Origin of the sequence: Prosthecobacter sp. (assembly GCF_044226605.1) — a bacterium.
Lineage (GTDB): Bacteria > Verrucomicrobiota > Verrucomicrobiia > Verrucomicrobiales > Verrucomicrobiaceae > Prosthecobacter.
Genome location: NZ_JBGAGS010000006.1, coordinates 1 through 57218 on the forward strand (window position 1 = coordinate 1; position 57218 = coordinate 57218).

At 60.2% G+C, this 57218-nt stretch carries 47 protein-coding genes and 1 pseudogene; 26 read left to right on the plus strand and 22 right to left on the minus strand.

The genetic code is table 11. The features are described 5' to 3' along the window. Positions 1 to 446, plus strand: a 446-nt coding sequence (locus tag ACILSO_RS09060) for a 4Fe-4S dicluster domain-containing protein (protein ID WP_395737067.1), incomplete at its 5' end; no start/stop codon positions are given. Positions 447 to 1417: 971 nt separating this feature from the next. Here ACILSO_RS09060 and ACILSO_RS09065 read toward each other — a convergent pair. The 5 genes and pseudogenes from ACILSO_RS09065 to ACILSO_RS09085 all read right to left on the minus strand — a co-directional run. Continuing rightward, positions 1418 to 1886: pseudogene (locus ACILSO_RS09065) on the minus strand (N-6 DNA methylase); the annotation flags it as partial. Positions 1887 to 1907: 21 nt separating this feature from the next. Further along, positions 1908 to 2396 carry a hypothetical protein gene (locus ACILSO_RS09070; protein ID WP_395737068.1) on the minus strand — a complete coding sequence of 163 codons (489 nt, stop codon included), beginning with the start codon at positions 2394 to 2396 and terminating at the stop codon, positions 1908 to 1910. Positions 2397 to 2400: 4 nt separating this feature from the next. Continuing rightward, positions 2401 to 4995, minus strand: coding sequence for an N-6 DNA methylase (locus tag ACILSO_RS09075; protein WP_395737069.1), 2595 nt, complete (start codon positions 4993 to 4995; stop codon positions 2401 to 2403). Positions 4996 to 6106: 1111 nt separating this feature from the next. Further along, entirely contained in the window at positions 6107 to 6817 is a 711-nt protein-coding gene (locus ACILSO_RS09080) for a hypothetical protein (RefSeq protein ID WP_395737070.1), read from the minus strand. Positions 6818 to 6983: 166 nt separating this feature from the next. Then, complete coding sequence (locus ACILSO_RS09085) at positions 6984 to 7997, minus strand: hypothetical protein (RefSeq protein ID WP_395737071.1); 1014 nt, start codon at positions 7995 to 7997, stop codon at positions 6984 to 6986. Positions 7998 to 8087: 90 nt separating this feature from the next. On the opposite strand from ACILSO_RS09085, the gene ACILSO_RS09090 reads away from it, so the two are divergent. Beyond that, entirely contained in the window at positions 8088 to 8780 is a 693-nt protein-coding gene (locus ACILSO_RS09090; RefSeq protein WP_395737072.1) for a zinc metallopeptidase, read from the plus strand. Here ACILSO_RS09090 and ACILSO_RS09095 read toward each other — a convergent pair. Both ACILSO_RS09095 and ACILSO_RS09100 read right to left on the minus strand, forming a co-directional pair. Beyond that, positions 8740 to 9261 carry an RNA polymerase sigma factor gene (locus ACILSO_RS09095; protein WP_395737073.1) on the minus strand — a complete coding sequence of 174 codons (522 nt, stop codon included), beginning with the start codon at positions 9259 to 9261 and terminating at the stop codon, positions 8740 to 8742. The two genes, ACILSO_RS09090 and ACILSO_RS09095, sit on opposite strands and share 41 nt — an antisense overlap. 3 nt (positions 9262 to 9264) lie before the next feature. After that, on the minus strand, positions 9265 to 11658 hold the full coding sequence (locus ACILSO_RS09100; RefSeq protein WP_395737074.1) for a YHYH protein: 2394 nt from the start codon (positions 11656 to 11658) through the stop codon (positions 9265 to 9267). A gap of 120 nt (positions 11659 to 11778) precedes the next feature. Here ACILSO_RS09100 and ACILSO_RS09105 point away from each other — a divergent pair, with 120 nt between their 5' ends. The 6 genes from ACILSO_RS09105 to ACILSO_RS09130 all read left to right on the plus strand — a co-directional run bounded on the left by ACILSO_RS09105 (position 11779) and on the right by ACILSO_RS09130 (position 21661). Continuing rightward, positions 11779 to 12432: a response regulator transcription factor gene (locus ACILSO_RS09105; protein ID WP_395737075.1), complete on the plus strand. Its 654-nt coding sequence runs from the start codon at positions 11779 to 11781 to the stop codon at positions 12430 to 12432. Continuing rightward, positions 12429 to 13874 carry a sensor histidine kinase gene (locus tag ACILSO_RS09110; protein WP_395737076.1) on the plus strand — a complete coding sequence of 482 codons (1446 nt, stop codon included), beginning with the start codon at positions 12429 to 12431 and terminating at the stop codon, positions 13872 to 13874. Before ACILSO_RS09105 ends, ACILSO_RS09110 begins: the two co-directional genes overlap by 4 nt. A gap of 40 nt (positions 13875 to 13914) precedes the next feature. After that, the gene (locus ACILSO_RS09115; protein WP_395737077.1) at positions 13915 to 14622 is read left to right on the plus strand and encodes a prolyl oligopeptidase family serine peptidase; all 708 of its coding nucleotides are present in this window, start codon (positions 13915 to 13917) and stop codon (positions 14620 to 14622) included. Positions 14623 to 14664: 42 nt separating this feature from the next. Further along, complete coding sequence (locus ACILSO_RS09120) at positions 14665 to 17049, plus strand: DUF4062 domain-containing protein (protein ID WP_395737078.1); 2385 nt, start codon at positions 14665 to 14667, stop codon at positions 17047 to 17049. 44 nt (positions 17050 to 17093) lie between these two features. Next, positions 17094 to 19283, plus strand: a complete 2190-nt coding sequence (locus tag ACILSO_RS09125) for an alpha/beta hydrolase family protein (RefSeq protein WP_395737079.1) — start codon at positions 17094 to 17096, stop codon at positions 19281 to 19283. A 104-nt stretch (positions 19284 to 19387) separates the two neighbouring features. Further along, positions 19388 to 21661, plus strand: a complete 2274-nt coding sequence (locus tag ACILSO_RS09130) for an ATP-binding protein (protein WP_395737080.1) — start codon at positions 19388 to 19390, stop codon at positions 21659 to 21661. Positions 21662 to 21715: 54 nt separating this feature from the next. Here the strand turns inward: ACILSO_RS09130 and ACILSO_RS09135 are convergent, their stop codons facing one another. Then, complete coding sequence (locus ACILSO_RS09135; protein ID WP_395737081.1) at positions 21716 to 22561, minus strand: SPFH domain-containing protein; 846 nt, start codon at positions 22559 to 22561, stop codon at positions 21716 to 21718. A gap of 135 nt (positions 22562 to 22696) precedes the next feature. On the opposite strand from ACILSO_RS09135, the gene ACILSO_RS09140 reads away from it, so the two are divergent. After that, on the plus strand, positions 22697 to 23053 hold the full coding sequence (locus ACILSO_RS09140) for a glutaredoxin family protein (protein WP_395737082.1): 357 nt from the start codon (positions 22697 to 22699) through the stop codon (positions 23051 to 23053). A 16-nt stretch (positions 23054 to 23069) separates the two neighbouring features. Continuing rightward, the gene (locus tag ACILSO_RS09145) at positions 23070 to 23702 is read left to right on the plus strand and encodes a DUF2959 domain-containing protein (RefSeq protein ID WP_395737083.1); all 633 of its coding nucleotides are present in this window, start codon (positions 23070 to 23072) and stop codon (positions 23700 to 23702) included. A 7-nt stretch (positions 23703 to 23709) separates the two neighbouring features. Here ACILSO_RS09145 and ACILSO_RS09150 read toward each other — a convergent pair whose 3' ends face one another. The 4 genes from ACILSO_RS09150 to fdhA all read right to left on the minus strand — a co-directional run bounded on the left by ACILSO_RS09150 (position 23710) and on the right by fdhA (position 29198). After that, positions 23710 to 24153: an ABA4-like family protein gene (locus tag ACILSO_RS09150; RefSeq protein WP_395737084.1), complete on the minus strand. Its 444-nt coding sequence runs from the start codon at positions 24151 to 24153 to the stop codon at positions 23710 to 23712. A 185-nt stretch (positions 24154 to 24338) separates the two neighbouring features. Next, positions 24339 to 25745, minus strand: coding sequence for a cytochrome P450 (locus ACILSO_RS09155; RefSeq protein ID WP_395737085.1), 1407 nt, complete (start codon positions 25743 to 25745; stop codon positions 24339 to 24341). A gap of 77 nt (positions 25746 to 25822) precedes the next feature. Further along, positions 25823 to 27655 carry a di-heme-cytochrome C peroxidase gene (locus ACILSO_RS09160; protein WP_395737086.1) on the minus strand — a complete coding sequence of 611 codons (1833 nt, stop codon included), beginning with the start codon at positions 27653 to 27655 and terminating at the stop codon, positions 25823 to 25825. A gap of 346 nt (positions 27656 to 28001) precedes the next feature. Further along, positions 28002 to 29198: a formaldehyde dehydrogenase, glutathione-independent gene (fdhA, locus tag ACILSO_RS09165; RefSeq protein WP_395737087.1), complete on the minus strand. Its 1197-nt coding sequence runs from the start codon at positions 29196 to 29198 to the stop codon at positions 28002 to 28004. A gap of 220 nt (positions 29199 to 29418) precedes the next feature. Here fdhA and ACILSO_RS09170 point away from each other — a divergent pair, with 220 nt between their 5' ends. From ACILSO_RS09170 to ACILSO_RS09195, 6 genes are all read left to right on the plus strand, one after another. Continuing rightward, positions 29419 to 30264 (plus strand): platelet-activating factor acetylhydrolase IB subunit, encoded by an 846-nt coding sequence (locus tag ACILSO_RS09170; protein WP_395737088.1) that lies wholly within the window; start codon positions 29419 to 29421, stop codon positions 30262 to 30264. Between the two features lie 36 nt (positions 30265 to 30300). Beyond that, the gene (locus tag ACILSO_RS09175; protein ID WP_395737089.1) at positions 30301 to 30915 is read left to right on the plus strand and encodes an HAD family hydrolase; all 615 of its coding nucleotides are present in this window, start codon (positions 30301 to 30303) and stop codon (positions 30913 to 30915) included. An 82-nt stretch (positions 30916 to 30997) separates the two neighbouring features. After that, positions 30998 to 31573, plus strand: a complete 576-nt coding sequence (locus tag ACILSO_RS09180) for a UvrB/UvrC motif-containing protein (protein WP_395737090.1) — start codon at positions 30998 to 31000, stop codon at positions 31571 to 31573. A gap of 76 nt (positions 31574 to 31649) precedes the next feature. Continuing rightward, positions 31650 to 32774 (plus strand): protein arginine kinase, encoded by a 1125-nt coding sequence (locus ACILSO_RS09185; RefSeq protein ID WP_395737091.1) that lies wholly within the window; start codon positions 31650 to 31652, stop codon positions 32772 to 32774. Beyond that, the gene (locus ACILSO_RS09190; RefSeq protein WP_395737370.1) at positions 32767 to 35292 is read left to right on the plus strand and encodes an ATP-dependent Clp protease ATP-binding subunit; all 2526 of its coding nucleotides are present in this window, start codon (positions 32767 to 32769) and stop codon (positions 35290 to 35292) included. The genes ACILSO_RS09185 and ACILSO_RS09190 overlap by 8 nt, the downstream gene beginning before the upstream one ends. A gap of 30 nt (positions 35293 to 35322) precedes the next feature. Continuing rightward, positions 35323 to 36585 (plus strand): CHASE2 domain-containing protein, encoded by a 1263-nt coding sequence (locus tag ACILSO_RS09195; RefSeq protein WP_395737092.1) that lies wholly within the window; start codon positions 35323 to 35325, stop codon positions 36583 to 36585. Here the strand turns inward: ACILSO_RS09195 and ACILSO_RS09200 are convergent. Beyond that, positions 36534 to 37445, minus strand: coding sequence for an SHD1 domain-containing protein (locus ACILSO_RS09200; RefSeq protein ID WP_395737093.1), 912 nt, complete (start codon positions 37443 to 37445; stop codon positions 36534 to 36536). The genes ACILSO_RS09195 and ACILSO_RS09200 overlap by 52 nt on opposite strands. A gap of 138 nt (positions 37446 to 37583) precedes the next feature. Here ACILSO_RS09200 and ACILSO_RS09205 point away from each other — a divergent pair, with 138 nt between their 5' ends. Together ACILSO_RS09205 and ACILSO_RS09210 are read left to right on the plus strand one after the other, a co-directional pair. Continuing rightward, entirely contained in the window at positions 37584 to 38942 is a 1359-nt protein-coding gene (locus ACILSO_RS09205; protein WP_395737094.1) for an MBL fold metallo-hydrolase, read from the plus strand. 9 nt (positions 38943 to 38951) lie between these two features. After that, positions 38952 to 39425, plus strand: coding sequence for a dihydrofolate reductase (locus ACILSO_RS09210; protein ID WP_395737095.1), 474 nt, complete (start codon positions 38952 to 38954; stop codon positions 39423 to 39425). Between the two features lie 98 nt (positions 39426 to 39523). Here ACILSO_RS09210 and ACILSO_RS09215 read toward each other — a convergent pair whose 3' ends face one another. Then, positions 39524 to 39739, minus strand: a complete 216-nt coding sequence (locus tag ACILSO_RS09215) for a hypothetical protein (protein WP_395737096.1) — start codon at positions 39737 to 39739, stop codon at positions 39524 to 39526. Positions 39740 to 39892: 153 nt separating this feature from the next. On the opposite strand from ACILSO_RS09215, the gene ACILSO_RS09220 reads away from it, so the two are divergent. After that, positions 39893 to 40615 carry a metallophosphoesterase family protein gene (locus ACILSO_RS09220; protein ID WP_395737097.1) on the plus strand — a complete coding sequence of 241 codons (723 nt, stop codon included), beginning with the start codon at positions 39893 to 39895 and terminating at the stop codon, positions 40613 to 40615. Then, the gene (locus tag ACILSO_RS09225; RefSeq protein WP_395737098.1) at positions 40612 to 41634 is read left to right on the plus strand and encodes a glycosyltransferase family 9 protein; all 1023 of its coding nucleotides are present in this window, start codon (positions 40612 to 40614) and stop codon (positions 41632 to 41634) included. Before ACILSO_RS09220 ends, ACILSO_RS09225 begins: the two co-directional genes overlap by 4 nt. On the opposite strand, the gene ACILSO_RS09230 is transcribed toward ACILSO_RS09225, so the two are convergent. Beyond that, positions 41624 to 41890, minus strand: a complete 267-nt coding sequence (locus ACILSO_RS09230; protein ID WP_395737099.1) for a hypothetical protein — start codon at positions 41888 to 41890, stop codon at positions 41624 to 41626. The genes ACILSO_RS09225 and ACILSO_RS09230 overlap by 11 nt on opposite strands. Before the next feature lie 273 nt (positions 41891 to 42163). Here ACILSO_RS09230 and ACILSO_RS09235 point away from each other — a divergent pair, with 273 nt between their 5' ends. The 4 genes from ACILSO_RS09235 (at position 42164) to ACILSO_RS09250 (ending at position 43982) form a co-directional block, all read left to right on the plus strand. Continuing rightward, positions 42164 to 42487 carry a hypothetical protein gene (locus ACILSO_RS09235; RefSeq protein WP_395737100.1) on the plus strand — a complete coding sequence of 108 codons (324 nt, stop codon included), beginning with the start codon at positions 42164 to 42166 and terminating at the stop codon, positions 42485 to 42487. Further along, complete coding sequence (locus tag ACILSO_RS09240) at positions 42484 to 42957, plus strand: hypothetical protein (protein ID WP_395737101.1); 474 nt, start codon at positions 42484 to 42486, stop codon at positions 42955 to 42957. Before ACILSO_RS09235 ends, ACILSO_RS09240 begins: the two co-directional genes overlap by 4 nt. A 9-nt stretch (positions 42958 to 42966) precedes the next feature. Then, on the plus strand, positions 42967 to 43539 hold the full coding sequence (locus ACILSO_RS09245) for an RNA polymerase sigma factor (protein ID WP_395737102.1): 573 nt from the start codon (positions 42967 to 42969) through the stop codon (positions 43537 to 43539). A gap of 113 nt (positions 43540 to 43652) precedes the next feature. Further along, positions 43653 to 43982 (plus strand): hypothetical protein, encoded by a 330-nt coding sequence (locus tag ACILSO_RS09250; RefSeq protein WP_395737103.1) that lies wholly within the window; start codon positions 43653 to 43655, stop codon positions 43980 to 43982. Between the two features lie 37 nt (positions 43983 to 44019). On the opposite strand, the gene ACILSO_RS09255 is transcribed toward ACILSO_RS09250, so the two are convergent. The 6 genes from ACILSO_RS09255 to ACILSO_RS09280 form a co-directional block, all read right to left on the minus strand. After that, the gene (locus tag ACILSO_RS09255) at positions 44020 to 45216 is read right to left on the minus strand and encodes an MFS transporter (protein ID WP_395737104.1); all 1197 of its coding nucleotides are present in this window, start codon (positions 45214 to 45216) and stop codon (positions 44020 to 44022) included. Further along, complete coding sequence (locus ACILSO_RS09260) at positions 45213 to 48299, minus strand: efflux RND transporter permease subunit (RefSeq protein ID WP_395737105.1); 3087 nt, start codon at positions 48297 to 48299, stop codon at positions 45213 to 45215. Before ACILSO_RS09260 ends, ACILSO_RS09255 begins: the two co-directional genes overlap by 4 nt. A gap of 5 nt (positions 48300 to 48304) precedes the next feature. Continuing rightward, complete coding sequence (locus tag ACILSO_RS09265; RefSeq protein WP_395737106.1) at positions 48305 to 49285, minus strand: hypothetical protein; 981 nt, start codon at positions 49283 to 49285, stop codon at positions 48305 to 48307. A gap of 18 nt (positions 49286 to 49303) precedes the next feature. Further along, positions 49304 to 50629, minus strand: a complete 1326-nt coding sequence (locus ACILSO_RS09270) for a TolC family protein (RefSeq protein ID WP_395737107.1) — start codon at positions 50627 to 50629, stop codon at positions 49304 to 49306. A 66-nt stretch (positions 50630 to 50695) separates the two neighbouring features. Then, entirely contained in the window at positions 50696 to 51766 is a 1071-nt protein-coding gene (locus tag ACILSO_RS09275; RefSeq protein WP_395737108.1) for a sensor histidine kinase, read from the minus strand. Then, positions 51763 to 52437 carry a response regulator transcription factor gene (locus ACILSO_RS09280; RefSeq protein WP_395737109.1) on the minus strand — a complete coding sequence of 225 codons (675 nt, stop codon included), beginning with the start codon at positions 52435 to 52437 and terminating at the stop codon, positions 51763 to 51765. The genes ACILSO_RS09275 and ACILSO_RS09280 overlap by 4 nt, the downstream gene beginning before the upstream one ends. 158 nt (positions 52438 to 52595) lie before the next feature. On the opposite strand from ACILSO_RS09280, the gene ACILSO_RS09285 reads away from it, so the two are divergent. Further along, a complete protein-coding gene (locus tag ACILSO_RS09285) occupies positions 52596 to 54575 on the plus strand; it encodes an LTA synthase family protein (protein WP_395737110.1) in 1980 nt (659 codons plus the stop codon). A gap of 53 nt (positions 54576 to 54628) precedes the next feature. On the opposite strand, the gene ACILSO_RS09290 is transcribed toward ACILSO_RS09285, so the two are convergent. After that, complete coding sequence (locus ACILSO_RS09290; protein WP_395737111.1) at positions 54629 to 56188, minus strand: amidohydrolase family protein; 1560 nt, start codon at positions 56186 to 56188, stop codon at positions 54629 to 54631. 86 nt (positions 56189 to 56274) lie between these two features. Here ACILSO_RS09290 and ACILSO_RS09295 point away from each other — a divergent pair, with 86 nt between their 5' ends. After that, positions 56275 to 57198 (plus strand): D-alanine--D-alanine ligase, encoded by a 924-nt coding sequence (locus tag ACILSO_RS09295; RefSeq protein ID WP_395737112.1) that lies wholly within the window; start codon positions 56275 to 56277, stop codon positions 57196 to 57198. Positions 57199 to 57218 lie beyond the last annotated feature (20 nt).

The following is a 57218-nucleotide window of genomic DNA, read 5'->3' on the forward strand; positions in this document are numbered from 1 at the left end:
TCATGGTGGACCGCAGCGCCTTCGATCGCATCCAGCAGGCCGGCGGCTTCGTCACCGTCCGCACCGGCGCCCCCCAGGACGCCAATGCCATCCCCATCGGCAAAGAAGTCGCCGATGCCGCCATGGACGCCGCCGAATGCATCGGCTGCGGCGCCTGCGTCGCCGCCTGTAAGAACGCCAGCGCCATGCTCTTCGTCTCCGCCAAAGCCGGCCAGCTCAACTCCCTCCCCCAGGGCCAGCCCGAAAAAGACCGCCGCACCCTCGGCATGGTCCGCCAGATGGACAAAGAAGGCTTCGGCAACTGCACCAACCAGTACGAATGCGAAGCCGCCTGCCCCAAAGGCATCAGCGTCCGCTGGATCACCAAGCTCAACCGCGACTACGCCATCGCCTCCGTCAAAGAAGCCTTCGGCAACACCCCTAAAGTCGCCGGCGGCGGCGACTGATGCGTAGTGCAAGCGTCCCGCTTGCAGACACCTCCGCCCCATACCGCAAGCCTCCCGCTCGCCACAGCACTGGTAGGGCCCCGCTGCGTCGGGGCCGAAGTTCCGGGTCTGCCACATTGCAGGCATTCAAAAAGGTTCGCCGTCCTTCCAATGTGGAAAAGCAGGCGCGCAGAAGCCTCCACAGCACCCCAAATATGACCCGCCGCGACGACTGATCGCCCGTAGTGCAAGCGTCCCGCTTGCAGCTACATCCACCCCATACCGCAAGCGTCCCGCTCGCCACAGCGCTGGTACGGCCCCGCTGCGTCGGGGCCGAAGTTCCGGGTCTGTCCCATCGCAGGCATTCAAAAAGGCCCGCCGTCCTTGCCATGTGAAAAAGCAGGCGCGCAGAAGCCTTCACCCAAACCCACAAGAAAGCCGCCAGCGGCCACTGATTCGCCTGCCCGAGAATGGCGTCACTGAATGGCTTCTCTCGTGAAGGCCAAAGGCCTTCCGCATCATAGCGAAGGGATGCCGAGCCTTGGCGAGGCTTCCCTGGTACCCGAGGATGCATTCCGGGAAAGCAAACCCATCGCCTTCTTAGCACACCGCTTTAACCAGCAGCGCCTTCCCGACTCTCCTCATCGGCCTCCGCGCCCCGCCCCGCTGCCCCACTTCCTCCCCCCACGGCCCGTCGCTCCAGCGCCAGCATAGTAGTCCGCTCAGTCCCCTGAGCGGCGCTCCGCAATCACCTCCCCCTCCGCTTTTTCCCTCTGCTGATCCCGGAGAGCCGTAGCGAAGCGAAGACAGCCGAAGGCAAATCACAGAAGGTAGCCAGGGGCGAAGCTCGCGCAGCGAGCGCCACCCCTGGACAGAAGCGCACCCTCCGGAAAGCAAACCCAGAGCTTCCTCCACCACACCGCGCCCTCCAGCAGCGTCTCTCCGCCATTCCGCAGCAGGTGGCCTGTTTTTCCCTCACTCCTCCTTCGCCCCGGCAGCAACGGCCGCCCCAGCTCCTTCAAAAACCCATTGTGCTCCATCGTCGCCTCGCGGATCTCCGCCTCGATCGCCTCCAGTTTCTTGAAATTCGCTGCCAGATCGATCTCCTCTTCCCCCACCGCCGTGCTGATGTAGCGGCAGATGTTCAGGTTAAAGTCGTTCTTCTCGATCTCCGCCATTTCCACGCGCCGCGAATAGCGGGGTGCTTCCGCGCCGTTCTGATAGGTGCCGATGATCTGGCGCTTGTTCTCCTCGCTCAGCGTGTTCTGCCGCTTGCCCTTCACATAGTCCTCCGCCGCATTGATGAAGAGCACGTCATCGGGCTTCTTGCACTTCTTCAGCACCAGGATGCTCACCGAAATACCCGTGGAATAAAAACTGATTCGCCGGCTGGCCGATCACCGTGTCGATGTGCCTGTCCTTCAGCAGCATCATGCGGATGAGCTCTTCCGCACCGCCACGGCCTTACACCAAAAATGCGGCTTACCCAGCTAAAACAGCCCAGTTGTCTTTATATTCTGCGAAGGCCGCATTGGAATCCTCAGGACAAAGGGTAACGCTCGATCTACCCCTAAGTCCCCTTTCTGGAATGAGATACCATTCGTTTGTCCCAGCTAACAGAATGGCAAACATATCTACCGCTCCTTCGTATTTGTGCAGTCGTTTCTGTCCCTTTTTACTTCCAGAAGTCCCCCCTATTCCTTGAGCAGTTCGCAGTTCAACAGTAAATGCAGGTCCATTCTTTTTTCTCATTCGCGCTTGCTTGGACTGCTTGACTTCGACTCTTACTAGCTTGGCATGGTCGTCTTGCTTGATGAGAATATGGTCAATTGAGATATTCCATTCTGGAGTCGAAGGAATGTAGCCTCTTGCGGCTGCCTCGGCTCGAAACAATAAGCCGGCTGCATGCCCGCGAATATGACGTTCATCAAGCTGCTCTATAGCCTTGTATATACCGACAGATTTACTCATACGTTTACACTTCAGGCGTTGCCGACTCCGAGATCAGCGTCGTTAAAAGACTTTGTGTTTCTTTCATCAGCGTAAGAAACGATGCTTCGAATTTTTCCCTCGCCGTGACTGCGGCTCTAGTTGCATTAACTATATCACTCACATCTTGCCATTTTGGCGGCACAGGAACTATGATACTTGCTATATGTTTAGCTTCTAGGTGCTGCTGAACCGATCCGTATTCATTCTTTAGCATCTGGTTATATCCAGCAGTGGATTGCAAATATGCATAAACGTAGAACCGCATCCCCTCATCCTTGATTCTCACTCTAATCATGTCATCTGAGACGACGGCTCCCACAAGACGATTGGTAACGTATGCAACACGCCCTATCGTCCCGGAGCGCGTGATGAGCAAATCTCCATACTGCGCCCGCAACACCTTAATGGTGTGCAGTTGGTTCTTCGATGCACGGTTAGTGTCTATTAATTTTGCGCTCTCGGACTTCTCCTGTAGCACAGCCATTGGCGGATAGTATTTCTCAATTCCCTCGCCAGGGGCTTCAACGATGATATTTTCCGTCTTAATTCGCGGCCCTTTGAAAATCACAATGTCCTGCGCAAGCTGCCCCAAAGTCGTGACTGTCCACCCATTTTTCCCGTCAATGCTCTCAATTTCCCTGATTGTGCGATTTAAGTTTGGAAGATAGAATTGAGGGTTAATACACAACGTTGCGCTAAGTTCGCTGCGTTTTACAAGAAAGCGTAATTCGGAGGGTTTTAATGTGCCCTTGGCAGCAGCTCTGTAATCTTCAAGAATTTCTCCAAGATCATGATCAACAACCTCAGTGGGCTGGTTGTTTTCGTCACGTTTGAAAATGGGAATGCCTTCGCTGTCTTGCCCCACTTTGCGTGAAACAGCCATAAAAATATTGTAGTCCTTGGGAAAGCCCTCTCCTTTTTGTGGCCGATACACGAACACTAAACATGTTCTCACGCCCGTATGAGGCTGGAAAGTGTTTTTGTGGCAGTTAATTACTGCGAGCAAGCGGCATTCCGTGAATAGTTTGATCCGCGCTGGAAGATAGGTCTGCGTATCCAAAAAACTCTTTGGCATCACGATCCCGATCTTCCCACCAGGCGCCACCCAGTCTAGGCAGCGCTCAAAGAAGAGCATTTCCGGGGGGACACCTTCTTCAAGCGTAATCTTCGTCGCTTCAAATTTTCCCTCCCTCTCCGTCCACTTCATACCACAAGAATAATTGTCGAGTATCCGCTTGTCGGTAATCTTTCCTTCTCCAACACCACCAAAAGGAGGATTCGTCAGGATAACTGTAGGTTTCTCCCTCCCAGCTCTGGCTTTGACGTGGTCGTCAAAGTAAGTGTAAGGCCCCAGACTGTCGCCCTGCGTCATCCCAGCGTGGCCATCGCCGTTCAGAATCATTGCAGTTTTCGCGATTTTTACCAACCGCTTACTCTGTTCAACCATGAAAAGATTAGTGCGGTGTTTATCCAGTTGGCGTTCTTTTGAAATTGCAGTGCCTGAACCAGTGAGGATTTTTTGACGCACATAACGCATCGCGCCAGTCAAAAAGCCACCAGATCCACCCGCCGGGTCAAGAATCACGTCGTCATAAGCGGGGTCCAGCACTTCGACCATCAGATTGACCACGAGGCGATTCGTGAAGAATTGGCCCTGCTGTCGCTTGAGATACGTTGCAGTGTATTGTTCGTAAGCATGACCCATGATGTCCCAATCGGTTGACTCATGGAGGTTGCTGAGCATCCGGAATCCCTGCAGCTCGTTCACGACATCACATATTGCTCTGGTGCCAACGGTGATCCTTTCGTCAGCTGAGAAAACCGTGGGGTTAGACGTGGCGACCTCACGAAAAAGGGATTGGATCCTCAATCCAACGGTGGCTCTCCCTTCGTCAGTTCGATATTCCTCCGGAGTGCAGTAAAACTCAGGAAGCTCCGCCGATTTCTCCTCATCAATGGCTTTCGCGAGAATCAAACGGACCATATCCATGGTCAGGTCCTCTTCATCTCCGTCAATTCCTCGCGCATGTAGTTTGTTATGGCACCGGCGAAGGAGACCCTTGATGTCTTTCGGCCTTAGTAAATCCGCTTTTTTCCGCCGTCCGAGAGCATCCCACGCCTCATTCTTTCTTGGGACACCGGTCCAGTCAATCAACTCGTTTGTCGGGACGCTGAGACGCCGATAGTATTTAATGCTACCGTTAAACCAAACGGCGCCATTTGCACTTGTGTTGAATACGTATGACACAAGCTGGTTGTGGCCGTCAGTTTCCGTCGGAGACTTGCACTCGACGATAATTTCCACTTTTCCTTGATCCCGTTCTGAGCAGGCCTTCGGGCTCGAATAGACAACGATGTCAGCTCTCACTGGATTGCCATCTTTCCCAACCAACTCTTTTCTTCCGTAATAAATTGGAACCTCCCGCGCCATGACATTCTTGGGATACTGGTACTCATAGTGGAGGGTGCGAATATACCTCTGCCGGACGAATTCTTCCGGGGTTGGCTCAAGAGGCTTGTCAGATAGAAAATCAATGATTTTTCCATCTTCGTTCAGTGCGGTTTCAAATGAGTCCATATCGTAAAGTCGTTTCCGTTATGTGTTGGCTGTGAGTTACAAAGCAAGAGCAAGACTTGAGCTTTCGTGCCCCATGAACTAAGTATCCTTGAGGGTTGTGCCTAGTTCGCGTTCCCCGGCGAAGGCGCATTTGTGGATGTGGTCGTTTTCTTGAGCGAGCTGCAGGCTTTGAAGGAGATGAACGCCTTGCCGCATCCAGAAGCGTGCCAGATAAAGCCGTCGCCGTTATCGTCACCAATGCACTTGGCCGGGGGTGGGGAGCTACCCGGGTAAACGACGTTAGAGAGCATGAATAGGGCAGAAGGTCAGATTTCAAGAACACACCGCCAGCCATGGGGCAACGATTTCTCATCCAAGCCGGGAAGCCCTCCCATGGCAAGGTCCGAAGACTCTTTCAACCAAACTTTACCCCGCCACCGCACCACCACCACGCCCAGAGAACCATCCCTCCTCACCCAGGCCCCATCTCTGCGTTCTCCAAATCTCCGCGTTGCCTCTCTGGATCATCTGCCAGCCCCCAGCCTGATCCTCTTCTTTTTCCCTCTCTTTCCCATTCTCCGTCCTTCGCAGCCCAAAGCGCGAAGCACGGATTTCGCCCATCCCTCCGGAACTCCGGAAAAACAACCGTCAACCACTGTCAACGACCGTCAACAACAGTAAACTTCCCCTCTCCCCATCGGATCGTCTCAGCGTCTTCCCTCTCCCGCTTCCCCAACTGCGCCAAGCGCACCCTCCGTCACGTCCTCCCGAATAACTAAACCGCAGATCGGCTCAGAACCCCCTCTGGAAAATCTCTGCGGCGTTCCTCTCTCTGCGGTGCAAATTTCCGGCCATTTCCCCGCCAAAAAACCGATTCAATCTCTGCCATCTCTGCCTCATTGCCCCTCTGCGGCAAACCGAACTTCCCCATGCCTCCCCTCCGGCCTTCCGTGTATTCCGCGTGTTCCGTAGGCCATCTCTGAGGTGCCCCTCTCCGGCTTCCCCAACCACCACCTCCATCTCCCCCTCTGCGGTCTTCTAATCTCCGCGTTGTAACCTCCGGAACTCCGGAAAAACCATTGCCAACAATCGCAAACCACCGCCAACAACCGCAAACTTCCCCTCCGCTCCCTCACTTCTTCGGCTCCCCAGGCGGCGGACCAGGAGGAGGCCCCGGCGGCGGACCAGGCTTGTTGTCCTGATCCGATGGCGGGCGACGAAACCCACCCTCCTTCGGATCTCCCCCACGCGGCTCACCGCCACGCTCGCGGAACTTCATGAACTCCTGCCCTGCCGCCTCGCGATAGATCTCACGGAACTTCTTGAACGCCTCAAGCCGCTCCGAAGGCGGCAGCGCATCCAGCCTCGCCAGCGCCTCTTTCACCCGCGGCAGCTGCATCAGCCGCTCATGAAAGCCCCGCGTCTCATCCCGCCTCTCAGGCCTTGAAATAGCCTGCAGCTCAGCCCCAAGCCTGATCGCCGCCATGTGCGCAAACTGCGGCGAATCCGGCTTCGGCATTTCCGGCAGCCCTCGCTGATCCATCGGGAACTGCGGCTTGATCTTCTCCAAAATCCCCACCACCTCCGGATCAACTTCCTTCAGCGCCCCATGCAGCGCGTTCCGCATCTCCTCATTCGCCCGCAGCGCCTTGTCACGCGCCTCGATCACCTCCGGCCGCTGCCACGCCTTTTCAAAAGCCGCCCGCACCTTCTGCTTCTCCTCTTCGGAAAGCTTTTCAAACCCATCAAACCCCCGCGGCGGCCCGCCCCGATGCATCATGCCCGGCCCGCCATGCCGATCCCCCTCAGGACGCGGCGACCCTTCCCCAGGCTTCGGTGGCATGGGCTTCTCTCCTTCAGACTGGGCCACAGCCGCCGTGGCTAGCGCAAAAAATAAAACCAAAAAACGCATGCCGGTCATTTTCCGCCGCTGCGTCCTCTTGGCAACCTGATAGCTGGTCTCAGTGTTCATCGCTGCTAATAACCCACGGGCAGCCCAAAAGTTGCACCTACCTGATTCTCTCCAGCTTCAGCAACGGCACCGCCTTCGACGCAAACTGCGCCACATACAGGTTCCCCTCCCCATCCACCGCCACCCCGTGCGGATGGATGAACGTCTTCCCATCACTCCTCATCGGCTGCAGCACCCCACCCTCATACACCGCCGCCGGCGCCCCCAGGTTCGACACCACCCGATACTCCCGATCCACAATCGAGATGAACCCCGGCGAGTTTTTGTCCTTCGGCCACTGGTCCCCCAAATGCGGCACAATGATGTGCTCCCCCCAAAACACAATGTCCCGCGGATTGCCCCCCGGCATCGGGATTTTGTCGATGAACTTCCCATCTTCAGTAAACCTCTTAATCTCCTGCTGATCGCTCATCGCGATGACGATGACGTTTTTTGCCGAATCCGACACATAAGTCGCCCCTCCGTGCGGCCCCCAATGCTTCAACTGGTTCTCCCCCTCCCCCAAATTTCCACCCCACCACCGCAACAGCGAACCATCCGCCTTGTAGTGAAAAAGGTAGTCCTTCCCATATCCATCAAACACCAGGAACTCCCCGCTCGGAAAGTGCACCGTTTTCGAAGGCCTGTATTCATTCGCACTCGCATGCAGCTTCGCCTGTTCCGGCCATGGGAAATGCGCCAACTCCTCACCCTCCAGCGTAAGCTTGCGCACCTCATGAAGTTGAGTGTCAGTGATATACAACACCTCACGCCCACCTTCCTTCACCAGACTCATCCCATGCGCCCCCGGCATCCGCACCGTCCATTGCTTGATCAGCCCCCCCGTCTTCGCATCCAGGATCACCACATTGTTCTTCGCGTCATCGGTCAGGAACAAAAGCCGTCCCTTGCCATCGATTGCCACCGCATGCCCGTTTTTGACACTCACCTGCGCCAGAGCCTCCGTGCCCCAGCCAGGCACCACGCGATAGCGAAACTCCCCCTGTCCCAACAGGTCCTCCGCATGAGAAAGACCGGTCGTTAGGAGGAAAAGAAGGGCAAGACGAAGCATATTCTTCATGCAATCACGCCGGCCGCCTGAAAGCAAGATCAACGCACGGACGGTTTGCCAGCCCCCGTATTGCTGCAAGGTTGATCCCACATGTTCATCATCGTCATCATTGCACTATGTCTCAGTCTTGCCATCGCCCGCTGGGCGCAGGGGCGGCATGAGTCGATGATGCTCAAAGGCTTCCGCGCCACCGCCCCGACGGCACACACAGGCGCCGAAATCGCCCTCATGTTTCTCAAAGCGGAAGGTGTGGAGGACGTCAAGATCGTCGAGCACAACGCCGTGGTGACCGATTACTTCGACCCGGTGCGTCGCAGCCTGTTCCTTCGGCGTGAGGTTGCGGAGGGCACCACCCTCGCTGCCTGGGCTATCGCGCTGCACGAGGCAGCCCATGCCCTGCAAACCGGCGAAAGTCTGGGCGAACTCAAGTGGCGGCAGAGCTGCATCCGCATGAGCCGCTACGTCCCCACCGCCGCCGTCTTCGTGATCATCGGCCTCATCATTGCGCGCATTCTGGTGCCGCGCATCGCGCTGCTCGTTCTTGCAGCCGCTTTCGCTTTGGTGCTGCTGCTGAACCTCGGCAGCGTGCCGCTGGAGTTCAATGCCAACAAGCGCCTGCGCAGGTTTCTTGACTCTCATCTCAAGAATTTCCCCCAAGCCGCCGGCCGCCTCGATGAACTCCTGTTCAGCATGGCCATCCGTGAAGTGGGCGACCTTCTGCGTTCACCGCGCTACTTCTTCTTCAGCGCCCTGCCCGGCACGGGAAAGTTGAGGCCTCATTGACCAGTTGCTTCAGCCGCCGCCGCGCCCGGCATAGTGCCACCCGATAGGCACCCGTTTGCTGACGGCAGGGAGCATCTCCCAGCAAGGCAGGTGAGAGCTTGCTCCATGCGTCAGGTTTCATTTCCTTGCGCAATGCTTCCAGCGCCTTCCGAAGATCCGGCAAGGCCGCGGGTGGCGTGCGCTCATCCGCGATGTCCAAGTCATCCAGAGACACAAAGACCGCCATGCCACCGCGTTTTTCACGATGCTGGTCACGGATCGCATTGGCGATGCGGCAGCGCAGGCTCACCGCCAGATGTGTCTGCTGCTGGGCCAGCGGCGCGACGACTAGGTCGGCGATTTTTTGCCGACGCACCAGGCTGAGAAACACCTCCTGCACGGCATCTTCTGCACTGTGTGGATCACAGCCGCGCTGCCTTGCAAGGGAGTACAACCGGGACCAGTGCGTGCGGCAGAAGTCATTCGTGAGGTCGGAGTCCATGGCTCAGTTCACGGTGAATCCGGCCACCTTGGTCCAGGTGTTGGGGCCGAAGGTTGCATTGACGTCGTAGCTCCCGGTGGCCGCTCCGGCGGGAATGGTGATCTGCATCGTGATGACACCTGAGGAGGAATCACGCGTCGTGGTGGTGGGAGTGATGGTGGAAGGTCCGGTGAGAGACGTGGCCGTTGGCGGGGTGGTGGCAGGTGGCGGATTGGGAGTGCCCAGGGTCACCGTCAGCGTCACGGTGCTGCCGCGGGTGCCGCTAGAGGGAGACACGGTGGTGATGGTGCCGAAGCTGGCGGCGGTGGTCGTAAAGGTCTGCTGTGCTCCATAAGTCGTTCCGCCGCCATTCACGGCCTTCACACGGAAGTAATAGGTGGTGCCGGCGGTGAGGCCGCTGAGAGTGGCGGCGACACTCGTGCTGGTGCTGCCTGTCAGGGTGGAGGGCGTGGCTGTGGCGGTGCTGCCGTAGGAAGTGGTGGTGCCGTATTCAAAGGTCACCGTGGTGCTGCCGTTGTTGGCGTTCACAGTTCCATTGAGGGTGGCTGAAGTTGTTGCAATGCCGCTGGCAGCGCTGCTGGTGGCCGTGGGTGCCGTGATGGCGCCAACGGCGCTGGTAGTGAAGGTCACGTCGCTGCCATAGGTGGTGCCGTAGCTGTTGGTGGCCACCACGCGGCAGTGGTAGGTGGTCGTGGCGGACAGTCCGGAGATCGAGGCGCTAACAGCGGTGCTCGTGCTGCTGCTGAGCGTGGTGGCGGAGACGCTGCTGCCGTAGCTGGTAGTGAGGCCGTAGTCGAAGGTCACTGTGGTGCTGATGCCGTTGGCATTGACGGTTCCATTCAGCGTGGCTGTGCTGCTGCCCAGGGCGCTGGCAGCGCTCGTCGCGGCGGTTGGGGCTGCGTAGGTGATGCCACCGCCGCCATCATAGGTGGCCAGGGCGCTGCGCTGGACGCGGTAGAAGCGCTTGCTGTTGCCGGTGGCGCCGCCGGTTTCGATCACGCTGGTGGTCGTGGAGTTGGCGGTGGCGGACTGTGCGGTGGCCAGAGTGCTCCAGGTGCTGAGATCTGCGCTGGCCTGCACCTTGTAGCTGCCTCCTTCCACACTGGTCCAGGTCAGGGTCACATCACCAGTGGCGGTGTTCACGCCGCCCATGCTGGCTTTTTCCGAGAGGTTCTCGCCGCCTTTGAAGTAGTTGGTCACCGTTTCCGCAATGCTGGTGACCACTCCACCCGTGGGCGTGCCGTAGTACCAGCGGTTGCACATGTAGGGGAACTGCGGCACGCCCGCGCTGGTGATGTTGAGGAAGTAGGCCCAGGTGCCGTTGGGAAACTCGGGCGTCACGCAATAGCGCACATTGTATTCATTGAGGTCGAAATCGGTGCCCAGGGTGTAGTACACGCCCGGGCTCTTTTGCAGGTCGCCGAGGTAGGCGTTGTCCTCGATGTAGCGACCGAGAGCGTAGGTAGTGCTGACGGCAGGACCGGCGACGGAGGTGCCGCCATTGCGCAGGGACCAGGCGGGGACGGTGCGGCCGGCGGTGGTGATGTTGTCCACGCCCGTGGTGGTGCCATCGCGCAGGACAAATCCGCCCACCATGCGGCGCACGGCGCTGGTGGAATCCATGGCACTGCTGTAGCCAAAGGGGCCATAGAGCGGCAGGCCGTCAAACATCCAGCCGATGATGGGAGAGTGCTTCGTGGGTGTGGTGGTATTGCCTTCGGCGTAAGCTTTGGTGCTGGTGTTGTAGGTCACGTTGTCCCCCAGCAGGTAGCGCAGGGCGTAGGGGTTGGCGTGGTTGTGGTACTTGCCCTGGTTTTGCTGGTGGGCGTAGCTTTTGTCAAAGGTGGGGATCTCATTCACATAGGCATCGCGGTGATACTGGCCGGTGCCAGGAGAGCTTTCAGTGCCGCCGGAGTAGGAGAAGCCGTCCATGGGGTCAAAGATGCAGACGCCGTCCATGTAGAAACCCACGGCGTCCTGCATCACGCCGCCCACAGTCAGTCCCATGGTACCGGTCTTCGTCGTCGGGATGACGTAGCTGCGTGGAAAGCGGGCGATGAGCTTCTGATTGACCGGAAGATTGACGAAAAGAGCTGACTTGGCCGCATTGTCATACCATGGACCCATGAGGTAGGTCGCCAGATCGGGAGACTTCACATAGACCCAGCTGGTGCTGTAGTCGATCTGCTGCGGCCCGGCATAGACGGGGAGGGTTTGTGCGAGCGTGTTAGGGCCGCTGGTGCGGGTCCAGGTGGTTTCGGAGGTGCCGGCGGCCAGAGAGGCATCGGTCTCGGTGATGCGGGCATACTTGCTCGAGCCAGCGGTGTACCACGAGGAGAGCTGGGGATCGGCGTGAGCGGTGGCGACGAGCAGAAGTAAGGCAGTGACCGTTTTCATGATACCGCCAAGTCTGCCGGGCGATCATTAAGCCAGCATGAAGCCGAAAAATAAATCTCCCGTCATATTCGGGCTGCATTCTTCATCGCCGCTTAATGAAGACGCGTCTATTCTGCCGCCATGCGCCTCCTCATTGTGGAAGACGAACCCGACATGCTCGACACGCTGGCTGAAGCCATGCGCGGCGAAGGCTATGCCGTGGATGAGGCCGCCGATGGCGAGGAAGGGCTCTTCAAGGCGCTGGAGATCGACTATGACCTCATCATCTGCGATGTGATGATGCCGGTGTACGATGGCTTCGAACTGCTGCGGCGGGTGCGCCAGGTGAAGAAGACACCGGTGCTGATGCTGACTGCCCGCACCAAAGTACAGGACCGCATTCACGGACTGGACAGTGGAGCAGATGACTACCTGGCGAAGCCGGTGGATCTCAATGAGCTGGCCGCGCGGGTGCGGGCGCTGATCCGGAGGGCGCATGGCAATGCGTCGCCTGTGATCACGCTCGGGGAGGTGGAGATCGACACTTCAGCGCAAACGGTGAAGGTGGCGGGTCAGCCGGTGATTCTGACCGGGCGCGAGTATGCGCTGCTGGAGTTTTGCGTGCAGCGCCGGGGAAAGATCATCACCCGCACCCAGCTGTATGAGCACCTGCACGATGAAAATGACTCGCCGGTGTCCAATCTCGTGGACGTGCATGTTTTCAACCTGCGCAAAAAACTGGGGCAGGATTTCATCGTGACTCACCGTGGGAGGGGTTATAGCATCGGAGCATGAAATGGCTGCCGAACAGCATTCGCTGGCGCATCCAGCTCTGGCATGGCCTGCTGCTGCTGGCTGTGCTGACGGGCTTTGGAATCACGGCCTATTTCTTTCAATACGAGAATGTGCAAGCGCGCATGGACGGAGAACTGCGGCTGAGACTGTACATGCTGCACGATCAGCTTACCCGAGGGCATCCTGGGGAAGGCGCAGGGCCGCCGCCAGCTGATGAGAGCTCCGCCCTGGTGAGCGAATTGTTCGGACTTCCCATGCTGGAACAGGGCCAGCCACCACGCGGCGGAAGCATGCTGGAACGTCCCGAGGTGCGGGAGGCCTTTCAGCCCCAGGCCGGCTACTATTTCTTCCTGTGGTTTCGCGATGGCGGCATCTTTGACAGATCTCCCAACGCGCCTGCAGGACTTGCCATGCCTTCCAGAGCTGCGTCCGCGGTTTTTCGCAATCGCCCCGGAGTGCGGGAGGCCTACGACTTCACGCCTCCGGGAGAATGCCTTCTGGTGGGAGTGAACGACACCGGCTTTCGTGCGGAGATGCGCCGGTTTACCGGCGAAATCATCGGGTATGGCAGCATTGTGCTGCTGCTGGGCCTGCTGGGCGGATGGTGGGTGGCCTCGCGTGCCATCGCGCCCATTCGTGACATCAGCGAAGCGGCGCAGAGGATCGCGGGCGGACAATTGAAGGAACGCATCCCGGTGGCGGAGACGGAAAGCGAACTGGGCCAGCTGACCGGTGTGCTCAATGACACCTTCACGCGCCTGGCGGCCGCCTTTGATGAGCAGGCACGCTTCACCTCCGATGCCGCTCATGAACTTCGCACGCCGGTCTCAGTGATCCTGGCGCAGACGCAGCTGGCGCTGGCGAAGCCGAGGACGATCGAAGCCCATCTCAAAACCATTGAGATGACGCGGCGCAGTGCGCTGCGCATGCAGGAGCTGATCGAGTCTCTGCTCACGCTGGCGCAGGCGGATGCAAAAACGCCGGCGCACTCGCAGGCGTGCCAGCTGGATGAGATCAGCCGCGAGAACCTGGATCACATCCGTCCTCTGGCGGAAGAGCGCGGCATCACTCTGCATCATGATCTGGCCCCTGCGGTGTGCTCTGCGCCAGCCGACCACATCACTCAAATTGTGACCAACCTGCTGGCCAACGCTGTGAAGTATTGCCGACCAGGCGATGCCGTGCGCCTGAGCACTCAGCGTGAAAACGGCCACGCCTGCCTCACCGTGGCCGACACGGGTCCAGGCATCGCCGCAGAGCATCTGCCGCATTTGTTTGAGCGCTTTTACCGCGCGGAGGCTTCGCGCAACCGTGCCGCAGGCGGCGCGGGCCTGGGGCTGGCGATTTGCAAAACGCTCGCCGAGGCGCATGGAGGCCACATCACGGTACGAAGCGAACTCGCCAAAGGAACGGTGTTTCAACTGAGGCTGCCTGCCGCTTGAGACGTCGCAAGGGTGCGCGTATGGACGGCGTTATCCTTTTATGGTCAAATACCTCGCCCTGCTGCTTGCCACTTCCTCCATGCTTCTTGCCGACACCCAAACACCGGAAGTGTACACCGGTGATTTTGTGATCAAGGTGAACTACCACTACCTGCTGAGCAAACCGGAGGGGTATGACACGGAGAAGGATAAAAAGTGGCCGCTGGTGATCTTCCTGCATGGCTCTGGGGAGCGTGGTTCCAACCTGGAGTTGATCAAGAAACACGGGCCGCCGAAGCTGATTGCCGCCGGGCAGAAATTCCCCGCCGTGGTGGCGAGTCTGCAATGTGAGTCCAACAACCTGTGGAATCCACATGGAGTGAAGGCGGTGACGGATCATCTGATCAAAACGCTGAACATTGATACCAGCCGGGTGTATCTCACGGGCATCAGCATGGGTGGGTTTGGCACGTGGGAGACGGCGTTTGAATATCCGGACACGTATGCGGCGATTGCTCCGATCTGCGGTGGTGCGGGTGTGCGGTGGGTGACAGCGGGACGGCTCAAGAACCTGCCGTGCTGGATTTTCCACGGGGACAAGGATGGGGCTGTGCCGGTGGAGAACAGCCAGAAGATCTACGATGCGCTCAAGAAGATCGGAGCGCCGGTGAAGCTGACGATCTACCCCGGCGTTGGGCATGATTCGTGGACGCAGACGTATGAAAATCCGGAGCTCTGGAAATGGTTGTTTGAGCAGAAACGCGGCTAAAGTGGAGACAGCCAGCCATCCGGCGCTGGCATTCCACACGCCATGAATCCTCCCAAGGTCTTCATCTCCGCCACCTCGGGCGATTTGCGCAGCATCCGTCAGCTGGTGAAGGATGCTCTGCTGACCATCAACTGCCATCCGGTGGAGCAGACCCACTTTGAACCTGACTGGCGTACGGTGGAAGGCATGCTGCGTGGCAAAATTGCTGGCTGCCAGGCGCTCATCCACATCGCGGGCATGCGTTATGGTGCCGAACCCGAGCCTGCCACGCTGCCGCCGGGCACTGCGCGGCGCAGCTATACGCAGATGGAGTACCAGATCGGCTGCCAGTTGCATGAGGAGCGCGGGGACGCTGGGTTTCGCGTGTATACTTTTGTCTGCCCGGAGGGCTTTGCGTATGATGCCTGCGAGCCGGAGCCGGAGGACAAGCAGGCCTTGCAGCGCCAGCACCGCACACGCCTCATCGACAATCCGCGGCTGTTTGAACAGCCCGCGGGGTCCACGGATCTGACCGCCCGCATTCTGGCTTTGCAGGAGCAGGTTCTTTCTCTTCAGCAAGAGCAGGTGGAGGTGAGGAAGGAGGTGCGGCGGGCACACCGCACTCTGTGGGTGGTGCTGGCTGTCTTGCTAGTGCTGGGTGCAGGCATCTTTGGCCTGCAACGCTTCACGCAGCAGGGCCTCGCCGAGCTCAAGGCGGGGCAGAAGCATGATCCTGCGGCGATCAAGGCCTCGATGATGGAGGCGTCAACGCGCAAGCTCACGGAGGATCTTGCGGAGGCAGAAAAGGCTGCCAAGTCTGATGAGCGGCAGCGGCAGCGTGATGCCGCGCAGGCGGCGCATGCTTCCCGGCTGGCCCGCATTGATGCGAATGTGGCGGAGTATGAACACCTGGCCAGCGCCACGGACACCACTCAGGAGATGCGAGAGGTGATGCGCATTCTTTCCGATCCTAAGGAGGGTGTGGATGCCGCTCTGCGCTACATCCAGAGCCAGCGTGCGAAGCTCGTCGCCGAAGAAGAGCGTCTGGAAAAAGTGCACCTGGAGCAGAGACGTGCACGCCTTCAACCTCTGCTGACGGAGGCCGGGCTGCAGGCCACCAAAGGCCAGACTGCCGAGGCCCGCGCCAGCTACCAGAGCGTGCTCAAACTGGATCCGCAGTGGCCGCAGGCGCTGGAGGCGTATGTGTTGTTTCTCTACGATCAGTCGGAGCAAACGCGGATGCACGGCAGCCTGTCCGCAGCTCTTGCTGATGCGCAGGAGTGCCTCATCAACGCCGAGCGGTTTTACGAACTGGCCCCCAGCGAGACTCGCACACAGCGCCTGCTCTCTGTCGCTCACGGACAGGTGGCCGATGTTCTCACTCTGCGCGGAGCCGCGGGGGATGCTGACGCCGTTTTCAAACACTTCACCCGCGCCTCTGAGATCAGCGAGAAGCTCCTGCAAGCGAGCCCCGACTCTGCCGAAGTCCAACGCGATGTGTCCGTAACAGTGGGGAGGCTGGGAGACTTCCTGGCCCAGCGCGGTCAGCCGGGCGACGTGGACGCCGCCCTCAAAGACTACACCCGCAGCCTGGAGCTACGCGAGAAACTGCTGCAGGCCAGTCCCGACTCTGCGCAGGCCGCACGCGATGTAGCGGTGGGCCTCGACAAACTGGGCCACCTACTGGTTCAGCACGGCCAGAAGGACGACGCTGACGCCGCCTTGAAGTACTTTAGCCGCAGCCTGGAGATCCGAGAGAAACTGCTGCAAGACAGCCCCGGCTCCGCTGAGGCCGCGCGCGATGTGTCCCTGAGTCTGCATGCGCTTGGCGCTTTCCTTTCCCAACGTGGCCAGCCGGATGATGCAGCGGCGGCGCTGAAGTACTTCACCCGCCAGCTGGAGATCTGCGAGAAGATCCTGCACGTCAGCCCCGACTCGGTACAAGCCGGGCGCGATGTGTTTGTGAGCCTGACCAAAGTCGGCAACCTCCTGGCACAACGCGGCCAGCCTGGCGATGCCGACACCGCCCTTAGCTACCTGAAGCGCAGTCTGGAGATCTGCGAGAAGCTGCTGCAAGCCAATCCCGACTCGGCCCTGGCGATGCGCGATGTTTCCATGAGCTTGACGGGACTCGGTGACTTCCTGGAGGAGCGCGGCCAGCCCGGCGACATGGACGCCGCTCTGGGGTACTTTACCCGCAGCCTGGAGATCCGTGATAAGCTGCTGCAAGCCAACCCCGGCTCAGCCCAAGCGGTGAGGGACGTCGTGGGTGGCCACTACAATCTGAGTCTGGATCTCATGAAGCAAGGCGATCAGGCTGGGGCGAAGAAGGAGGCACGCGCCTGCTATGACCTGCTTCATGACCGCATCTCCAAAGGGATGATTTTTGACGCGCCCATCATGGGCCTGCATGAGCGGTTGCATGCGCAATTTGGGACGAAGCCATGAGTGTGTGGCGCAAGGCAGCGGGTTCGGCGGGCGTTTGATCATGCATGATCCGACCACTCCTTCTCTCCTTTCTTGTCGCGTCTTCATTGCAGGCCCAGGTGCTGCCGGGCACGCAGCCGCTGGAACCGAACCCGGATTTCTCGGCCACGATGGTGGCGGGGATCGACAAGATGGCGCTGAGGCTGATTGAGCAGTCGAAGACGGGGCGCAAGCCGACGAGGGAAAAGCTGAAGGCCATCATTGGTGCGGTGGATGAGCGGGTGCCGATCACGGCGCTGGAACTCGTGGGTGACACCTCCGCACCGGCGCTGCTGGCGGAGACAGAGACTGCGCGCATCCTGCGGGTGCGCTGGCCGGTGTTTGATGGCGTGCATGGCGAGGGCATTTTGATTCAGCCGAAAGACAAGCCCGTGGCACGGGTGATCTACATTCCGGACGCTGACACGGATCCTGAGAAGCTGGCGAACGATGCGATGCTGGCCTACAGCGGCTGTGAGATCGTCATTCCCGCGCTGATCAACCGCAGCAGCGAGTTCAGCACGAATGACAAATTTGGCGTGAAGACGAACGTGCCGCACCGTGAGTGGATCTACCGGCAGTCGTATGAACTGGGACGGCACATCATCGGCTATGAGGTGCAGAAGATGCTGTCGCTGGTGGAATACTACAGCACGCAGCCGAAGCTGCCGCTGCTGGTGGCGGGACTGGGTGAGGGTGGCCTGATCGCGATGTATTCCGGAGCGATCGATGAGCGCATCAGCTCCGTGTATGTGTGGGGCTGCTTTGAGCCGCGTGAGGGGGTGTGGGCCGAGCCGATTTACCGGAATGTTTTCAATCTGCTGCGCGACTTCGGCGATGCTGAGGTGGCGTCGCTCATCGCGCCGCGTCCGCTGGTGGTGCAGAACCTTGGCTTTCCGAACGTGCAGGGGCCGCCGAAGGCGAACAAGGGAGAGCGGGAAATCGCCGCGCCGGGGAAGATCACGAAGCCTGCGCTTGAAGCGGTGAAGGCCGAAGTCGCACGCGCCAAGGCGCTGGCGCCTGGAGACTGGCTCATGCTGGCGACGGAGGAGCACGGTTTGAAGGAAGTGGTGGCTCATCTGCTACCGGCCGAAGTGGCAGGACAACTGGTGAAGCGCATCGAGCCGATCATGCCGCAGAAGAATGAGCAGCGCGCCAAGGTGGATGCGACGCGCCAGAAACGCATGGTGCGTGAGCTGGAAGCCTTCACGCAGCGCCTGCTGGTGACGACAGAACTGGAGCGCAAAAAAGAGTTTTGGGACAAGCTGCCGCTCAAGTCGATGGAGGAGTATGAAAAGCACACGGCGGGTGAGAGGGACCGTTTTTGGAATGAAGTCATCGGGCGGCTGCCGGACCCAAATCTGCCGGTGAATGCGAAGAGCCGCTTCGTGAGGGAGACGGACAAGGTGAGGATTTACGAAGTGACGATGGATGTGTGGGAGGATGTGTTTGCGTGGGGCTGGCTGTGCCTGCCGAAGGATTTGAAGCCCAGTGAGAAGCGGCCGGTGGTGGTGTGCCAGCATGGGCTGGAGGGGATTCCTGAAGACACGATTACGACGGATGAGACGCAGCGTGCGTTTGCCCCCTACAAGGCTTTCACGCTGCGGCTGGCAGAACAGGGATTCATCACCTTTGCGCCGCACAATCCGTATCGGGGGAAGGATGCGTTTCGCACGTTGCAGCGGAAGCTGAATCCGCTGGGGCTGACGCTTTACAGTGTGATCAACGGGCAGCATCAGCGCATTCTGGAGTGGCTGAAGGCGCAGCCGTTTACGCCGGCGGACAAGATCGCTTTTTATGGTCTTAGCTATGGTGGGAAGTCGGCGATGCGTACGCCGGCGGTGCTGAAGGACTACTGCCTGAGCATCTGCAGCGGGGACTTCAATGAATGGGTGCGCAAGTGTGTGAGCACGGACATGCCGATGTGCTACGTGCATACGCACGAGTATGAGATCTGGGAGTGGAACATGGGCCGCACTTTTAACTATGCGGAGATGGCGGCGCTGATCGCCCCGCGGCCGTTTATGGTGGAACGAGGGCACAATGACGGGGTGGGCATTGATGAATGGGTGAACTATGAGTTCGCCAAGGTGCGGCGGCTTTATAACAAACTGCAAATCGGCGACCGCACGACCATCGAGCACTTTGACGGCCCGCATACCATCCATGGAGTGGGGACGTTTGAGTTTCTAAAGGAAAAACTGGGTTGGAAGTGACTGTCGAAGGCGGCTTACACCCAAGGCAGCAAAGACTTAGGCGGGAATGAATCAACTGCCAAGGGATGCCCCCTGGGTACCACCTATGGTGGCCCGCGATGAGCGTGACCCATTTTCTCAAGAAGCCCGTCTTCTCCCTGCCGTCGCGCCAGGAGTTGCCCAATCTGCAGTACTTTTTCCGACGATTGTGGCTGATTTTTGGCGGCGCGGCGGTGCTGCTGGTACTGAGCTTTGGGGTGTTTGGCTACATCGGAGAGAATCTGGAACAGCGACGGGCCGACAACGTCAGCACGGTGAATCTGCTGGCGCGGCAGCGCACGGACAGCCAGGTGCTGAGCCGGCTGATGCTGGAGGCGGAGATAGGCGCACAGCCGCTGCAGACGTATTACCTGGGGAAGATCGACCTGGTGTGGGCGAGCATGAATTCCTCCCAGGAAATGCTGCAGTCCGGCAAACTGCAGCAACACGCCACGGGACCGCAGTATGAGGAGATCAAGAAGAGGCTGGACCAGGCGAACGCGAATTTTCAGAACATCGCGAAAGTGATCAAAAAACTGCACGTGCGCACGGATGCCGCCCACCCCCTGCCTAGAGACCTGGGAGACAAGCTGACAGAGGAATGCGATGCTCTGGCCGCGGCCCTGGACCAGGCGGCGCAGAAGATCACGGCGATCAACCTGGACACGAACATGCAGATCCGCCTGCTGGCGTGGCTGGAGATCGCCGTGACGGTGGGGATCTCCCTGGTGACGGCGCTGCTGCTGACGCAGGGGCAGATTTTCACCACGAGGCAGCTGGTGGAGACCAGCGTGAGGCTGGAGGAGCTGACGTACCTGCAAAATGCGGTGCTGGAAAGCGCGGCATGCGGGATCATCAGCACGAACACGGCGGGGCTGATAGCCACCTTCAACTGCGGAGCGGAGAAGCTGACGGGGTATTCAAGACAGGAGGTTGTAGGGAGCCTCACGCCGGAACTGTTTCATGACGCGGCGGACCTGGCACGCATGGCGGCGGAGGTTTCTCATGAGATGGGGACGACGATCGCGCCGGGATTTGAGGTGTTCGTGGCGCATGCGAAATGCGGCATCCTGCGTGAGCGTGAGTGCACGTACGTGCGGAAGGACGGCAGCCGTGTGTCCGTGTCTCTGAACGTGACGGCGATGCTGGACGATGCGGGAGAGGTCACGGGATTTCTGGGCATCGTGGCGGACATCACAGAAAAGAAAAAGCTGGAGCAGCAATTTTTGCGCGCGCAGCGCATCGAAAGCGTGGGGACGCTGGCGGGGGGAATCGCGCATGATCTGAACAACGTGCTGACGCCGATTCTCATGTCGATCGAGCTGCTGCGGCTTACCAACACCAACCCGCGCACGCTTTCGATTCTGACAGGCATCGAGGGCAGTGCGAAGCGCGGAGCGGACTTGGTACGGCAGATCCTGACCTTTGCGCGCGGAGTGGAGGGCAAGCGCTCAGAGCTGCATGCCGGGCGGTTCATCAAGGACATGCAGCAGCTGGTGCAGGACACGTTTCCGAAGAACATCTACTGCATCAGCAACCTGCCGGAGGATCTGCCTTCTTTCATGGGAGATCCGACACAGCTGCACCAGATTCTGCTGAACCTGTGCGTGAATGCGCGGGACGCGATGCCAGACGGGGGAACGCTGACCATCTCCGCCGGCAAGGCGATGCTGGACGAGGCGGCGGCGGCGGTGCAGATCGACGCCAAACCAGGGGCCTACATCACGCTCCGGGTGAGCGACACGGGCACGGGCATCCCGCCAGACGTGGTGGACAAGATTTTTGATCCATTCTTTACCACGAAGGAGATTGGCAAAGGGACGGGGCTGGGGCTTTCAACGGTGCTGAGCATCACGAAGAGCCACGGTGGATTTGTAACGGTGAGCAGCGAGCCGAATCAGGAGACCACCTTCACCATCTGGCTGCCCGCTGTGCAAAGCACGGGCACGCATGCCGCACCTGCAGCCACCGAGGAGCAGCTGATCCCACATGGCAAAGGGGAGCTGATCCTGATCGTGGATGATGAAGAAGCCATCCGCACGACGACGCGGCAGACGCTGGAAGCGATGGACTACCGGACGCTGGTGGCCGCGGACGGAGCGGAAGCCGTGGCGCTGTACCGACAGCACGGCTCGGAGATCGCCGTGGTGCTGACGGACATGATGATGCCGGTGATGGACGGGCCGACCACGATCCAGATGCTCAGGATCATCAACCCTGACGTGAAGATCATTGCGGCCAGCGGGGTGTCCCAGCAGGGCAGCCCGGCCAAGGTGGCGGAGATGGGCGTGCGCCATTTCCTGCCGAAGCCATACAGTGCGCAGACCGTGATGACGACGCTGCAGCTGGTGCTCGGCTAAGGAAAAAAATGGCGGGAAGAGCCCGCGCGGAGTTTGAGCCCGTGAGGGGCGCACTCAGCTTTTCATCGGCGCGGTGGAGAGCACAGGCTGGATGTGATTTTCAGAGACGAGGGTGACCAGGAGGTTGTTCACCATGGTGGCCTTGGAAGCGCCGTCGAGCTGGACGATGCCGTCGTTCTCCAGTTTGCGGAGGGCCATTTCGACCATGCTGATGGCACCGTCCACGATGATCTGGCGTGCGGCTAGCACCGCCTGCGCCTGCTGGCGGCGCAGCATGGCCTGGGCAATTTCCGGGCTGTAGGCGAGGTGGCTGAGCTGGGCCTCCAGCACCTCAATGCCCGCGACGCTGGTGCGCTCCGCCAGTTCCGCACGGAGCTGGCTGGCGATCTCGGCAGGATGGCTGCGAAGGGCGATCTCTCCGGGCGTGTGAGGTTCATACGGAAAGAGATTGGAAAGATGGCGGAGAGCGGTCTCGCCCTGGAGACGGACGAAGTTGCCGCAGCTCTCCACGGCAAAGGTGGCCTTGGCGGAGTCCACCACGCGCCAGACGATAACGGCGGCGATTTCGATGGGGTTGCCGTGGGCATCGTTCACTTTGAGCTGCTCGCTCTGAAAGTTGGCGATTTTGAGGGAGATCTTCTGCCTGCCGGCGAAGGGATTGATCCACCAGAAGCCGTTTTCCACGATACTGCCGCTGTATTTGCCGAAGAAGGTGAGAACCAGCGCCTCATTGGGAGAAACGATGGCGATGCCTTTGAGCAAAAAGAAGCCAAGAATGGCCGCAGGAACTGTCAGGAGGGGGATATATTCGGGAAATTTGACCACATGGAACGCCACCAGACCGAGGGCGGCGAAAATGACGAGCAGGCCCGGTATGGCGAAGGCTTTGTGTTCTTTCATGGTGGTGCATTACAGCTCCGGGCAGAGAGAACGTCATTGAGAAAATTAGGCGAATTTTCCAACCCGCCGCCGCTGCCACAGTGCGTTTGCATTCGCTGCATCGTCCGCTAGGCTGGGGGCGTAACTCAACGCGCTATGCAAACACCCAAAATCACCGCCTACCTGAAAACCTACTGTGGCTGGAGCGAAGGCGTCCGTGCCATCTTCCGCAAATACGACCTGCCCTACGAAGAGAAGGACATCATCAAGAACCCCGCCTTCCGCTGGGAAATGGAACAGAAGAGCGGCCAGCCGCTGTCTCCCTGCGTGGAAATCAACGGCACCATGCTGGCGGACATCAGCGGTGATGAAGTGGAAGCCTGGATGACCCAGAACGGGCTGCTGGAGAAGAATGAAGCGCCAGCCGATGCTCCGACCAATTCCGCCTGCACCGATGCCCAGCACGCCGCGATGGCCGCAGGCCAGGTGGGCACGCTGAAATTCGTGGGCTGATCCGATTTCCCCCCTCATGCGCACCCGGCTTTTCCTCCTTGGACTGGCGGCATTCCTCGCGGCCTGCAACACCGTCTATTATGCCGCCTGGGAGAAGCTGGGCTACGAGAAGCGTGATCTGCTGAAAAGCGCGGTCAAAAAAGCGCGTGGAGAACAGAAGGACGCCGGGGTGCAGTTTCAGGATGCACTGACGCAGCTCAAGAAGCTAACGAACTACAACGGTGGCAACCTGGAGTCCGCCTACAACCGCTTCAAAGGCGAATACGAGGACTGCGAGTCCCAGGCAGCGCGGGTGCGCAGCCAGATCCGCGAGGTGGACACGGTGGCGCGCGATCTTTTCCGCGAATGGGAAGGTGAGATCCGGCAGTATCAGAGCGCCTCTCTCGCTGCCGACAGCCGGCGCAAACTGGCTGACACTCGGGCCCGGTTTGAGCCGCTTTCGCGCTCCCTGCACGCAGCGGAGGCCACCATGGATCCGGTGCTGCGCCAGTTTCACGATCAAGTGCTGTACCTGAAGCACAACCTGAATGCCGAGGCGATAGGCTCGCTGCGCGGCACGGCGGACAACATTCAGGGAGACATCCAGCGGCTGCTGGATCAGATGAACCGGTCAATCGCCGAGGCCGACCGGTTCATTCAGACGCTGTGAGCAGTGATCAGACGGTGGGAAGAGGGGTCGCGGGAGCTTTGAGAGCGCGAAGAAGGAGGTAGGCGCAGGTGCCGGTGGGGCCGACCATGAGGGTGAGAAGGAGGCAAGGCGCGACAAGCCAGGGGCTGTAGCCACGTTCGCGGCTGTCGAAGTAGATCCAGCGGCCGACGAAGAGATCGACGCCCAGGAAGTGGATCCAGGCGAGAGCGACGCAGTGGGGATCGGCGAAGAGGGTGGTGATCTCGGCGAAGTTTCCGCGGGCGAAGATGGGCAGGTTGGTGAGGTAGTAGGGGATGTTCAACAGCGCATACGGCAGGCAGATCAGAAAGATAGGCCACAGTGGGCGCATGAGTTTCTGGGTGCCCTTCCAGTGCGGGAGGAAGACCATGCAGAGCCAGAAGGGCGCGACGGCCAGGTTGAGGACTTTGAAGGTGAGGGCGTAGAGATCCATGGAGGGAAAATGATGAAGGATGAATTATGAGGGATGAAGCGAGCTTGGGTTCGTACTCAGAGCAAAGCGTGGGGGTGGGCGCTGGGAACCGCACACGGAGTGTGCGGGCCACTTCGCGGCGGGCGAAACGAAAATCAGTGGTGGATGAGGGAGGTGGTCCCAATTGCGGCGCAATTGGGCTGCTCTTAATCGAGGTCGTATTCGAGGATGTATTGTTCGGGAAAGGGGCCGCCTTTGAGGTCGATCTCGCCGTCTTTGCCGGGGGCGGGGCGGAGGTTTTTCTTGAGGAGGAGGGCTTTGATGATCTGGGGCACCTGGATGAGGCTGACGTGATCCCCGAGGCAGCGATGATGGCCGTAGCCGAGGATCATGTACATGCTCTGCGGACGATCGAGGCGGAACTGCTCCGGGTTTTTGACGAAGGTCTCGTCAAACATGGCGGACTGGGTGCCGGCAAGGACGAGGGAGCCTTTGGCGATTTTCGTTTCACGCGGGGTGCCTTTGGCAAGGACGTAGTCCTGCTCGGCGTAGCGGGGGAGGACGGAGTTTCCGGGGCGGAAGCGCAGGGCCTCCCAGACGTAGCGGCCGAGGAGGTCGTCGTTGTTTGCGCGCGCGGCTTTGATGGCGCCCTGGAGTTCTTCGGGGCGGGTGAAGAGCTCGGCGAGGCATTTGCAAACAGCGGCCTGGGTGGTCTCTCCGGCGCCGATGAGGAGGCCGGCGGTGAGGATGATCATGCGGTCGTCGGTGATGCCTTTGACCTCGTTGGAGCCTTCCTTGAGCATGCGGGCGAGGACGGTGTCCTCAGCGCCGGGGTTCTGGGTAAGGAGGGCGCGCTTTTCTTTGATGAGGCCGCTGATGTAAGAGGTCATTTCATGGCCGGCGCGGATGGCGTCTGCGTGGATGCCATGCTCTGCCTTGATGTTTTTGAAGAAGTCGGCCTGGGTGGCGCGGGACCAGCGGAACATGGAGGCCTCGTCGGGACCGGGGAAACCGCCGTAGGCGCCGGTGAGGAGAATGGGCACGCGACGGGCGACCTTATTGACGATCTCGATGCGGCCGACGGCTTTGCCGGTCTTGGGATCGGTGGTGGTCTGGGTGCCTTCGGCGATGGCTTTGTGAGCGAGGGAGACGACCTGAGTCTTGATGCGAGGGTAGTCCGCGGGCGACATGAGCGCACGCATGTAGGGCTTCTCGACGAGATTGTAGCGGGTGTGGTCGCGACCGAGCATGAAGGCGCCCATGCAGTCGTCCATCTTGGAGCCGTAGAGGCGGACGGTGAAGGTGTCCCAGTTGTTGAGGACTTCGAGGACGTCCGTGCGATTGGCGACGAGGACGGTGGAGGTGAACTTAAGCCCGGCCTTGGTCGGCACGGGTGCCGTGGTGATGACGGGGCGATAGGCCCGCATCTCCTTGAAGGTCTCGATGGAGTTGTCCTGCAGCCAGTCGAAGGTGGTCTTGAGCTTGAGGACGTCCAGCCACTGACGATCGTAGTCTTTGAGGAAGGCCTGGGGGTCTGTGGGATGCTTGCGGTCAACGGCGCAGGACACGACGCAGAGAGAGGCTGCGAGAGCGAGGGCGGGGCGGAGGAACATGGAAAGGATGAAGGATGAATTATGAAGGGGGAAGACGGAGGGGCTGCGAACAAGCCACTCCCCTGCCCTGCGCGGGATCAAAGGGTCTTGAGAAATTCGAGGAGTTCCTGGCGCTGGGTTTCGGTGAGTTCGGCGCCGTATTCGTGGCCGGAGTTGGAGTTGCCGGGGAGGGAAGTGTCGAAGGTGAAGGAGGGCTTGCCATCAAACTCGGCCATGTCTTTGTAGCCGCCAACGGCCGGGTCGTATTCGCGGGTGCCGAGGTGGAAGGTTTTGGAACGCTGGGCGGCGGGGAGGAGGATCTCCTTGAGGTTGGGCACGGAGCCGTTGTGAAGGTAGGGCGGAGTGGCCCAGATGCCGGTGAGGGGGCGGGCTTTGTACTTCTTGGGAGCCATGGGCAGGCTGTGGTTGACGACGGGATTGGTGCGGAGGTTTTCTCGGCGCGTGTTGAAGTCGCCAACGATGCGTTCTAGGAAGGTGCCGGTTTCCTCTCCGGGCTTGCTGGGGCTGTGGCTTTTGACGGCGTCATTGACGGCCTCCGCGGTGATCTCTCCCTTGGCGATATCGATGTTGGCCTTGAAGGATTCCAGAGGGTGCTCAAGAAGACCGCCGACGACGGAGTTGATGAGGGGATCCAGGCCGTTGGTCTGCTCGACGATCACGTCACCAGCGACGCCCGCCTGCTTGCGTCCGGCGAATTTTCCGGCCTTGCGGAGCTTGACCATGTTGTCGTATTCGCGGGAGTCGGTTTTGACTTCGTCGATGTCCACCAGAACGGACTGATAGGCACGGCCTTCGTTTTCACGGAGGACGACGGCGTGGCAGGTGATGCAGTGCTTCTCGTAGTGAATGCGGCCCTTGTCCGCGAGGGCGCGGTCAACAGGCGGGAGGATTTTTTCAGGCCACTTGGGCGAGCGGAGCTGAGCGACCCACTGCTCGAGGAGGCCGATGCTTTCGACAACGATGGAGGACTTGTATTTGTGGACGTTTTTGTCATCAGGGATGTCCATCTCACCATAGACGCCCAGCACCTCGCCGCCGTTGCGGATGAGGGAGCCGATATTGAACGGGCCATTGGGGGCAAAGCCGGTCCACTGCACCACATCGGACTGGTGGGTACCCCAAAGGAAGGGGTAGCTAACCGGGGCGTCTGAGGGAAGGGCGTTGTCCGGCATGTTGTTCATGTGGACGAGGACCTTGTTGAAGATCTGGCCGATGGCATCGGTGCGGCCGTAGCCGTACTGAGGCATGCTGGGGCTTTGGTAGTGGTTGGCGTCATTGCGCGCCTGGAGGGCGGCGGTGCGTTTTTTGAGGGCATCGCGCAGGGTGGCCAGGCTCGCGTCGGTGACGTTTTTGCCAAGGACGGCGGTGGCAAAGCGTCCGAATTTCTCATCGTCCTCGGCGGTCTTTTTCATGGCGGCGACGAGATTGAGATCGAAGGCATCCACATCGGCGATGGTCTGGCCGCCGTCGATGCGGATGGTGGTGCCGTTGTAGGCGATCTGGCCGGTGTGGCAGGCGGCGCAGGTCATGCCCAGCCAGGCCTGGTTCTTGTCATCGAAGCCACGGACAAAGCCAACGGGAAGACCATGGGGGTTCCATTTGGAATCGGCAGCGGTGGGCAGGTAGCGAAGATTGCGCATGTTTTCATCGCCGCGGAAGTACTCCTTGCTGTCCGGCATTTCGAGAGCCAGGAACCAGTCATAAGGGAGGATGCGGGAGCCCTGGTTGGTGAAGTAGTAGGACTGCTGGGTGTGAACCGACCAGCCCTGCTCGAGACTGACGGCCTTGTCCTGAGAGTTCACCACGGGTGTGCCAGTGGCGATGATGGCGCCAGCGGAGTAACGATAATAATAGAACGCGGCTGCGCCTGCTGCGGCGACAAGCGCAAGGATGGCAAAGGTCTTTTTCATAGCGATGGTGGGCAGGGTCAGAGTGTGAAAGGAGTCAGCAGGGGAAGGCGGAGGGTTCGGCCGCGATGAAGTGCCTCGAAAGCGTGGACGGCCTTCTCCGGAGCAACCGGTGGCCTTTCACTTGAAATTCAAACATAGGATTTCTGCTTAATTTTGGCACGCCCGGAATAGAGTATTATTTCTGCATCAGGCGAAAGTAAACGCAAAAGTGCCGCGGCTGAGCTTTTGCATCTTCCTTTATGGCAGGAGAGGATTGTGTCGACCTCACGAACCACGGCGCATCGCGAAAAAAAAGCCCTCCCGCTTTGCAGCGGGAGGGCTTTGCAACCTAACCCAAAAAAACAGATCAGGCCTTGATCATGCCGTGGGGATCAATGACGTACTTGCGGGCGGCGCCCTTGTCGAAGTCAGTGTAGCCCTTTGGTGCGCCCTTGAGGGAGATCACCTGCACGTTGGTGGCCTTGGCGATTTTGATCTTGTCATGCAGGATCGCCATCATGAGGCGGCGATGGTATTTCATGACGGGGCACTGGCCGGTGACGAAGGTGTGGCTCTTGGCCCAGCCGAGGCCGATGCGGATGGAGAGGCTGCCGACCTTGGCGGCTTCATCCACGGCACCGGGATCTCCCGTGACGTAGAGACCAGGGATGCCGATGGCACCGCCGGCCTTGGTGATTTCCATGACGCTGTTGAGCACCTGGGCGGGCACTTCCTTGCTGTGGTTGTGACCGCAGCCACGGGCTTCAAAGCCGACGCAATCGATCGCGCAGTCCACTTCAGGAACGCCGAGGATGTTTTCGATCTGCTCCTGAACGGTCGCGCTCTTGGAAACGTCCACGGTTTCGCAGCCGAAGCGGCGGGCCTGGGCAAGGCGCTCCTTGTTCAAATCACCGACGATAACGACGGCCGCACCGAGGAGATGGCAGGAGGCGGCGCAGGCGAGACCCACGGGTCCGGCACCCGCAACGTAAACCGTCGCGCCCGGGCCGACACCGGCGGAGACGGCACCGTGGTAGCCGGTGGGGAAGATGTCGGAGAGAAGGGTGAGGTCCTTGATCTTGGCCATGGCCTGATCGCGATCCGGGAACTTCAGGAGATTGAAGTCGGCATAGGGCACCATGACGTACTCGGCCTGACCGCCGACCCAGCCGCCCATGTCCACATAGCCGTAAGCGGCACCGGGGCGGGCAGGATTCACGTTCAAGCAGATGCCGGTCTTGCCCTCTTTGCAGTTCGCGCAGCGGCCGCAGGCAATGTTGAAGGGCACGCTGACGATGTCGCCTTTCTTGATGAACTCCACATCGCGGCCGGTCTCAATGACTTCACCGGTGATTTCGTGGCCAAGAATCAAGCCCTGCGGCGCAGTGGTGCGTCCACGCACCATGTGCTGATCGGAGCCGCAGATGTTGGTGCTGACAACTTTGAGGATGACTCCGTGCTGGCATTTGCGCTTCTGCTCGCGCAGCTCCAATTTGGGGAAATCGATGCTCTGAACCTCTACCTTACCGGTCCCCATGTAGGCGACGCCTTGATTACTTGGCATAATGTTAGATGTGGTTGTGGTTGAATGAATTTTGGCAAATTCCCGGCCATGCTATTCAAAACCAGCTGATGGAGTCAATCCTAGTGAAGGAAAAACGCAGGCTGCCGGCAGGAGGCGATGCAGGGCCGGAAAAGGCTGACATCGTTGGGCTGACTAAACGGACAGCAACCCATGCTCTTTCGAATTGCCTCATGGGAGCAGCCAGCCACAATGCGCGTGCATGAAAACTACATCATTCGCTCTCTCCACCCTTCTTCTCATCTCCGCCGCGGCCCGGGCACAAACTCCGGCCCCAGGTACTGTCATTGGCGCCCAGGGCGGCGCTGCCGTCGGCGGCATTATTAAGACCCAAAGTGGTCGTGGACTTGAAGGTGCTGCTCCTGCCCCGGCAGTTGTCCTGCCACCACAGGCGCCGGATGTGCCTGCCGAGAAGTATGGCAAGGACGGCAAGATCAACCCCGGCTTCATCGCCTCGCATGAGAAGTTCGTCAGCATCGCCAAGGAAGGCAAGGCACAGCTCGTCTTCCTGGGCGACTCCATCACCGCCGGCTGGGCAGGCAACGGCAAGGAAGTGTGGGCGAAAGCCTTCGGCCAGTACACACCGGCCAACTTCGGCATTGGTGGCGACCGCACGCAGCATGTGCTATGGCGCATTCAAAACGGCGAACTGGACGGGGGCATCAAGCCCAAGGCCTGCGTGCTCATGATTGGCACCAACAACTCCGGCTCGGATCCCGCCGAAGGCATTGCCAAAGGAGTGACCGCCATTGTCAAAACCATCCGCGAAAAGCAGCCGCAGGCCAAGATCCTGCTCCTGGCAGTGTTTCCGCGTGGTGAAAAGGCCAGCCCGAATCCCGGCCGCGACAAGCTGAAGCAGGTCAACGACATCATCGCCAAGCTCGACGATGGCAAAAACGTCTTCTTCCTCGACATCGGCGGCAAGTTCCTCCAGCCCGACGGAAGCCTCACGAAGGAGATCATGCCTGACTTCCTGCACCTCTCCCCTGCCGGCTACCAGATCTGGGCGGACGCGATCGGTCCGAAGCTGGCCGAACTGATGAAATAGTCTGGCGCGAGCTTTGCCAGCGTGCCAAAGAAGGCCATGCCCCAGCCTGTTATTCTTTCCGACGTTGGCAAAGTACTCATCGATTTCGACTTCAGCATCGCCGCCCGGCGGCTGGCGCAGCAGTGCGACCATCCGGCGGAGACGGTGCTGACGTTGTTCGATGACATCAAAGTCCCGTATGAGGTGGGAGACATTGATGACGTGGAGTTCATCCGGCAGGGCCGGGAGCTGACGGGATTCCGAGGGGCGGAGAAGGAGCTGGAGGCGATCTGGTGCGAAATCTTTGAGCAGAACGAGGCGATGCACGCGACGCTGGGCGCGCTGGCGGGGAAGCTGCCGATGCACCTTCTCTCCAACACCAACGAGCTGCACAAGGCCTACTTCCTGCGCGAGTATCCCATTTTCCAGCACTTCCAGGGCGGGGTGTTTTCACATACCGCCCGCTGCGCGAAGCCTGGCGAGGAGATCTTCCTGAAAACCATCGAGCAGCTGGATCTGGATCCGGCGCGCACCTTTTACATCGACGACCTGGCGCCCAACATAGCCACTGCGGAACGTCTGGGATTTCGAACATTTCATTACAGCTTTGCGAAACATCCGCAGTTTCAGGCGGAGCTGGACGAATGGCTGTCGGCTCAGGGCATTGGTTGACGGGCGCGGGTACCTGTCATAACCAGTACGCGCTGCCATTCGTATCACCCATGTGGCATGAAGAGCATGCACGAATACTTCCATGAAATGCGACGTTTGCGAGAATGAGGCCACTGTGTTCCTCACCCAGATCATCAACGGTCAAATGACCACGGTGAACCTGTGTGAAACCTGCTCAAAGGCCAAGGGCGTGACTGAGGAGACCGGCTTCGGTCTTGCAGAGGCGTTTCTCAGCCCGTCTCACCGGGCGGAAACGGACACGATGGAGATCGTGTGCAATGCGTGCGGCTTCACAGCATCGCAGCTGAAAAAGATCGGCCGCATGGGCTGCCCGGAGTGCTACAATGCATTCCGCGACGGGCTGGACGGCCTGCTGCGCAACATGCACAAGGGCACCCGCCATGTGGGCAAGCGACCCAGCAGTTCGAGCGCGCCCTCTCCGCAGATGCTGCCGAGGCAGCGGGCGGCTTCCTTGAAGGAGGCGCCACCGCCCCCGGCTCCCGCCACGGTGACACCGCCTGTGGTGCCTGCAAAGCCCCTGCCAGACATCGCCAAGCTGCGTGCCGAGCTGGACCTGGCAGTGAGTGAAGAACGCTACGAGGATGCGGCGAAATTGAAATCTGAGATCGAAAGTCTCCAGCCGAAGGCCTCCAAATGAAGGATGCTTTAGTTGGATTCATCCTTCCGTGTCTTTCAACGCGTATCTCAGTTATTAAGTCTCATTTTGTAAGCTCATGATGCGCTTTGCCACACTGATCAAGAACCCCGCCGACTGGATGAAAGGCACGGGGCCGCACTCCGACGTCGTCATGACATCGCGGGTGCGTCTGGCACGCAACCTTCGCGGCTACCCCTTCCCTGGTTTCAGCCAGGAGCGCCAGCGCATCGAACTGCTGGAACGCGCACGGCCTGTGGTGGAAGAGCTGCCCGAGATGCGGGACGGCTACAGCGAAGACTACACGGACCTGAGCAAGATCCGGAAGCAGGTGTTGGTGGAGCGCCACCTCGTCAGCCGCGAGCATGCGGCGCGCTCCTCCGGCTGCGCCGTGGTGGTGGACCGCAAGCAGAGCATCTCCATCATGATCAATGAGGAGGATCATTTCCGCATTCAGGGCATCCGCCCCGGACTGAACCTCAACAGCGCCTTTGAAGCGGTGGACCGCGTGGACAGTGAGCTGGAAAGCTCCCTGCCGTATGCCTTTGATCCGAAGCTGGGCTACCTGACCGCTTGCCCGACCAATCTGGGCACGGGCATGCGCGCCTCTGTGATGCTGCACCTGCCCGCGCTGGTGCTGACGGAGCAGATCAACCCGGTGATCAAGGCCATCGGCAAGATCGGCCTGGCCGTCCGTGGCCTCTATGGCGAGGGCACCGAGGCGCTCGGCAATCTGTTCCAGATCTCCAACCAGCACACGCTGGGCGAGGCGGAGCCAGAGATCATCGCCCAGATCGAAAAGGTGATTGAAGGCGTGGTCCGCTCCGAAGTGACGGCCCGTGCCAAGCTGAAGGAAGACCACCAGACCATGCTGCGGGACCAGGTCGGACGGGCTTTTGCCATTTTGCGATATGCGCATATCCTTACCTCGAAAGAGGCACTGAACCTGCTAAGCATGCTTCGGCTGGGCGCAGATCTCGACCTCATTGGGAACTGCGACCGCAGCCTGATCGACATGCTACTGCTTGAAATCCAGCCTGCGCATTTGCAGCTCAATGCTGCGCGTGAATTGTCACCGGAGGAACGGGACAGCATGCGCGCCGATTTAACCCGTGCACGGTTGCAATCAATCGACGGCCCGGGTAGTTTTCCACCATCACAAACCAACCCCGGAGGCACCCCCTCCACCCCCAATGATGAATAATTTCACCCCACGCGCCCAACAGGTCCTGGCCCTTGCCCGCAAGGAGGCGGACCGTTTCAACCATAACTATGTCGGCACCGAGCATCTGCTGCTGGGCCTGATCAAGCTGGGCCAGGGCGTGGCTGTCAACGTCCTGACCAAGCTGGGACTCGACCTGGAAACTGTGCGCATGCAAGTGGAGCAGCAGGTCGGCTCAGGCCCGGAGACCAAGATGGTCGGCAACATTCCCTACACCCCAAGGGTGAAGAAGGTGCTCGCCCTTGCTTCCAAGGAAGCCAAGGCGCTGAACCACAGCTACGTCGGCACGGAGCACATCCTGCTGGGACTGCTGCGTGAAGGCGAAGGTGTGGCCGCCCAGGTGCTGCGCAACCTCGACGTTAACCTGGACAAGGCGCGCAGCGAGATCCTCAAGGAACTCGACCCGAATTTCTCCTCCCAGAACGAAGGCGAGGAAGAAGAGGAGAGCGAACCCGTGAGCCCCACTGGCAACACGCCTTCTGGCGACAAGAAGAAGAATGAGAAGACCCCGGCGCTCAAAGCCTTTGGCCGCGACCTGACGGAACTCGCCATCAAGGGCGAGATGGACCCGGTCATCGGCCGCTCGGAAGAAATCGCCCGCGTGATCCAGATCCTCTGCCGCCGCACGAAAAACAATCCGGTGCTCATCGGCGAAGCCGGCGTGGGCAAGACCGCCATCGTGGAAGGCCTGGCCCAGGAAATTGCCGCGGGCAACGTGCCTGAAATTCTGCGCGACAAGCGCGTTATCACTCTCGACCTCGCCCTGATGGTCGCTGGCACGAAGTATCGCGGCCAGTTTGAAGAGCGCATCAAGGCGGTGATGGATGAAATCCGCCGCAACAAGAACGTCATTCTGTTCATCGACGAGCTGCACACCATCGTGGGCGCCGGCGGCGCTGAAGGCGCGATGGACGCCAGCAACATCATCAAGCCTGCGCTGAGCCGAGGCGAGCTGCAGTGCGTTGGAGCCACCACGCTGAACGAGTACCGCAAGTACATTGAGAAGGATTCCGCCCTGGAGCGCCGCTTCCAGAGCGTCAAGGTGGAGGAGCCGTCTGTCGAAGACGCCATTCGCATTCTCTTTGGCCTGCGTGGCAAATACGAGATGCACCACAAGGCGAAGTACACGGAAGACGCGCTGCGTTCCGCCGTGAATCTCAGCTCGCGCTACCTGCCCTCCCGCTTCCTGCCGGACAAGGCGATCGACATCATGGACGAAGCTGGCTCCAAGGCCCGCATCGCCGCCATGACCCGCCCGCCGGAACTCAAGGTGATCGAGGCCGAGATCGAAGAGATCCGCGTCGAGAAGGAAGGCTCCATCAAGGAGCAGGACTTCGAGAAAGCCGCCCACCTGCGCGACCGTGAGAAGAACGCCAAGAAGCGCTTTGACGACGTGCTGGAAACCTGGCGCTCAAACAACCAGGAGCGCATCGTGGATGTGACCGAAGAGGACATCATGTCCGTTGTGTCCAAGTGGACCGGCGTTCCCCTTCAGCGCATGGAGCAGGCCGAAGCCGAGAAGCTGCTCAAGATGGAAACCGAGCTCAAGGGCAAGGTCATCGGGCAGGACGAAGCGGTCATCGCCATTTCCAAGGCTCTGCGCCGTTCGCGCGCCGACCTCAAGGATCCGCGCCGACCGATTGGCTCCTTCCTTTTCCTTGGCCCAACGGGCGTCGGCAAGACCTTCCTGGCGAAGAATCTGGCCGAGTTCATGTTTGGCACCGCCGAGGCGCTGATCCAGATCGACATGTCCGAGTACATGGAGAAGCACACCGCGAGCCGCCTCATCGGTGCACCTCCCGGATACGTGGGCTATGAAGAAGGCGGCCAGCTTTCCGAAGCCGTACGCCGTCGTCCTTACTCGGTGATCCTGTTCGACGAAGTGGAGAAGGCGCACCCGGATGTGATGCACCTGCTGCTGCAGATTCTCGAAGAAGGCCAGGTGACCGACAACTTCGGCCGCAAGATCGACTTCCGGAACACCATCGTCATCCTCACCTCCAATGTGGGCGCTGAAACCATCAAGCGTCAGACCAGCCTGGGCTTCATCGCGATGCAGCAGGACGTGGCTGACAATGCCAGCATCAAGGGCAAGATCACGGAGTCCGCGAAGAAGTTCTTCAAGCCTGAGTTCCTCAACCGCCTGGACGACATCGTGATCTTCCGCATGCTCGAGAAGGAGCAGCTCAACAAGATCGTGGATCTCGAAGTCAGCAAGGTCGTCACCCGCCTCAAGAAGAAGAACATCCACATCTCGCTGGACGACAGCGCCCGTGAGTTCCTCATGAAAGAGGGCTTTGATCCGCAGTATGGCGCGCGTCCGATGCGCCGTGCGGTGGAGAAGAACATCGAGGATCCGCTGGCCGAGCACCTGCTGCGTGGAGACATCCGCGAAGGCGACATCGTCAAGGTCTCCTTTGACGACGAGCACAAGCGCCTCAAGTTCTCCGCCGACAAACGCGAAACCACTGACGTGCCGGCCGAGACGCCTGCACCTTAACCGAGAGCGATCCGCCGGGCACTGCCTGCCATGATCCGTGCCCTGATTCTCGTGCTCCTTCTCACCAGCCTCGGCTGGTGGCTGGATCGCGAGCATCACGCGGGGCGGTTTCAAGAGGTGGACGAGCTGTTCCTGGACTTCCTGGTGGCTAATGCACGCGACCGGTTTGCACCGGCGGATGACCGTGCGGTGGCTGCCGCGCCCGTCGTGCTAGTGAAGATGCGTGCCGCCGACAAGGCGGAGTATGCTGGCTGGCCGCCCCGGCCGCTGGACTGGCAGATGGTATTAAACAGCCTGCATGCCTATGAGCCCGCTGTGGTGGTCATTCCCGAAACGCTGTTTTGGAGCCGCCCCTCACCTGAGTTCGCGAACGAAGCCGCGCAGTCCTTGGTTCCTTTTCCAAGCACGGTGCTGGGTGTGGAGGCAAAGCTCGCGACCAGTCGCGAGACCCCTGCCTTCATGGGAGGTCTGGAAGACTCCCTGCCGCACTTCCAAAAGGTGCGGGGAGACAGCGGCGCTGTGCCGGCCCTGGGCGCTCTGATCGCTGCGCCAGACGATTTGATGCGGCGGCAGGCCGAGCTGGGCATTGCCGTCCCCACGGATGCAGCCGAGGCCGGCAAGGTGCTTTATGCCGTCAGTGAAAGCGACCGTGTGCTGCCCACCGTGCTGGCCCAGGCGGTGACACGCTTCACCCGGACGCCCTATGCCACCCAAAGGCTGCTGCTGGGGCCTGGTGCCGGGGCTTATCTCTCCAACGGGGCCTTCGTCCCTCTTTCTGCCTCAGGAGCATTCACCCTCAACCCGAAACAGCCTGTCCCTGAAGTGGACGCGCTCAACCTGATGACCTCTCAGCTGGCTGAGGCGCTGTCTCCGCAAGACAAGACCAATCTGGGCAGCGGCAAGGTGATCGTGATCGGCACTGATGATGGCAGTGCAAGCAGCATGGCACGCACGCACGCGCAGGCACTCGCCCAACTGCTGGCGCTGCCGCGCCTGCGACTGCTGCCGGACTGGGCGCAATGGATCATCTGGGGTGTCGCCGGATTGATAGGGACGTGGCTGGTCTTATTCGTGCCGCGCAAGAAAGCCATTCTGCGCGGCCTGCTGTGCATCTTTGGCGCGCTGGTGATCTGCTTCGTCGCGTTTCAGTCCAGCCTGATCTGGTGCCCGCCTGCGGTTCCAGCGGCGTTGCTGGCGGTTTCGACGCTGTTTGCGCGTGTCGCAGGCCGGGTGAAGCAAAGTCATTTGGCGGCGTTTGAGGCAGGAACGGCAAACACCTCCACCTCGCAGTAGTGGTTCATGTCGTTGCTGGTGTTGCCGTGGCTCCAGAGCCGGATGTAGCGGGCCTTGGTGAGCCTGCCTTCAATGATGCGCCCGTGGTTTGTCTCGATGTAGGCGGGGTCCTTGCCTTTTCCCATGCCGGAGGTGTCGTCGTGATCCGAATTCCAAAGAGTGGTGAGACCCGTTTTGAACTCCGGATCGTCCGAGGCCTGGACGATGAAGTCGAGGTAGGCAGCCGGCATTTTGTGGAAATGCCATACCGCAATTTTTTGCAGGGTATGCGTGGCTCCGAGATCAATCTGCACCCACTGCTTGCCAGGCGCGAGCTCGACAAAGCTGCCATCTGCACCGTCGGCATCGCCGTCCGTGACGAGAGCGAGCTCACCGATGATGGGAGCCGCATCGGAGGAGGTGACTTTTTTGCCCTTGGCGACGTTTACGGTGCCTTTGAGAGCCTTGAAACCCTTGATGACCTTGGAGGGGTCGCTTTTCTCCAGGTTGGGAATGGCCACCGGAACCGGGGCGCTGACAAACATGGGCTTGGGAAACTCGAGTTTGATCTCCTCCAGCTCTCCAAGCAAGGCGAGGGCCTCATCCGTCACGACGGGGGCGCTGTCCACCGTGGCGGATTTGGCGGGACGGGTGCCTGTAACGAACTCCCGGTCCTGGTCGCTCAAACTTGCCAGCGGAACGGTGATGACGATTCCGTTTCCGCGTTTGAGGAGCACTGTGCCGTCCTTAAAGCTGACGAGTTCGGCCCGGATTTCATTCTGGCCGGTGGCATCCCTCCAGACTCGCTCTGCGGCAGAGAGAGAAGCAGTGGCCAGGCCGATGCAAATCACGGTCGCAAGTTTCTGCAGGTGGGTGCACATGGACGGAAAGGTGAGACAAGAATGCTGAACAGCAACCACTTAACAGGTCCCTGCCAGGATGGGATAAGGGCCAAATAGACCTTGTGGAACACTGGCAAGCCCCTAGTATCGCCCTCCCCTCCCCCCAAAAAGAACGACATGCGCTTTCGCAACCTGACACGCCGACGTGAGATCGGCGCCAATTCCTATCTCCTCGAAGCCGGGGATCATCGTGTCGTGCTGGATTCCGGCATGCACCCGAAGCGTGCGGGCTTCGACGCCCTGCCAGACTTTGGCCCGCTGCCGCACAAGTCAGCCAACGCGATTCTCATCACGCATGCCCATCATGACCACATCGGCTCCATGCCTGTGCTGCAGCGCAAGCAGCCAAACACCCCCGTGCTGATGACGGAGATCACCGGCGAGCTTTCATCTGCCATGCTGCATAATTCCGTCAATGTGATGACGAAGCAGCGTGAAGAGGAGAGCATCACTGAGTATCCGCTCTTTTCCCACCGCGAGCTGGATGAAATCCGCTCGCAGTGGATCTACCGCGACATCGACCGCCCGTTTGAAATTCCCGACACCAATCTGGAAGCAACGATGTTTGACGCCGGGCACATCCTGGGCTCCACCGGCGTGCTGGTGCGTGAAGGCAGCAACACGCTGTTCTACACCGGCGATGTCAATTTCGAGGCGCAGACCATCTGCCGTGCCGCAGACTTTCCCACCAGCGGTATCGACGTGATGATCGCCGAAACCACCCGCGGCGATTATGCCCGTCCGGAGGGATTCTCGCGCAAAGGTGAAAAAGAGCGCCTCGCTGGAGTGATCCGCGACACGCATGAGGCCGGCGGCGCCGTCATGATTCCCGTCTTCGCCCTGGGCAAGACGCAGGAGGTCATGATGATGCTGCACGAGCTGCACCAGGAGGGCCTGATTCCTGAAATGCCGCTTTATATCGGCGGGCTGAGCACCAAGATCACCGTTCTTTACGATCACTACGCATCCCGCAGCCGCCGCAGCTACCCCGGCTTCCGCCTGCTGGACGACATGAAGATGCTGGTGCCGCGGAAAAACAAAAAGCGTCAGGAACTCGTCTCGAGCCCTCGCACGCTCTACGCGCTCTCCAGCGGCATGATGACAGAGCATACGGTCTCCAACATCTTTGCGCAGAAGTTCCTCGATAACCCGCGGAACACCGTCTGTTTTGTGGGCTACACCGATCCGGAATCCCCGGGTTACAAGATCCGGAACGCCACCCCTGGCACCAAGATCAAGCTGGCCAAAGACCTCCCTGCCGTGGAGCTGCGGGCGCGGATCGAGAGCTTTGACCTTAGCGCTCATGCCTCGCGCGAACAGATCGCCGAATACATTGAAAAGGTGAAGCCGAAGAAGCTGCTGCTGGTGCACGGTGAAGAGCCGGCCCAGATGTGGTTCACCAACCGCTTCCGCGAAACCATTCCCGGCACTGAGATCATCCGGCCGGAGCCGCATCAGCCGATCGATCTCTGGTAAACTTCACGCATGCCACGCCTCATTGCCATCGTCGCCATGTCCAGCAACCGTGTCATTGGACGCGAGGGCAGGCTGCCGTGGCATTTCCCGGAGGACCTGAAGTTTTTCAAGCGCACCACGCTTGGCCATCCGATCCTCATGGGCCGTGCGACGTTTGACTCCATCGGCAGACCGCTGCCGGGCCGCAAGAACATCGTGCTGAGCCATACCATGGCTCCGCGCGAAGGTGTGACGGTCATACGCAATGCGGCGGAACTGCCGCAGGTCATCGATGGAGCCGAGACCGTGTTCGTTATTGGAGGAGCACGCGTCTTTGAAGAACTGCTGCCGCAGTGTGACGGACTGTACCTCACGTGGATCGCCGAACCTTATGAAGGAGACGTGCTGCTCCCCCCCTTTGAACATCTGTTTGCCTTGAAGGAAGTGGTTGATCAGTCAGAAGGCTTGGAATTTAGGTATTACGAACGACTTCAGCCGGGCTAAACCGCGGCTTACAACCGCCTTACAACTCATTTACGAGCACCTGACGCTTTGTTTTTGGGTTGTGGAAGAATACCACCAGACAACGAGCCGGAGACGGCTCAGTCAAAATTTTCAAATAGTGGTTCCTTCTGGCTGTTGGATTCTCTATCAAGCGACGGGGCGGATCGGGTGATCCGCCCCGTTTGCTTTTTGAAAAAGCCTTCCGGCGCTGGCGTTAGCCCAGATGAATGATAACGGCCATTTTTGCAGTCGTTCACGCCAATCTTGAAGCCTTGCAGAGTGTTTTGAGCGACGCGAGGCGGCAGGGTTTCCATCCGCCGGGTGGAATACGATATCCAGACCGCGCGGGCCAAAATCCGTGCCGCCGGTCTGCCGCCTTTTCTGGGCATGGAATCTTTCTGATGCCGAAATGCTTGATTTCCCTGCCCATGTCCCGAAGGTAGGCTATTCGCCGCCAACCTTAGACGATGAAATTCGCCATATTCGGAGACATCCACGCAAACCTTGAAGCCCTGCAGACCGTTCTGTGGGACGCTCAGGAACAGGGTTGTTCCAACTACGTCTGTCTCGGCGACATCGTCGGCTATGCCGCCAACCCTGTGGAGTGCCTGCAGGCGGTGCAGGATCTGGGCTGTCCGGTGGTGCGTGGAAACCACGACGAAGGTGCCGCCAGCGAAAGCTCCCTCGAAGAATTGAACCCCCTGGCCCAGAATGCCCTGCTTTGGACACGTGAGCAACTCAGCGAAGACCAGCGCGTGTGGCTGCGGGAACTGAAACTGGTGCGTCAGGTGCGTGACTTTACGATCGTGCATGCCACGCTCGATTCTCCCGGCAACTGGGGCTACGTGACCAACCGCTTTGATGCGATGGCCAGCTTCAGCTACCAGTTCACCCAGGTATGCTTCTACGGCCACACCCATGTGCCGCGCATCTTTGAAAAAGATGACGCTGTGCGTGCCGCCCGTGGCACCGACGTGCTGCTGCAGCGCGGGGTGAAGTATTTCGTCAATGTCGGCAGCGTGGGCCAGCCCCGCGACGGCGACTGGCGTGCCGCCTACGCGATCTACGATGTGCAGGCGCAGACGATCTCCATCCGCCGGCTGGAATACGACATCGAAACCGCCCAGGGTAAAATCCGCGCCGCCGGCCTGCCCTCGCTGCTGGCCGACCGTCTTGCCCTGGGCAAATGATGAGCGCCGACACGCGCCAGCTTCCCAGCCTGCGCGATTTCCGCTCCGCGCTTATCGTCAAACCCAGCTCGCTGGGAGACATCGTGCACACACTGCCCGCCGTAAAAGCGCTGCGTGACGCGCACCCTTGGCTGAAGATCCGCTGGCTGGCCAACACCGAATGGACTCCCATCCTGAAAGGCAGCCCTCTCATCGACGAGGTGATCCCCTTCCCCCGCAAAACATTCCGCGGCCCGGTCGGGCTACTGCGTTTCTGGAACTGGCGCCGCACGTGGATGACGCTGCCACGCGAGGAACCGGAGATCGTGCTGGATTTTCAGGGCCTGCTGCGCAGCGGCGTGGTGAGCAGCTGGCGTGGGTCAAAAATGGTCATCGGGCTGTCCGATGCGCGCGAGGGCTCCCGTTTTTTTTACAACCACACCGTGCCGGTGGATGCGGGTGCGCACGCGGTGGACCGCTACCTGAAACTGCCACGGGCGCTGGGCATCCGGGTAGAACCCGAGGACATTGCGTTTGACCTTGCTCCGGGAACCGAGCCGGCTGGCTGGAGTGAGCCGAAGGGATTCATCGCCGTGCACCCGTGGTCACGCGGGGAAGGCAAATCGCTTTCGAATTCCGCGCTGCATGCGCTGTGCGACGCGCTGGCACCGCATCCGGTCGTGCTCGTCGGCATGACCTCGGATCCCAGCCGCCCGACCGGCTCCCACATTCATGACTGGAGTCAGCGGACCACGCTGCCTGAGCTGATCTGGATCATGCGACAAACCCGGTTTTGCATCAGCGTGGACAGCGGCCCCATGCACATTGCGGCCGCGGTGAATCCGCAGACACTCGGCATACACACCTGGAGTGACCCGCGCAAAGTCGGGCCGTATCCGGCCGGAGTTCACGTTTGGAAGGCGGGCCGCATCGCCAAGCGCAGCGAATTCAGCGCTGAAGAATGCCAGCGCGATGCCGGCGTGTCCGATGAGGACGCACGCGGCATCGGCGAATGGGTGGTTCGGCGACTTACTTCTTAGCGGCGGCGTCCTTCACCATTTTCACATATTTGGCGGGGTCTGCCTTGAAGTCTTTGAGGCAGGACTTGCAGCAGAGGTAAACGTCTGTGCCTTCATGGGAGACTTTGACGGGCTTGCCCATTTCGCCGCCGAAAGCTTCGCCGGAGACCGCGCATGTTTTGAGCGGATAGGTGGCAGGGATGCCTTCAGGGGCCTTGGTGTCTGCGGCAAACACAAGACTGGAGGAGAGAAAGAGGAGGCCGAGGATGTTTTTCATGTTGAGGTGAGTCGGATGATTTAACGAGCAAACTTTGCCTGATATTTTGCCTGATTGACCGCAAACTATTTCACGCAGGGCCTGCGGCAATCGTTGATTTCAGGCCTGTCATAGAAGGAAGCGGAGAGCGCAGGACATTCCAACGCGCTGAACACCACCGGCGATGAAAACCCCTGTCAAATGTGGCAGCGTCTCATCCAAACCAAAATCCGCATACTTTCGGCAAGGGTTTGGGCGGCTTCCGGTGTTCGTCGTGGTACCATTCCGCGCCCCATGAACGACGAACAACTTCATCAGCACCTGAGGGAGAATCCCGCGTCCATTTCGCTGCCAGAAACCTTTTCCCGGGAGGTGTGGACGCGCATTGAAGCTGCGGAAGATGCCTCCGCCCACGCAGGGTTTTCACAGTTGTGGAAGGCATGGCTGGGTGCACTGGCGCGTCCGGTGCCGGCTTTGGCGACTGTGGCGGCCTGCATGCTGCTCGGAGGTGGCGTCGGATGGGTGAAGCAGCGTGGGGAATCTCGTGTGCGGGGAGAGATTGCCTACGCCCAGTCGATCAATCCGTTTTTCCGCACAGCCGACAGGGTGTCACCATGAACCGCGGCCTGATCATTTTCATTGCCGCTGTCCTGCTGGGAGCCGGCACGTATTTTGGCACGCGGCAGTTTCTGAAACGATGTGACTGCATGACCGCAGACGAGGTGCCGGTGGAAAACGGCAGTCTGCTCCCCGAGCTTCAATGGCTGCGCCGTTCGTTCCATCTCACGGAAGCCCAGTTCGGAAAAGTGCAGGCCCTGCACCTGGCCTACCAGCCCAGGTGTGCGGACCTTTGCATGAAGATCCAGCATTCAGACCATGAACTGATGATGGCTGCGGCAAGCAGCCGGACAGTGACGGAAGACGTCAGCAAACTCCTGCAAACGCGGGCCAGGCTCACGCAAGAATGCCAGCAGGCGATGCTGCAGCATGTTTATGAAACCGCCGCCTGCATGACTCCGGAGCAGGCGGAGCGGTATTTGACGATCGTGCTGCCCCATGTGCTCGGGCCAGCCCATGCCTCTCACTGAAACCCGGTCATGTCAGACACGCCTTCCGACGCCGACATTGCCGACATGCAGCGACTCGCCGCAGGGGATGATCTGGCGCTCAACAGGCTGATGGAGCGCTGGAAGGACAAGGTGGCCGCGTTTCTGCTGCGCATGACTGGCAATGCCACCACGGCCACCGACCTCACGCAGGAGACGTTTGTGAGGCTGTACCAGAGCCGGGTGCGCTACCGCCCCAGTGCCCCGTTTCCCACGTATCTGTTTCGCATTGCGGCGAACCTTGCACGCAATCATGCCCGCTGGCGAAAACGACACCCCACCGTCTCGATCGACAACGAAGAAGATCACGTACCCGAGAGCGTGGAGACGCAGCCCGGCCCTGCTGAGCAGATGGAACGCGGCGAGCAGATGCGGCGGGTGGAAGCCGCCCTGGCCTCACTGCCCGAAGATCTGCGTGAGGCCATGCTGCTCTTCACGTACCAGGACATGAGCTATGCCGAGATAGCCGCGGCTGCGGGATGCAGCGCCAAAGCTGTGGAGACACGCATCTACCGCGCACGCCAGATGCTGCGATCCGCACTCGGCGGTGTGCAGGAGCATTGAGCCGGCCTTGTCGTGCGTTGCACGGGAATTGCGATCCTCAAGGGTTTGCCATGGCGTCGGAGTTTGTCGGCAGTGAAGCCGATGCTTCATCAACACTCAAAACGAACCGAATCATGAAAACGAAACTCACCCAAACCATCCTCACGGGAATCCTGGCCGTCAGCGCCCTGGCTCTCGCCTCCTGCCAGGCCACTGCCGGCAAGCATGCCAGCTGCTGCCCCACCAGCGCCGTGACGTGCAGCAAGTGCCACACCGTCACGTTCAAATCCCCTTCGGTCACCTCGGCCCCTGGTGACAAAGGCATCATCACCCTCCACACTTCCAGCCACATGAGCTGCCCAGACTGCGAGACGAAGCTCGTCGCGTGGGGCAAGAAAGGTGAGCTGCCCACCCATACCTGCAAGACCTGTGGCGGCACCCTGCACCATTGCTCGACCCACTAAACCGGGGAGCGGCATATGCCAAGGCGGCGTCTGAAATTCAGACGCCGCCTTTTATTTCGCCGGCGGGCGGAACTTTGACCGCAAACCAGGCCACGGCACACAAGGCTAGCGCACCGCCTGCGGTAAAAGCCACGCGAGGACCATGCGCCGTCCACAACCAGCCCATGAGCAGGCTCGCCGGCAAGGCGCCAATGCCGGTGATGAAATTGAAACTGCCGAAGGCACGGCCGCGCTGAGCATCAGGATAATAATCCGCCACAAGCGCACGCTCCGTGGATTCCGTCATGCCGTAGAAGAGACCGTAGGCAAGGAACAGTGCCCAGATGTGCCAGGGTTGGGCGGCAAGACCAAAGCCTGCATACACCAGTGCGTACACACACCAGCCGCCCAAGATGAGAACACGCCTGCCGATGCGATCACTCAGCACGCCGGCGGGATAACTGCTCAACGTTTTGACCAGACTCAACGCCAGCCAAAGCAGTGGCAGGCTGCTGACGGGCACGCCGACGGCTTGCGCGCGAAGCAGCAGAAAGGCATCGCTGGAATTTCCCAGGGTGAAGAGCAGCACGGCTCCGAGATAGTTTTTGAAGGCAGGCGTGATGCTGAATGGCATCTGGGTTTTGGGTGCAGCAGGAGGCAGCGTCTGATCCCGCGTACCAAAGACCAGGCAGGCCATGGCTCCCACCATGGGCAGAACTGCGAGCCAGAACAGCACGCGGTAATCATTTGTGAACCATTGAAGCATGATCCAGGCGATGAGCGGGCCGAGCACCGCACCTGCGTTGTCCATCGTACGCTGAACGCCAAAGGCGGCGCCCCGCTGATCGGGAGGCACCGAGGCTGCCAGCAGGGCATCGCGCGGAGAAGTCCGTATGCCTTTGCCGATGCGGTCCATAAAGCGCGCGCCCAGCACCTGTGTACCAGTTGCGGCCAAGGCGATCAGCGGACGCGTGAGGGCGCTGAGGCCGTAACCCGCAATCATGAGCGGCTTGCGTTTTTTCACCCGGTCCGACCACCAGCCGCTGGCGATTTTCAGCAGGCTGGCCGTGGATTCCGCAATGCCTTCGACCAACCCGACAAAGGCCATGCTGGCCCCCAGTGTGGTGGTGAGAAACACCGGCAGCAGCGGGTAAACGATCTCCGTGGAAACATCGGTGAAAAAGCTCACCCAGCCCAGCGCCCAGACAGTCGCGGGAAGGCGTGGACGCAGGGCGGGAGTGGGGGAGACGCTCATGTGTTGCTTTTTTCCAGCATAACCACTCTGCCAAAGCGCGCGTACAAAGCCGGCAATAGAAACAGGTTCAGCAGTGTGCTCGTCACCAGACCGCCGAGGATGACGATGGCCATCGGGCGCTCTATTTCATTGCCTGGCACATCCCCTTTGAGCACCAGAGGCAGCAGAGCGAGCGCGGCAGTGGATGCCGTCATGAGAATGGGAACAAGGCGCTCGGCACTGCCTTCCAAAATGAGGTCCATGCCGAAGCGGCGGCCTTCCTCCGTCTGCAGATGACGGTAATGACTGACAAGCAGAATGCCATTGCGTGCGGCGATGCCAAGCACCGTGACGAAACCCACCAGAGAGCCGAGAGACAGAACACCGCCACCCAGCCACGCCGCGATGACACCGCCGATCAGTGCGAAGGGCAGCGTCAGCGCGATCAGCAGCACCAGGCGTGGTGACTGGAAGTCTGCAAAAAGCAAAACGAGGATGCCTGCAAAGGATGCGAGCGCGAGCCAGCCGAGACGGCTCTGAGCGGCCTGGCGCTCGGCCCATTCACCAAGGATTTCCGGATGATAACCAGCGGGAAACTGGACCCTGCCGACGCGTTCCTCGATCTCACGTGCGACATCCCCCAAGGCGCGGCCCGTGACATTGCAGGTCACATCAATACGACGTGAAGCGCCTTCCCGTTTGATCGCATTAGGCGTGGGAACAATGGCGAGATCCGCCACATCTGCGAGGCGCACATGGCCCCCGGCCGGCGTTTCAATCAGCAGATCACGCAGAGACGTGTAATCCGCCCGGACAGCGGGCAGACTCCAGACGGTGACGTCATGCACGCGCTGGTCCTGATACACCTCGCCAACTTTCCGACCGCTGATCAGAGTGGTCACGGCCTGGCGCACCTTGCCCGCGGTAAGTCCGTGCAGCGCGGCGGATTCAGGCCGTAGTTTCACCGTGATCTGCGGCACCAGCGTGAGGGATTCGACCTTTAGCGCACTCACGCCGGGCACGTCCTTTAAAGTGGCGCCCACAGCCGCAGCACGATCGCGCAGCACATCGAGATCCGGGCCGAAAATGCGCACGACGATGCTGGCGCTGGCTCCGGTGAGAACTTCCTTCACGCGCTCGCGCAGGAAGGTGAGCAGGTCACGCGTGAGACCCGGATAGCCATCCACCACCGACTGGGCCTTGTGAATCGTTTCATCGTAATCGACCTTGGGATCCAGACTGATCCACAGCTCGGTGAAGTCCGGTCCGACGACTTCATCCGCCACTTCGGCGCGGCCGATGTGCGCGCCGAGATTCCGCACCCCGGGAATGGCGCGAAGGTCCTTGCTGGCGGCGATGGTGATCCGCGTGCTGGCCTCCACAGACGTATTCGGCTTCTCCAGCCAGTGCATGAGAAAATCGCGCTCCTTAAAATCCGGGAGGTAATTATCCTTCAGCTGCGTGTGCCAGACGAATCCGGTGAAGGAAAAAGCCCCCGCGAGCACGAGCAGCGCAAGCCACGGGCTGCGCGCGAACACGGGCAGCATGGCCCGATAGACAGATTTCAGTCCACGGGCGAGCAAAGCCTCTCCATGCCGCCCGTCTTTCACGCGCAGCAGCATCAAACTCAGTGCGGGAGTAACCGTGAGCGCCACGACCAGCGATGCGCTGATGGCGAGAATGTAGGAAAGTGCGAGAGGCCGAAAAAACGTGCCTGCCAGCCCGGGCAAAAAGAAGACGGGAATGAACACCAGCAGAATGATGACGCTGGCATAAACGACGGCGCTCCGCACCTCCAGCGAGGCTTCGAGCACCACGCGCAGTTTCGATTTTGGCGCGGAAAGCACGGCGTTCTGCCGCAGGCGGCGCAGGATGTTTTCCACATCGATGATCGCGTCATCCACGACTTCCCCGAGTGCGATGATGAGACCCGCGAGGATCATGGTGTTGATGGTCTCACCGCGCCAGGCAAGGAACAGCAAGGCGATGGCCAGCGAGAGCGGAATGGCCGTGAGGCTGATGATGGTGGTGCGCCAGTCTCCGAGGAACAATGCGAGCACGATGACCACCAGCAGACACCCGAGCCAGAGCGCCTCGGTGAGATGGTCCATGGAAAGCTGGATGAATGTGGCGGGCCGGAAAATGGTGCTGTCCACGTCCACGCCAGGGAGGGCGGGTTTCAGCTCTCCGAGCATTTGCTCCACCGCCCTCGTGACTTCCAGGGTATTTCCCCAAGGCTGCTTTTCGACGATGAGAAGGATGCCCGGCCCATCATTGATGACACCATCACCAATCGGCGCCGGATTGCCGATCTTCACCTCCGCCACATCGCCAAGGCGAATGGGTGCGCCATTGCGAAACTCCACCACGGTGCGCGCGAGATCCTCCGGCGTGACGATGAGGGCAAGCTGCGCCACGCTGAGGCGCTGGTTTGGCGTGTCGATGAATCCGCCGGAGCTGATCACCGCGGCATCGCCCGCGGCTTTGGTGATGGCATCCAGCGTCACACCGGCGGCGCGCAGACGCTGGGGGTCCACCAAGACCTGGAACTGTTTGTCACGCTGCCCCCAGATGGCGACATTGGCCACGCCGCGCACGGACATCAGGCGGGGGCGGATGGTCCAGCGCGAGAGCTCGCTGAGCTCCATCTGCGACAAGCTCCTGGACGTAAGCCCCACCTTCAGCACGCGGCTCAAGGATGAATATGGCGCCATGAGAACCGGCGGCTTCACCACGGCGGGCAGCCGGTTTTGGGCGAGGTTCAGCCGCTCCTGCACCAGCTGGCGTGCTTTGAGTATGTCCGTGCCGGTGTCGAAGATCATCACCACGGATGACAAACCGAGCACAGACTTTGAACGCAGGGTTTTGAGAAACGGCAGGCCGTTGAGTGAATTTTCGAGCGGAACGGTGACGAGGGCATCGACTTCCTCCGTGGAAAGGCCCGGGGCTTCGGTTTGCACTTCGACCAATGGCGGCGCAAATTCTGGAAACACATCCAGCGGTGCGTTCTTTGTAGCATTGATGCCGACAAGCAGCAGGGCCAGCGCGGCTGCGACCACGAGCACGCGCATGTTCAGCGCCCAGGTGACAATGGAGTTCAGCATGGACGTTATTTCCCAGTCATGAATTCCGTGCCAAAAAGCTCCGTGGAGCCGTCCGTCACCACTTTGCTTCCAGCCGATGGGCCCGTCGTCAGGACGGCATCCGTGCCGACGACGCGGGCCACCTGGATGCGTTTTCGCGTATACGCATGCTCGGCGGTCTGCACGTAGACCCACTGCCCGCCGTGGATGTCATGCAGCACGGCATTGAAAGGTATGATGAGGTGCTCCTCCTTGCTGTCTGGAGCGGGGATTTCCACCGCGATGCGCTCTCCCGCCCGCAGTGTGCTGCCCGCAGGCAGCTGATAATACCAGTCCACCGTATTTGTGAGTGCATTGGCGGTCGGAGGGCCGGCCACAGGCTCGGCGCTCTGGGGCTTGGCATCGGCTCCGAGCGTCCGGATGCTTGCAGCAGCCTTGGGGTCGAGGCGGTCGGTTTCCCCGCTGTAAATGGCCACACGGACCCAGGCGCGCTTGCTCCCGCTGGCTTTACCCACGGGATCGCCAAGAATCTCGCGCTGTGCTTTCGCCGTGGCCAGAGCTGCCTCGGCGAGGGAAAGCGCCGACTTCGCTTCATCGACCGAACGCACGCTGCCGGCTTCCGCATTGAGCACTTTCTGCGCGCGCTCGACCGCTATTTTTGCGGCCTCAATCTGCACTTTGGCCTGCAGTACACGGCCATCCGCAGCCACCTGCAAATCGGCGAGGCGCAGCACCTCATCCAGCGTCCCCCCGAGAACCGGCGCCACTCCGCTGCCTTCACCGGTCAGCGGATAAACCACCTCGCCTGAAAACAGCCGGGAGCCCGGCACGCGGCGCTTTTCCACGGGCACCACTTTCAAACGCAGCCGCTGCTCGGCATCGGCTTTGAGCGTCACCACGACGAGGTCGCCTTCTTTGGTGACAGCGGCGGGAGCAGCAGCGCCTGAGTCGGCGCCACGCAGCGAACTCACCGCAAACAGAAGAACTAGAGTGGCAGATGTTTTCATGATGTGAGCGAGATAAAGTCAAAGCCGCGCTTGCATGGCATCCTCCAGCGCGCCCGCGGCGTTTTGGGCCTCAATTTCCGCAGCCATGCGTGCGAGGCTGGCGGTGCTGGCTTCGAGCTGACGCCGGGTGAGCTCGAGAGGTGAAAGCTCACCGGCCTCCACCATGCGCTTTGTCGTAGCGGCGGCCACCCCGGCCTCCTGGGACAAGGAGGCGGCAGTCTGCGCCTTTTGCCGCGAGGCTGCATAAGCCGCGAGCGCGATGTTCAGCTCGCCTTGGATCGCGTCCTGCTGCGCCTGAAAGCGAGCCTCGGCAGACTTACGTTTTGCCTCTGCCTGCGCGATGGGGCCGCGGTTTCCATTGACGGGGAGCTCAAAGCTCACTCCGAGCTGCCAGCGGTTCTGCCCCTGGTTGTAGTCAAAGCCAGGGCCAAGCCGCACATCCGGGTACTGCCTGGCATACTCCAGACGCAGCGCGGATTCAGCCGCAGCATATTCAGCCAGCAGCGCCATCAGATCCGCCCGATGGGTGAGCGCAAGGCGGCGGGCGGCACTGCTGCTCTGCACAGGCAGCCGCGAGAACGCTGAGAAGTCGAGCGTGACGCTTTTGAAAGCCGCCAGAGGAACACCGACGGCGGCGGCGAGCCTGGCCTCCGCCGTGGAGGAGAGCTTCTGCGCATCCTGCAAGGCAAGCCGGGTGCGGTTCAGTGCCAGACGCGCCTGGGTGAGCTCAAACGGCGACACATCTCCCGCCTCCATCTGCGCAGTCAGTTTTTTGATCGCTTCATCGTGCAGCTTCTGCTCAATTTCCAGCAGGCGGATGTTTTCACGGGCGCTGTGGAGGTCGAGCATCGCCAAGCGCACGCGTGAACGCGCCGCCCAGGCACGGGCAGACACACGCCACCTGGCCGCCTCCGCGGCAGCCAGCGCCTGCTCGGTGCGGTGCGCACGCTTGCCAGCAGTTTCGATTTGATAGAAAACGTTTCCTGCCAGAAACCAAGGCGTGAGGGTATTGCGGTGGAAACTGGCGTACTGAGGTCCAAAGGTGAACACTGGATTAGGACGTTGTTTCGCTGTTTTGATGGCTGCAGTCGTTTCCTCCGCCTCAGCCCGCGCAAGGGTGACATCGGGATGGAAGTATGCCGCAGCCAGGGCCAGGCGATTGACATCCCAGGCTCCCTGCGAGGCTTTTTGTTCCGTGAGGAACTGCCGCAGCCCAGGATCATTCAGCGAGCGCCCTGCGAAGGCCGCAGCACTGGACTCTGCGGAAAGCGGATGTGCCTGATAGTGCGCACATGAGGCCAGCAAGGCAGCCGCCAAAGGGATCAGGAACAAGGCGTGTTTCATAGGGAACAAGCGCCAAAATGGGGCGGGGCCAAAGGGTCACCAGTGAAGATGCTGTCATTAAACGGGTCATCTCTGTCCGGCCGGCAGGCTCAAGGCAAGATGAGTGCGGCCGTCTTCGAGAACCTCAAAAACGAGGGTGCCGTGATGTGATCTGGCAATGGACTGGGCGATGCTAAGGCCAAGGCCGCTGCCTTCCACGGAACTGCTGTGCGAGGCATCGCCGCGGAGGAAGCGTTCGAAGACACGCGAATGCAGTTCAGGCGGAAGCGCCGGCCCCGTGTTGGCAATGCAAAAGGTGATCTGCTCTCCATCCCCACGCAGCTCCAGGGCAATGCTGCCATTTTTATGATTATGCTTCACGGCATTGTCTCCCAGAATGAGCAGGAGCTGGCGAAGGCGCATGCGGTCTCCGTGCACGATGGAATGCTGGCATGACTCCAACGCGACCGATATGTTTTGCGGAGCGGAAAGCAGCGTGAGATCCTCCACCAGATCGCGCACAAGATCGTGAAGGGCGACTGGGCCGCATGAAGTTTCGAGCATGCCCGCATCCGCCTTGGCCAGAAATGCGAGCTGGCCCACAATGCCGGAGAGGCGCTGCACCTCCTCAAGCATGGACGCGATGCGCTCGCGATGCGCCACCGGTGCGGCGCCATCCTCCATCATCTGCTCCAGCGTGCCATGGAGAATGGTGAGCGGGGTTTTGAGCTCATGCGAAGCATGCAGGGTGAACTCACGTGTCTGGGTGAAGGAAGCGTCCAGGCGCTCTTTCATGCCGTTAAACACAGCGGACATCCGGTCAAGCTCGTCCCCATTGCCGCTGCGCGCCACGGGTTCGGCGAGGTTGGAGGCGGTCGTTTTCTCGAGCACCTCCGTCAGCTGCTCAATGGGCCGCAGTGCACGCCGCATGAGCAGGCTGCCGCCGATGATGCCCAGCAGCAGGGCAGGCAGGCCGCCGAACAGAATGATCTCAAACGTTTCGAGCAAGGGATTGTGCTTTGACGCCGCCTCAACTCCGCCGCGCAGGGCAACCTCCCGCTGCTCAGTGAATTCAAACCAGCTCCAGAACGCTACGATGACCAGTGACACACTGAGCGTGGCGGCGTAATAGAAGAGAATGCGGCGGCGCAGTGTCATGGCTGAAGACGTATCGCGTATCCGAGACCACGCACGGTTTGAATAAGGAAGGGCGAGTGATCGCGGTCAATCTTCTCCCGCAGGCGGCGCACATAAACGTCCACGAGGTTGGTGCCAGGATCAAAATCATATTCCCACACGCAAACAATGATGTCCCGGCGGCTGACGACGCGGCCTTCAGCACGGAGCAGGCACTCCAGCAGCAGGCTCTCACGGGAGGAGAGATCGATGCGCTTGCCGGCACGCCGTGTCTCCCGCGTACCCGTGTCATAGGTCAGGTCCGCGAGCCCCAGCACGGCCGGCTTGAGCACCACATTGCGCCGCAGCAGGGAGCGCAGACGCGCCAGAAGTTCGGACAGGGCAAATGGTTTGGGCAGGTAGTCGTCTGCCCCGGCGTTCAGCCCCTCCACTCGCTGCTCCACCTCGCCGCGGGCGGAAAGCATGATGACGGGCGTGGTGCGCCCCTGCTGCCGCATTTCCCGCACCAGGCTGAGTCCATCCCGTTTTGGCAGCATGATGTCCACCACCAGAGCGTCGAAACTCCCGTCCAGAGCCTGCTGCAGGCCGCTCTCCCCATCCGCCACATGAGTGACGTCAAACTCCTCCTGCCGCAGAGCGCTGGAAAGCAGCGCGGCAGTTTTTGAATCATCTTCGACGATCAGGATGTGCATGGCCTCATGGAAGCAGGCGCATTGGCGGAGGCAAATGAGGATGTTGTCATCACCTCCCGTCCCGCGGCATGGATGAGAGTATTTTCATCTTGAAAGCAAACTCACTGCTCGGCATTTCATCGTCATCCGATAGTCTCCGGACAACTGTGCCCCCTCCCATGACTCAACGCCAGCCATCCTTCGTCATGTCTCTGACGCCGCGTGCGGCCATCACCCGCGGCGCCGTATTGATCACCGCCCTGTTTCTGGTGACAGCGCTGCTCACCCGCATGGCGCTCATGATTCAAGGGAGGAAGGACATTGCATGGAACGCCTCCCTGCTGGGATCATTCGGTCTGGGCCTGTGGTACGATTTGCTGGCCGCTTGTTATGCGGTGGTCCCATGGTTTCTGCTCACGGCATTGCTTCCTTCGGCCATGTGGCGTGGCAGGGCCGCGCGCTGGGTGGTGTCCTTCCTTTTGCTGCTTTATGCCGTGGTGTTCATCTTCATCGGGGTGGCCGAGTGGTTTTTCTGGGATGAGTTCCAGGTGCGGTTCAATTTCATCGCGGTGGATTACCTGGTCTTCACGCAGGAGGTCATCGACAACATTCAGCAGTCCTACCCCATGCCTCTGATCTACGCCGGCCTGGCGCTGGCAGGTTCAGGCGTGGTGTGGGCGGTGTGGCGGCTCGGCGCGGTGCGGTGGGTTTGCGCAGGAGACAGCGCCTGGAGGCTGCGCATCCTGCCGGTGTTCGGCATCGCGATCATAGTCGTGGGCATCTCGAACCTTTTTTCGCAGTCGCAGCTCCCGCGCTTCAGCAATGAATTCAATCGTGAACTGGCGAAGGACGGCCCCTATGCCTTCTGCGCCGCCTTCTGGGAGAGCGAGATCGATTACGAGCGGTTTTATCTCAAGCAGGACACGGACAAAGCGCTGGCCCGCGCACGGGAACTGCTGACCCTCTCAGACACACCGCCAGCCAGCGCCGATCCACGTGACCTGCGCCGCGTCATCAAGCACGAAGGACCGGAGAAACGGCACAACATTGTCTTCGTCTCCGTGGAAAGCCTCAGCGCGGCTTTCATGAGCCATTTCAAGGTGAACTTCAAAATGAAGTCCTACCTCACGCCGAACCTGGACCGGCTCGCGGATGAGGGCATTTTTTTCACCAATCTATATGCCACCGGCACCCGCACGGTGCGCGGCCTGGAAGCGCTGACGCTGAGCGTCCCGCCCACACCGGGGCAGTCAATCGTGTGGCGGCCACTGAACACGAACCTCTTCACCTCCGGCTCCGTCTGCCGCAGCCGCGGCTACGATGTGAGCTACATCTATGGAGGCGATGCCATGTTTGACAACATGCGCACCTACTTCTCGCGCAACAACTACCGCGTGATTGACCGCGGCACGAAACCGAAGAGCGAGATCACTTTCCAAAACGCCTGGGGCGTGGCGGATGAAGACCTCTTTCGCTGGGCCATGCAGGAGGCGGACACCAACCATGCCGCGAACAAGCCGTTCTTCATGCACGTGATGACGGTGTCCAACCACCGTCCTTTCACCTTCCCTGAAAACCGCATCGACATGCAGCAGGGGTCGCGGGAAGCAGCCGTCAAATACACCGACTGGTGCATCGGCGACTTTTTGGAAAAGGCGAAGTCCAAGCCGTGGTTTGCCAATACGATCTTCATCGTGGTGGCGGATCACTGCCATGGCAGCGCTGGCAAGATGGAGCTGGATGTGACCAAGTACCACATCCCCTGCATCATCTGGAATCCGCAGCTCATTCAACCGCGCTCCTATGACCGCCTGTGCAGCCAGATTGACATGGTGCCCACACTGTTCGGCCTGATGAACTGGAGCTATATCACGCGAACTTTTGGGCAGGACGTTTTTTCGCCCGGCTACACTCCCGACAAAGAACGCATCTTCGTCTCCAACTACCAGAAGATCGCCTACATCACCCAGGGAGACTTCGCCATGCTCAAGCCCAAGCAGGAATTCACGCTTGGAAAAGTGGACCTCAAGGCAGGTACGATCACACCTGAGAAATCGGACGCGTTGCAGGCGAGGCTGGACGACACGATCTCTCTCTATCAATCGGCCTCATGGCTTTTCCGCAACGGGCATCTGGGTGCGGAGACGGACAAGCCTTGAGCGGCGCACCACGGAGAATAGCGGGGTAAATGTCCGAAATGTGAGCGCAGGGCTCAATGTTCCATGCGCAGAGGGCCGCCGCTTCTCACTTCCGTGAGCTTGCCATCCCGAATCGTAACGCCACCGTTTACGATCACATCGGTGAATCCTTCCGCATAATGATGTGGATCGCTGAAAACGGAGGGGTCGGTGACTTTATCGGGATCAAAGATTACAATGTCCGCATGTGCTCCCGGCAGGAGCGTGCCGCGATCCTTGAGATGAAACGTCTGAGCAGGCAGCGAGGTCATCCGGCGAACCGCTTCGGGCAGCGTTAGCAGTTTCAGCTCACGCACGTATCGGCCCAGCACGCGAGCATTGTTGCCGTAGCTGCGCGGGTGTGGCACGTCCTCGCCAAGACGACGCGGACCGCCATCGCTGGCGACCATGGTGAGCGGGTGCTTCAGAAATGCCTGCAGATCGTCCTCGTTCATGCCATGAAAGATGGCGCTGGCACCGCCCTGAGTTTCGATCTCCAGAATCACTTCGATCTGATCTTCGAGCGAATCCGAGCCACGCCTCACCTTCGCGGCCTCAGGAATGGTTTTACCATTGAGAGATGGGTCAGCCCTGCAGCGGGCGATCACCGCATAGCCGTAGTCTTCACGGCCCTGACGCGCGCGCATCTCGGCCATCTTGGCGATGATTTCGGCCTTCTTTTTCGGGTCGGAAATCCGCGCCACAAAGTCCGCACGCTCGCCTTCGAGAGCAGCGTCAGGCAAAGTCTGCCGCAGGCCGGTGCTGGAGGCGGTGTAGGCATATTGATCGTGGGTGATCTTCAGGCCGTCCGCGCGCGCCTTGTCCAGCACGGCGAGCACTTCCTGCGCCTTGCCCCAGGCCGTCGGGCCGGAGAGCTTGATGTGGGACACCTCGGCGCGGATTTTCGATTCGCGTGCTATGCGGAGGATTTCATCCAGGGCTTCAAAAATGCGCACTGTTTCGTACCGCATGTGGCTGACGTAGATGCCATCGTGCGAGGCAGCGACCTTCGCCAGAGCAATGAGCTCGTCAGTCTTGGCAAACGAGCCAGGCACGTAGATCAGACCGGTGCTCAATCCCACCGCACCGTCTTTCATCGCCTGATCGACCAGGTTTTTCATCGTTGCGAGTTGCTCATCGCTCGGAGCCCGGATGAAACTGCCGCCCATGCCCTGCTCACGCACGGAGCCATGGCCGATCAGCGTGGCCACATTGAGGGCCACCCTGGACTCTTCGATTTCCTGGAAAAACTTCGCCACATCCGTGCGCGAGTGGCCGCAGTTTCCCGTGATGATGGTGGTGACCCCCATGCGCAGAAAATTTTCCGCCGCCGGGATGAGGCAGATGTCCTCCGAGTGGGTGTGCACGTCGATGAAGCCTGGCGCCGCCACTTTGCCACCGGCATCGATGACCGCCTCTGCAGAGCCCTTGACCTGCCCGATGCCCACAATCCGGCCGCCTTTCACCGCGATGCTGCCCTGCACCAGCGGCCCGCCGCTGCCATCCGCAATCCGGGCATCTGTGATGAGGAGATCAAAATCCGCCGCCTGGGCATGCGCGGCGAGAAGAAAGGCGATGAGAAATCCAAGTTTCATGAGGAGAGGAAAGACATGGCTGGGGGCACGGACATTGCCAGGATTCCTTTTGCCAATCCGGCCTCCGCATTCCATATCTGCGCATTATGATCGATCTGACGAACAAGAAAATCGCCCTTCTGATGGGGGGCCCTGGCTCCGAACGCAAGGTTTCGCTCAAAACCGCCGAAAGCGTGGCAGAAGCGCTGCGCAGCAAAGGCGCCACTGTGGTCGAGGTGGACGTCACCGGCCCGGACTTCGAAGTGCCGAAGGATGTGTTCATCGCCATGAACCTGATTCACGGCACTTTTGGCGAAGACGGCCAGATCCAGGCCATTCTGGAACGCCATGGCATTCCTTACACCGGCGCCGGAGTGGAGAGCAGCCGCATCGCTTTTGACAAGCTTCTGAGCAAAGAGCGCTTTCTTGCCGCCGGGGTGCCCACACCGCGCTCGCAGACCTATCCGCTGGATGGCAGCCAGCCGCTGGCCATCGGGTTGCCGCTCGTCGTCAAGCCACCGCGCGAAGGCTCCAGCGTGGGTGTGCACATCTGCCATACGCAGGCTGAGTTTGAAGCTGCCATTGAGGACGCGAAGAAGTTTGGGAATGAGACGCTCATCGAAGATTACGTGGCTGGCAAAGAACTCACGGTCGGTGTTCTGGGTGATCAGGTGCTTCCCATCATCCACATCGAGCCGGTCGAAGGCTTCTACGACATCAACAACAAGTACCCGTGGATGGGCGGCACCGGCAAAACGAACTACAACTGCCCCGCCGACCTCAGTCCTGAGGTGACCAAGGCTGTGCAGGAAGCTGCAAAGGCCGCGTTTATTTCCTGTGGCACGGAAGTCTATGGCCGCGTGGACGTGATGCTGCGGGACAGCGATCAGTCCCCGTTTGTGCTGGAAGTGAATACGATTCCCGGCATGACCAGCAGCAGCCTGCTGCCCAAGGCCGCAAAGGCTGTGGGCATCGAGTTCCCGGATCTCTGCGCAAAAATCATTGAGCTGTCGATTGCGGCACGGCCTTGAGATTTCCAAACGGGGGATCA

Bases quoted from the DNA above. Each gene is read 5' to 3' on its own strand.
- ACILSO_RS09285 (WP_395737110.1), top strand. From the start codon at position 52,596: ATGACTCAACGCCAGCCATCCTTCGTCATGTCTCTGACGCCGCGTGCG.
- ACILSO_RS09085 (WP_395737071.1), bottom strand. From the start codon at position 7,997: ATGCTTCGTCTTGCCCTTCTTTTCCTCCTAACGACCGGTCTTTCTCAT.
- ACILSO_RS09185 (WP_395737091.1), top strand. From the start codon at position 31,650: ATGATGCGCTTTGCCACACTGATCAAGAACCCCGCCGACTGGATGAAA.
- ACILSO_RS09145 (WP_395737083.1), top strand. From the start codon at position 23,070: ATGCGCACCCGGCTTTTCCTCCTTGGACTGGCGGCATTCCTCGCGGCC.
- ACILSO_RS09090 (WP_395737072.1), top strand. From the start codon at position 8,088: ATGTTCATCATCGTCATCATTGCACTATGTCTCAGTCTTGCCATCGCC.
- ACILSO_RS09275 (WP_395737108.1), bottom strand. From the start codon at position 51,766: ATGACACTGCGCCGCCGCATTCTCTTCTATTACGCCGCCACGCTCAGT.
- ACILSO_RS09190 (WP_395737370.1), top strand. From the start codon at position 32,767: ATGAATAATTTCACCCCACGCGCCCAACAGGTCCTGGCCCTTGCCCGC.
- ACILSO_RS09070 (WP_395737068.1), bottom strand. From the start codon at position 2,396: ATGAGTAAATCTGTCGGTATATACAAGGCTATAGAGCAGCTTGATGAA.
- ACILSO_RS09240 (WP_395737101.1), top strand. From the start codon at position 42,484: ATGAACCGCGGCCTGATCATTTTCATTGCCGCTGTCCTGCTGGGAGCC.
- ACILSO_RS09245 (WP_395737102.1), top strand. From the start codon at position 42,967: ATGTCAGACACGCCTTCCGACGCCGACATTGCCGACATGCAGCGACTC.
- ACILSO_RS09160 (WP_395737086.1), bottom strand. From the start codon at position 27,655: ATGAAAAAGACCTTTGCCATCCTTGCGCTTGTCGCCGCAGCAGGCGCA.
- ACILSO_RS09255 (WP_395737104.1), bottom strand. From the start codon at position 45,216: ATGAGCGTCTCCCCCACTCCCGCCCTGCGTCCACGCCTTCCCGCGACT.
- ACILSO_RS09195 (WP_395737092.1), top strand. From the start codon at position 35,323: ATGATCCGTGCCCTGATTCTCGTGCTCCTTCTCACCAGCCTCGGCTGG.
- ACILSO_RS09200 (WP_395737093.1), bottom strand. From the start codon at position 37,445: ATGTGCACCCACCTGCAGAAACTTGCGACCGTGATTTGCATCGGCCTG.
- ACILSO_RS09215 (WP_395737096.1), bottom strand. From the start codon at position 39,739: ATGGAAACCCTGCCGCCTCGCGTCGCTCAAAACACTCTGCAAGGCTTC.
- ACILSO_RS09080 (WP_395737070.1), bottom strand. From the start codon at position 6,817: ATGCCACCGAAGCCTGGGGAAGGGTCGCCGCGTCCTGAGGGGGATCGG.
- ACILSO_RS09115 (WP_395737077.1), top strand. From the start codon at position 13,915: ATGGTCAAATACCTCGCCCTGCTGCTTGCCACTTCCTCCATGCTTCTT.
- ACILSO_RS09140 (WP_395737082.1), top strand. From the start codon at position 22,697: ATGCAAACACCCAAAATCACCGCCTACCTGAAAACCTACTGTGGCTGG.
- ACILSO_RS09230 (WP_395737099.1), bottom strand. From the start codon at position 41,890: ATGAAAAACATCCTCGGCCTCCTCTTTCTCTCCTCCAGTCTTGTGTTT.
- ACILSO_RS09290 (WP_395737111.1), bottom strand. From the start codon at position 56,188: ATGAAACTTGGATTTCTCATCGCCTTTCTTCTCGCCGCGCATGCCCAG.
- ACILSO_RS09295 (WP_395737112.1), top strand. From the start codon at position 56,275: ATGATCGATCTGACGAACAAGAAAATCGCCCTTCTGATGGGGGGCCCT.
- ACILSO_RS09225 (WP_395737098.1), top strand. From the start codon at position 40,612: ATGATGAGCGCCGACACGCGCCAGCTTCCCAGCCTGCGCGATTTCCGC.
- ACILSO_RS09155 (WP_395737085.1), bottom strand. From the start codon at position 25,745: ATGTTCCTCCGCCCCGCCCTCGCTCTCGCAGCCTCTCTCTGCGTCGTG.
- ACILSO_RS09280 (WP_395737109.1), bottom strand. From the start codon at position 52,437: ATGCACATCCTGATCGTCGAAGATGATTCAAAAACTGCCGCGCTGCTT.
- ACILSO_RS09270 (WP_395737107.1), bottom strand. From the start codon at position 50,629: ATGAAACACGCCTTGTTCCTGATCCCTTTGGCGGCTGCCTTGCTGGCC.
- ACILSO_RS09075 (WP_395737069.1), bottom strand. From the start codon at position 4,995: ATGGACTCATTTGAAACCGCACTGAACGAAGATGGAAAAATCATTGAT.
- ACILSO_RS09260 (WP_395737105.1), bottom strand. From the start codon at position 48,299: ATGCTGAACTCCATTGTCACCTGGGCGCTGAACATGCGCGTGCTCGTG.
- ACILSO_RS09095 (WP_395737073.1), bottom strand. From the start codon at position 9,261: ATGGACTCCGACCTCACGAATGACTTCTGCCGCACGCACTGGTCCCGG.
- ACILSO_RS09105 (WP_395737075.1), top strand. From the start codon at position 11,779: ATGCGCCTCCTCATTGTGGAAGACGAACCCGACATGCTCGACACGCTG.
- ACILSO_RS09120 (WP_395737078.1), top strand. From the start codon at position 14,665: ATGAATCCTCCCAAGGTCTTCATCTCCGCCACCTCGGGCGATTTGCGC.
- ACILSO_RS09205 (WP_395737094.1), top strand. From the start codon at position 37,584: ATGCGCTTTCGCAACCTGACACGCCGACGTGAGATCGGCGCCAATTCC.
- ACILSO_RS09265 (WP_395737106.1), bottom strand. From the start codon at position 49,285: ATGAAAACATCTGCCACTCTAGTTCTTCTGTTTGCGGTGAGTTCGCTG.
- ACILSO_RS09170 (WP_395737088.1), top strand. From the start codon at position 29,419: ATGAAAACTACATCATTCGCTCTCTCCACCCTTCTTCTCATCTCCGCC.
- ACILSO_RS09175 (WP_395737089.1), top strand. From the start codon at position 30,301: ATGCCCCAGCCTGTTATTCTTTCCGACGTTGGCAAAGTACTCATCGAT.
- ACILSO_RS09180 (WP_395737090.1), top strand. From the start codon at position 30,998: ATGAAATGCGACGTTTGCGAGAATGAGGCCACTGTGTTCCTCACCCAG.
- ACILSO_RS09235 (WP_395737100.1), top strand. From the start codon at position 42,164: ATGAACGACGAACAACTTCATCAGCACCTGAGGGAGAATCCCGCGTCC.
- ACILSO_RS09125 (WP_395737079.1), top strand. From the start codon at position 17,094: ATGATCCGACCACTCCTTCTCTCCTTTCTTGTCGCGTCTTCATTGCAG.
- ACILSO_RS09210 (WP_395737095.1), top strand. From the start codon at position 38,952: ATGCCACGCCTCATTGCCATCGTCGCCATGTCCAGCAACCGTGTCATT.
- ACILSO_RS09220 (WP_395737097.1), top strand. From the start codon at position 39,893: ATGAAATTCGCCATATTCGGAGACATCCACGCAAACCTTGAAGCCCTG.
- fdhA (WP_395737087.1), bottom strand. From the start codon at position 29,198: ATGCCAAGTAATCAAGGCGTCGCCTACATGGGGACCGGTAAGGTAGAG.
- ACILSO_RS09150 (WP_395737084.1), bottom strand. From the start codon at position 24,153: ATGGATCTCTACGCCCTCACCTTCAAAGTCCTCAACCTGGCCGTCGCG.
- ACILSO_RS09135 (WP_395737081.1), bottom strand. From the start codon at position 22,561: ATGAAAGAACACAAAGCCTTCGCCATACCGGGCCTGCTCGTCATTTTC.
- ACILSO_RS09110 (WP_395737076.1), top strand. From the start codon at position 12,429: ATGAAATGGCTGCCGAACAGCATTCGCTGGCGCATCCAGCTCTGGCAT.
- ACILSO_RS09250 (WP_395737103.1), top strand. From the start codon at position 43,653: ATGAAAACGAAACTCACCCAAACCATCCTCACGGGAATCCTGGCCGTC.
- ACILSO_RS09100 (WP_395737074.1), bottom strand. From the start codon at position 11,658: ATGAAAACGGTCACTGCCTTACTTCTGCTCGTCGCCACCGCTCACGCC.